This is a genomic window from Aeromonas sp. ANP5, from assembly GCF_963870295.1.
In the GTDB taxonomy this organism is placed as follows: domain Bacteria; phylum Pseudomonadota; class Gammaproteobacteria; order Enterobacterales; family Aeromonadaceae; genus Aeromonas; species Aeromonas veronii.
The window spans coordinates 1-54693 of record NZ_CAWMRY010000021.1 but is presented as its reverse complement, the minus strand read 5'-3'; the positions used below and the strand labels follow the sequence as shown (position 1 = coordinate 54693).

The following is a 54693-nucleotide window of genomic DNA, read 5'->3' as shown; positions in this document are numbered from 1 at the left end:
CCCCTGTAAAGCGAAGTGTTGCTGTAAAAATGCGGAGACATCGGCCTGATAAAGTGATGGTGTGACAAGGGTTGGCAACCAGACTCTCTCCATAAACTTCTTTTGGATGGGCTATCTACGTCAGGAATCGTCAAATCATTGCCTTGCGCACTTTTTATGGCCTCAATGACACTATTACGAGGGTGAAAACTTATAAAACGCCACTTAAGCTCCATACAAAACCCTTCACCAAACCAGCCAACAGCTCACCAACTAATTGAATTTAAATGAAATAACCATAAAAACAGAATCTTGAATGCCTAACATGCCATAGCAGGTGATAAAATCAGCTCAGTATGACAAAAATAGCCATCTCAACCAACCACACACATAAAGCAGCTATTTTATCAACTTACACCTTGTTTTACCCCCTTGTTATGGTATCTTGACTACATCAACCAACAACTTAGGGAGAGAAAAATGAAAGAGTTTGTCGTTACTGCCGTTTTCACGGTGTTTTTCACCCTGGTTGCTGTCTCTCTGCCCTCACTGTCACAGTTCTGAGCCGGATAGAGAGGCATCAATCCGGACCGACCCTCTTTGCCATGTCTGTTTAATCGCCACCAACTGGCGCTTTTCAGTAATAATGCCGAGATGGTCAACATAGATATGATTTCATCACGTTGACGCTGTTTCTTTCGCCACAAGGGTGTAACCAGGATGGTTTAACCATATGGCCTGATGGAGTAGAACCAGCAGCAGATCATATCTGAGGGGAGCAAGGCTCCCCTTTTTGTTACCCGCCGTTTGACAATCCCCTCCCCCGGCATCTACAACAGGCCGGTTGACGCCATACGGCCCATGCCCACAACTGATGTTTTCCCTCCCGTGCTCTCCATTCAACACAGCTACATCCGTCAGCAATCTCTTGTGCACACCTTTGCTCTGATACTTGTCCGGCAAATATAAAAAAGCCCCCGCCATCATGGCAGGGGCTCGCGTTACGCAGTGTCAGCTTAAGGCTGTTATATCTCAGCCCAGCTCAAAGCAGTTATGCCTTGTTCCAGCGCTGTGGGTCATATTCCGGGCTGAAGCGGTCAACAATGACAGCACAGGCCGCATCGCCGGTAATATTGAGGGAGGTGCGGATCATGTCGAACAGACGATCCAGCGCGAACAGCAGCGGCAACCCTTCAATGGGGATCCCGGCCGCCAGCAGCACGGCAACCACCAGGAAGCTTGGGCCCGGCACACCAGCCTGACCGATCGCCCCCAGAGTGGAGGTCACAATGATGGCCGCCCAGGCGCCGATGCTCAGATCGATGTTGTAAACCTGCGCGAAGAAGATGGCGACCAGACCGTAATAGATGGCGTTGCCGCTCATGTTGATAGTGGCACCCAGCGGCAACACGAAGGAGGCGGTCGCGTTGGTCACTTTCAGATCATGCTCGCAGGTCTCCATATTGACCGGCAGGGTCGCCATGGAAGAGGCGGTGGAGAAGGCCACGATCTGCGGCTTCTTCATGGCAGAGAGGTACTTCATTACCGGCGTGTTGGAGAACATCATCACCAGCAGCGGGTAGACCACAAAGCCGAAGATAAGGATGGCAGCCACATAAACCACGAATAGCTTGAGCACCAAGGTCAGCACGTCGAAGCCATAGGTACCGATGGCTTCCGCCATCAGACCGAACACCCCGAGCGGAGCGATGATCATCACCTTGTTGATCATCCAGACGAAGGCATCCACCAGGGTATTGAGCCCATCGACCAGTGGCTTGGCCCGCTCGCGCGGCTGTTTGGCCAGCGCAATGCCGAGGAACATGCAGAACACCAGGATCTGCAGGATGTTAGCCTCGTTGAGGGAGTTGAAGACGTTGGTGGGGATCATGCCAAGCAGGGTGGCGACTGCATCCGGCAACGCCCCTTTATCGGCATAGTCACCACCAAACATAGAGGCAACGGAAGCGAAATCGACCCCGACACCCGGTTTGAAGATCTGCCCCATCACCAGTGCCAGCAACACGGCCAACGCGGAGGTCACGAGAAAGAAGGCCAGCGTCGCTGCACCGATCTTGCCCGCCGCCGGGCTGGCGCCCAGATTGGCGGCGCCGGAGAGGATGGCTACCGCCACCAGCGGGATCACTAGCATCTTGATCAGCTGGATAAACAGGGTACCGAGCGGTGCAAACACGGTGGCTTGTTCACCCATGAACGCGCCGACCACTGCGCCCAGTACCATGGCGACCACAACCTGGAAGCCGATGTTTTTAATGAGTCCTTTAGTTAACACAATATGTTCCTTTATGTAGCAAAATTCACACTTTTCCCAGTGCAATTAACCAAACAGGGGAATGAGCGGCTGCCCATTCCCCTGTTTGCGCGTGTTATCTCACATTTAATTGCTGTTTTAAATCAGCAAATCATTAACCTTGGCTATTAATAAGTTTGCGAAAAAGTGAAGATTCAAAGCGGTCTCGGCTATTTTTACCTCATCCCCCATGACAACTGGCAAAAGATTGTGCTAGTTTGGCTGCACAAACGTACACACAGGGATGTAAAGATGCTGAAAGTTAACGAGTATTTCGACGGAAATGTAAAATCCATCGGTTTCGAACAAAAAGGCGAGAAATCAACCGTCGGGGTGATGAACGCCGGTGACTACCTGTTCAACACTGCCGCCCCCGAACGGATGACAGTGATCAAGGGCGCCCTCACCATCCAGCTGGCTGATGAAGATGAGTGGCACACCTACAGCCAGGGTGAATCCTTCCTGGTGGCCGGTCACTCCTCCTTCAAACTGGAAGTGAAAACCCCCACAGCTTATCTGTGCGAATTTCTCGACTGATCAGGCCGGTTGAAGGGGATCAGCCCCTTCAACCTTCTTGGGCAACCCCCAGCCCTATTATCTGTGTCCATGTCACAGCACCGCACATCCCCGCTTTCCATCCACGGCAAAAATCCTAGAATAAACAGACATAAACCATCACCGGATTGATGTCATGATCAGCGTGTTTGACCTGTTTTCCATCGGAATTGGCCCCTCCTCTTCCCATACTGTCGGCCCCATGCGTGCCTCTTACGCCTTCGTCCAGCAGCTCAAGCTGCAAGGCCATCTGCCACTGGTCACGCGGGTCGAAGTGGAGTGTTACGGCTCGCTGGGCCAGACCGGCAAAGGGCACGGTACCGGCAAGGCAATCATTCTTGGGTTATCGGGCTTTGAACCGGAATCGGTCGATATCGATGCGATTCCCGCCATTCTGGCTCAAGTGGAAAATGAGCAGAGCCTGCAGTTGGCAGGCGAGCAACCAAGCCATTTTCCCCGCACCGGTGCCATCATCTTCAACCGCCGCAAAACCCTGCCGGCCCACACCAATGGCATGACTCTGCGCGCCTTTGATAAAGAGGAAAACCTGCGCTTCAGCCAGACCTACTACTCCATCGGTGGCGGCTTCATCATTGAAGAGAGCCACTTTGCCACCGCTAAAGAAGAGGCCGCCAAGTCCGATGCCGAACATCCTGTCCCCTACCCGTTCGACAGCGGCGCCCAACTGCTGGCCCACTGTCAGGAGAGCGGCCTCTCCATCTCGGGACTTATCCTCGCCAATGAGCGGGTATTTCGCAGCGATGAGCAGATAAAAGCGGGGCTGCGCAAGATCTGGCAGGCGATGCAGGGCTGCGTCGAGCGAGGCTGCAAAAGCGAAGGGGTGCTGCCGGGCGGCCTCAAGGTTCGGCGCCGCGCCCCGGGGCTGTTCCGCCAGCTAAGCTGCGAGACCAACTTCAACAAGGATCCGCTGATGGTGATGGAGTGGGTCGATCTCTTTGCGCTGGCCGTCAATGAAGAGAACGCCGCCGGTGGCCGGGTGGTGACCGCCCCCACCAATGGCGCTGCGGGCATCATCCCCGCCGTGCTGCACTACTACGATCGCTTTGTTCACAAGGTGGATGACGAGACGCTGATCCGCTACTTCCTCACCGCGGCTGCCATCGGCATCTTATATAAGAAGAACGCCTCCCTCTCCGGCGCCGAAGTGGGTTGTCAGGGGGAAGTGGGTGTCGCCTGCTCCATGGCCGCCGGGGCGCTGACCGAACTCTTGGGGGGCAGCCCGGCCATGGTGGAGAACGCCGCCGAAATAGGCATGGAGCACAATCTCGGCCTCACCTGCGATCCCATCGGCGGACTGGTGCAGGTGCCCTGCATCGAGCGCAACGCTATGGGCGCAGTGAAAGCGATCAATGCCGCCCGCCTCGCCCTGCGCGGCACCGGCGAACACAAGGTATCGCTGGACAAGGTGATCAAGACCATGTGGGAGACCGGCAACGACATGAAGACCAAATACAAGGAGACGGCCCGTGGCGGCCTCGCCGTTAACATTACCGAATGTTAAAAAACGGAAAATGAATCCATTTGATTCCGAAATGCCCGGCATCGCCGGGTATTTTTATGGGCAAACGCTTAACAAAATGGATAAGCACAAAAATAAATTTTATACTCGCGCCTCAGATTCAACAAAAATAGATCTATTTCAACTTTTTTTAGGTCTGGAGCCGTTACACTACGGTTATCTGGTTCTGTGACCTGCGCTGACAAGCGCGCTCCATGGATCTCCCAAATTTCTGTGAGTGGGCATGCCGCCCCCTTCTACCCTGAGGTAATAGTGACATGATCAGCGTTTTTGATATCTTCAAAATCGGTGTAGGCCCCTCTTCTTCCCACACTGTTGGCCCGATGAAAGCGGCCAAACAGTTTGTTGACGAGCTGCGCGCGGGCGGCAAGATCCGCGATATCACCCGCATCAATGTCGATGTCTACGGCTCCCTCTCCTGGACTGGCAAAGGCCACCATACCGACACTGCCATCATCATGGGCCTGGCTGGCAACCTGCCGGAAAATGTCGATATCGATGCCATCCCCGAGTTTATCTCCCGTGTTGAACAGACCGAGCGCCTGCCGATCGGCCTGCACTGCCACACCGTCAGCTTCCCGCGAGACGCCATGGTATTCCACGACGAAGCCCTGCCGCTGCACGAAAATGGCATGAAGCTGACCGCCCTGATTGAAGATGAAGTGGTTTACAGCAAGACCTACTACTCCATCGGTGGTGGTTTCATCGTTGACGAAGAGAACTTCGGCAAGGCTGACAGCGGCGACATGTCCGTACGCTATCCGTTCAAGAGCGCCGCCGAGCTGGTTGCCCATTGCAGCCAGACCGGTCTCTCCATCTCTGCTCTGATGATGGAAAACGAGAAGTGCTTCAACACTCCGGAAGAGATCTACAAGAAGTTCGGCAAGATCTGGAACACCATGCGCGAAGGTATCGAGCGCGGCTGCCGTACCGAAGGCGTGCTCTCCGGCCCGCTGCGCGTACCCCGTCGTGCCGCGCCGCTCTACCGTCAGCTCAACACCAACGAGAACCTCTCGAGCGATCCGATGAACATCGTTGACTGGGTCAACATGTTCGCTCTGGCAGTCAGTGAAGAGAACGCTGCCGGTGGCCGCGTGGTCACCGCCCCGACCAACGGCGCTGCCGGTATCATCCCGGCCGTACTGGCCTACTACGACAAGTTCATCCAGCCGGTTGGCCGCGACGAATACACCCGCTTCTATCTGGCTGCCGGTGCCGTCGGTATCCTCTACAAGATGAACGCCTCCATCTCCGGCGCCGAAGTGGGCTGCCAGGGTGAAGTGGGTGTCTCCTGCTCCATGGCCGCTGCCGGTCTGACCGAGCTGATGGGCGGCAGCCCGGAGCACGTCTGCGAAGCTGCCGAGATCGGTATGGAACACAACCTGGGTCTGACCTGTGATCCGGTTGCCGGTCAGGTACAGGTGCCCTGCATCGAGCGTAACGCCATCGCAGCCATGAAAGCGGTCAACGCCTCCCGTATGGCCCTGCGTCGTACCTCCAAGCCGCGCGTCTCCCTGGACAAGGTGATCGAGACCATGTACATCACCGGCAAGGACATGGACTCCAAGTACCGTGAAACCTCCCGTGGTGGTCTGGCCATCAAGGTGATGCAGGTTGCTTGCGAATAAATAAGGGTTGCGACCCTCATCTGAACAAAGGCGGGATATCCCGCCTTTTTTATTGCCCGAATGGGATGCCAGGTACTTATACCGGCATACCGACCATTTCACTGTTGGGCGTCGCTGATATACCCTGCTACGCCACCGCAATGCGGATTGCCTTGTCTGCATACCTCTCTAATTACATACCTTGATTAACTCGTCTCAATGGATTGGAAGCGACGTTCTACCCTGCCAATAACCTTGACCCGCTATCTTGCCCCTGTCACGGTTTCACAACTAATCGATATCGAGATGGCCCCTAAGCTCAATCCCCTCCACTTTGGGCATACCCTTGTTTGGCAAGACGCGGTTACCACTCCCCCTGCGGATTATCACGCCGCCACATTGATTTCCACCTATGTGGCACTTTCGTGATCAGGGCAAACAATCAAGCACACAAACAGGGGGTTAGCTCATCATTTTGGCCACAGCGCATCGCGCAAACTGGTTTTAGCACAGTTATCATCGTCTTCTTTACGCGCCCTTTGATGGACAAATCATCACGCAGTGGAGGCCAAAAAAGCGCCCAAGGAAGAGGCTGAAAATAATCGATGAATGAGCCAATAGCCGTTGAAATGGAGGATATGAGTGCGCGCCACTCGCTATTTTTGTGAGCGCCAGCAAAGGTTGAGGATATGGTGTTGGGAGCAGATTGACTTTCTATTTAAACAACGAAAAGTGAATATCACCAAAGGGAGGGTTTAATTTGGCCAGATCCTGTCACGGGATTATCGCAGGCCACCTCTCCGGGGCCGGAATGCGTCATGTAGAGTCACAAAGAATTAGCCCCGCTGGGCAGAACGCACAACGGGGCTGGATATTCAGGATGGTTTTTTCAGGCTGGCCTTGTGCTGCTCCAGCAAATTCTCAGGGGGCGGCGGCACCTGCAGGTAGAACCCCTGGTTGGTCAGCGCGGCCATCACCTTGCCGACATCAGCCAACCCCAAGGGCTTGGCCGGATCCAGCTTGGTCATCAGCACCAGCTCGGGACGCCCGAATGCGCTCAGCAATGGCGCGGGAACGCGGGAGAAATCCTCTCTTTTTTCAACAAAAAGGTAGGTCTCGGCTTTTTTGCGACTTTTATAGACTGCACACAACATGGAAATTGATATAATCCGACGAGTTTATTGCCTCTGATGGGGGCAAACTATAACATCAGGAATTGAATAACAATAACGGATTAGCATCTCTGCCTCGGGGAAGATTCATGGTTGAGCGCGATAACGAATTGAAAGGGACCACCTTCACTATTTCTGTGTTGCATATCAGCGATGGCGAGCCTGAGCGGATACGTCAGTTGTTGGCCGAAAAAGTGGCCCAGGCACCCTACTTTTTTAATTGTGCGCCGCTGGTGATCAATGTTTCCCGACTGGAACATATTCCCGATTTCGAACAGCTCAAGGAGCTGGTGGAGTCCGAAGAGTTTGTGCTGGTCGGCATCACGGGTGCGCGCAGTGAAGAGATGAAGACAGCCGCCAAGGCGGTGGGACTGGCCGTGATGGCCTCGGGCAAGAGTCGCAAGAGCGAACCGGAACCCGAGCCTGCCCCCGCGCCAGCCGTCCCTGAGGTGGTTCCCGAGCCAGAACCCGCCCCCTTGATCCCGAGCAAGGTACATGTGGGACCGGTTCGTTCCGGCCAGCAAATTTACGCCGCCGGCACCTCGCTGGTGGTGCTGGGGTCCGTCAGTCCGGGAGCTGAAGTGCTCGCCGACGACAGCATTCATATTTATGGCACCCTGCGTGGCAGAGCCATTGCCGGTGCCCGGGGCAATACCCAGGCCCGGATCTATTGCCAGCAATTACAGGCCGAGCTGCTCTCCATCGCGGGCACATTCCAGCTGAGCGATGCATTGCCGGCAGGCCTGATCCAGCAACCGGTACACGTCCGGCTGGACAATGAACAACTCCGAATAGACCGTATCAAATAGAGTTACAAGGAAGCGAGAATGGCGCGAATCATAGTCGTTACATCGGGTAAAGGTGGCGTTGGCAAGACCACAACCAGTGCGGCCCTGAGCACCGGCTTAGCCCAGCGTGGTCACAAGACAGTGGTCATTGACTTTGACATCGGTCTGAGAAATCTGGATCTCATCATGGGCTGCGAGCGGCGCGTGGTGTATGACTTCGTCAACGTCATCAATGGGGAAGCAAACCTCAATCAGGCGCTGATCAAGGACAAACGCTCGGAAAATCTGTTTATCCTGCCAGCCTCCCAGACCCGGGACAAAGATGCCCTCACCCGTGAGGGGGTCGAGAAGATCCTGGATCAGCTGGCAGAGATGAAGTTCGATTACATCGTCTGCGACTCCCCGGCGGGGATCGAGGCGGGCGCACTGATGGCGCTCTATTTTGCCGACGAGGCGATCGTCACCACCAACCCGGAAGTCTCTTCCGTGCGTGACTCCGACCGCATCCTTGGCATCCTGGCCTCCAAGTCCCGCCGCGCCGAGCGTGGTGAAGACCCCATCAAGGAGCACCTGCTGCTGACCCGCTACTGCCCGACCCGCGTCAACCGCGGCGACATGCTGAGCGTGCAGGATGTACAGGAGATCCTGGCCATCCCGCTGCTCGGGGTGATCCCGGAGTCCCAGGCGGTGCTGCGCGCCTCCAACTCCGGCGAACCGGTCATTCTGGACAAGGAGTCCGATGCCGGTCAGGCCTACGAAGATGCGGTGTCCCGCCTGCTGGGCGATGCCAAGGAATTTCGTTTTCTGGAAGAAGAGAAGAAGGGCTTCTTTAGCCGACTGTTCGGGAGTTAAACATGTCATTATTGGATTATTTTCGTTCCAACAAGAAACAGAACACCGCACAACTGGCCAAAGAGCGGTTGCAGATCATTGTTGCTCACGAGCGTTCATCCAGAGGGGGGCCGGATTACCTGCCCCAACTCAAGCAGGATATCCTCGATGTGATCCGCAAATACGTCAACATTGATCCGGAGAAGATAACCGTCCAACTGGATCAGAAGAGTGATGAGCTGTCGGTACTGGAGCTCAACATCACCTTCGCCGATGACAAGAAGGGATGAGCTGACGCCCTATGCGTGACCCCTTCCCCCAATGAAGACCGGATCCTGTCACTGGATCCGGTTTTTTATTGGCACAAAAACAGGCCACAGCGGCTCGCCTCATCTCGCCAAGGGGTCTGCCGACAGCTAGAATAGCGCCGCCCCGCAGGCAGTGATCTGCGCTGGCACCTTTTTCTCTTTTCTGGAACAGACCGCTTATGTCTATGAATGACGAAATGCACAGCGTCGAGGAACTGCTCGATACCGCCCTCGAACTCTTTATGGAGCTGGCCTCTGACAACCTGCCGGAGCAGGAGATCGCCCGCTTCAATCAGGAGTTCAACGATCGCGGCCTGCTGGCCGAAACCGACCCGGCCGATGACTGGGAAGCGGACGTGGGTTTTGCCGTGAGCGACACCGACTATGCCGAGATCTGGGTTGGCCTTGGCAATGAAGAACAAGAGTATGAGCACTTGTTTGCCCGCATGCTGCTCTCCCGCCGTGTTGACGAGAAGTTCTGCCACATCGAATGGCTGCCCCAATAATTCCGGATCCCGATGATCCCAGCCATTATCAGTGGGAGTCTGACCCTGACGCCGTAGCCCCCGTGCGCGCATCTGCATCGTTTGGGCGCCGGGTGTTGAGGTGGGCAGGCAAGATCGCGCTGGCCGGGCTGATCTGCTCGGTCGGCTCGGTCGCCTTGCTGCGTTTTATCGATCCGCCGATGTGGAGCTGGCGTATCGAGCGGGCCCTCTTTCCGCCCGCCAAGATCACCCAGGTGCGCCATCAATGGGTAGATCTGGAGTCCATCTCCAAGGAGCTGCAACTGGCGGTGATCGCCGCCGAGGATCAGCGCTTTGCCGATCACAACGGCTTTGACATGGATGCCATCAACGCGGCACTCAAGCACAACCAGCACAGCGAACGGGTACGCGGTGCCAGCACCCTCAGCCAGCAGACCGCCAAGAACCTCTTTATGTGGAGTGATCGCAGTTTCCTGCGCAAGGGGCTGGAGGCCTGGTTTACCCTGCTGATGGAGCTGGGTTGGGACAAGGCCCGCATTCTCGAGGTCTATCTCAATATCGTGGAGTTCGGCCCCGGCATCTATGGCGCCGAAGCCGCCGCCCGCACCTACTTTGGCAAACCGGCCAGCCGCTTGACCCGCTACGAGTCATCCCTGCTGGCCGCCGCCCTGCCCAATCCGTGGCGTTATCGGGTCAAGCCCCCTTCACCCTATGTGCAGAAGCGCTCGGTCTGGATCCGCCGCCAGATGGGGCAACTGGGTCAGATCACCCTCAATCGGGTGCATCAGGCCGACTGATCCTCAGGGCTCATCGGGTTTCTCCGGTGGGCCCAGATGACCGCCCACCGTCTCGCGGTGAAGCGGCAGATAGTGCCACCACCAGGCCTCGCGCCGTCGCTTGATCTGTTGCCGCCGTCCCCGCTGCTTCATCCCCTTACTCCCTGCCAGATGATCCGTGCCTTAACCATACTCCCCCAACGGCAACTTGGACAGGCCAGCCACGCCCGGCGCACTGGTCTGGCCGCCACAGCCAATAATTGTTACAGTAGCGAACCTCGATGTATCTGGAGTGATTTCATGGAACAGCGTACCCCGGATCAGCTGGTCGAATGGGCCTATGATCAGTTTCTTGAGCAGGCCGCCGATATGCTGGCCCCCGAACAAATTGTCGACATCACCCTGGAGTTTGAGCAGCGTGGCGCCGTGGAGGCGACTCTGCCCAATGCCGACTGGTCGACCGAGCTGGGTGAGCCGGTCGATATGGAGCGCTGGGTCGAAGTGTGGGTCGGTTTACTGGATCATCAGGATGAGTTTGAGGTGATCTTCGCCACCTTCCTGCTGCCCCGTCTGCTGACCGAAGATCAAGTGCATGTGCGCTGGCATCGCCAGCAGCAGGCATAAAAAAGGCGCCATCGGCGCCTTTCTTGTTTCTGTATTCTCTTTTATTTCTGTTCTCTGCTAATCCTGCGCCGCGATGGCCTTGGCCAGACAGCGGCGGCACCAGCAAGCGCTGGCCTCCTGCATCGGCAATACCGGCAACTGGCTGCACCAGCACTGGGCGATGGTCTGACCGGCAGAGACGGCGCAATAGGCCGGTTCGCCACAACCCGGACAGCAGTGGGTGCTTTTCGAGCCATTCAGCTCGGCCATCACCGCCAGCTGGGCCTTGCTATCCATCGCCGACCAGTAGCCGATCTCGCTCAGGGTGCGGCCACAACCAAGGCAAAGCCCATCTTTCGCCTTGCAGAGGCCAACACAGGGGCTCGGCATCTTATTCGCTATCCACTGCCGAGTCGGTCTCTGTGGCCACCAGAGTGATGGCGTTATCTTCGATGACGATCTTGCCCTGCTTGTAGAGGCCGCCGATCGCCTTCTTGAAGGTGCCCTTACTCATGCTGAACAGCTTGTAGATGAGCTCGGGTTCGCTCTTGTCACCCACCGCCAGACTGCCGCCCTGCTTTTTCATCCGGCTCAGAATGCGCTCACCGGCATCATCAACACGCGCCAGACCCGGCTTTTGCAGGGTCAGATCCAGTTTGCCATCTTCGCGCACCTGCTTGACCCAGGCGGTTTGCGGCCGACCGGTCATCACCCGGCCAAACACCTCGTTCTTGAACAGCATGCCGGGATACTGACCGTTGACGATCACCTTGATGCCAAGGGGCGAGTGCTCCCCCGGCAGCGCGGTCACTTCGTCACCGACCTTGAAGTTGCTGCCAGCCGGGGTCAGGAAACGCTCGATGCGGCTGGTGCCGACCATGCGCCCTTCGTTATCCAGTTGCAGACGCACCAGATAAACGTGGCCCACCTGCATCGGCTTGTTCTGCTCGCGGCTCGGCACAAACAGATCCTTTTTCATGCCCCAGTCGAGGAAAGCACCAATCTTGTTGGCATTGACCACTTTCAGACCGGCAAATTCGTCCACCATGGCAAATGGCTTGTCGGTGGTGATCACCGGCTCGCAATCGGCATCCAGATAGAGGAAGACCTGCACGCTATCCCCCTCTTTCACCCCTTCCGGCAGTTGACGCTTGGGCAGCAGCAGTTCACCGTACTCATCGGCCGCAAGCCAGGCGCCACGGTCTTCGAGTTCAACAACGGTGAGGGTGTTCATCTTGCCAATCTGTATCATGGTGCTCTCTTTTTTCATTACCCGGATGGGCCAACTGAACATGGCCCCTATGGGCGCGCATGTTACCTCAAGAGCAGTGATCCGGCCTAGTCCCCAAGCCACCACTGGCCGCTCTTTCGCCATTATCTTATCCGCCAATGGTGATTAAATCGCCAAACAGGCGGCCATTTGCTGCAAATAACCCCACTTTTAGGTAGACTTCGCGGCTGTTCAAATCCAGAGGAACTGTCGATGAACCCATCCACTCGTACCCGCCATCTTAATCAATGGATCCAGAGCCACAGCGATCAGGACATGACCTACCCGGCCCTGCACGGTTTTCTCTGTGCTCGTCTGGTGGGGCCGGAAAGCCCTGACTGGCAACGCCCGCTGGCTGGTCTGCTGGAACAGGATGCTGAGTTGGATGAAAAAAGCGCAGAAGCCCTCAACCACCTGATCGCCGAGCTGGAATCCCAAGCCGACGACGCCCAGCTGGCCCTGCCCAGCCAATGCCGCCTGCCCAGCGATAACCCCGAGCAGGTGTTCGAACAGAGCCACCCCCTCGGTCAATGGTGTTATGGCTTCAGCATGGGTTTTGCCACCTGGCCCAAGCCGAAGGATTTGAACGACCCGACCACCCAGTACCGCTTCAGTCTGGCCGCCGAGCTGAGCCTGTTTCGCGACAAGCAGATGGCCCAGATGCTCTATAGCGCAGCCGCCAGCGAACTCCCCTTTGTCGAGTTCTGCAAACGCCAGCGCCAGAATATGAAAACCGCCCTCAACCAGTTGCTCAACCTCGACCAGTATCAGGCCGCCCCCAGCGCTGATGTGGCCCTCAATGGCGAGCAGGCCCAACAGTGGCAGACCTGGTTCGAGCTGGCCGACAGCTGCCGCGATCATCAGGCCCGCCTCGGCTGGTTCGAGAAGATCATCGCCGATGCCACTCCGCTCTTTGATGAAGCCTTCTGGCAGCAAATCGCCGGCCACGGCTGGAGTGCCCCCGAGCTGCGTCCTCTGCTGGCCGCCAGAGCCGGCCGCGCCGACTGCCTGCTGCGCCTTGGCAAGCTGGGCGAGGCCAAAGCCGAGTATCTGGCGCTGCTGACAATCTGCGTGGCCGATGAGCTGGGTTGCCGCTACAACCTCTCCACCCTCTATGCACTGCAAGGGGATTGGCAGGCACTGGCCGCCCTGCTGGTGCGCTTCGATGAAGCCTCCAGCTGGTTGCTCTATAACAAGGCGCTGATGGTCTTTGCTACCGAGGGTGCCGAGGCAGCCAAGCCCCATCTGCTGGTCGCCATCGAGGCCAACCCGCACATTCCGGCCTGCCTGCTGGGTCAGCGCAAGCTACCCAAACAGGAGCCGCAAAGCTGGCAAGCAGGCAGCCGCGACGAGGCCGCGCTCTACGCTATCCACACACGCGAGGCCTGGCTCAAGCAGAACGCCCTCATCTGGTTGCGTAAAGGCTGAACAGCGTTGGCTTAAAATCCCGTCGGTCAGACCCGGTTTTTCCTTGAGGGCGTGCGCCACCGCACATTTCATCGCAACCGGGTCAGACAAATCAGCTTGAGTTTCGTATCATCAATGTCAAAGTATCAAAAGAAACTGCATCTGATGCAGCCGTCACAGCAGGGTGTAATATGTCAAAAATCATAGCGTTACTCGCTCACTACCCGCCCTATCAGTTGGTACATGCCGCCGAGATGCTACGGGATACCTTCGAACAGTTTTATGAACAGCGTTACCAGCTGACCGTGCCGCAATGGCGCCTGATGATGGTGCTCGGCCCCAACTACCCCATCAGCCAGAAAGAGCTGGTCGAGGCGAGCGGCATGGACAAGGTGCGCATCTCCCGCGAGATCCGCCGTCTGGTCGAAAAAGGGATCATCTTTACCGAGAGCAGCGAGCAGGACAAACGCATCAGCCTGGTCTCCCTCACCAATGCCGGGCTCGCCCTCTTCCTGCAGCTCAAGAGTGAAGCTGGCAGCTGGCAACATACCCTGACCGACTATCTGCCGAGCGAATCCCGCGAGGCGATCCGCCAGCATCTGCACAGCGTCAGCGCCGCCATTGAGCAGCTGCAATCACTGGATCGGGAGAAATAATCATGGATTTGAAAAAGTTCGCCACCATGGACATCAACATGCTGCTGAGCGTCGTCAATATGCAGCTGCGTGATCGCTATGACGATCTGGATGATCTCTGCAAAGCGCAGGAGATCGATCAGGCAGCACTGGAAGCGCGGCTCGCCAGCGGCGATTTTCACTACCAGCCAGCGCAGAAACAGTTCAGATAAAGAGAGCTAGCGGGATCGGGATCACAGCGCCAGTGATGGCGCTAGCTCTGCGGTAAAAACCTGATATGGTCTGAAGAGCCCCAACAGGGTGATGCACGGATACATCACCCTGTCACAAGAGGGCATTAAAATCGTTTCAGGTGAGCAAACCAAGGATGACCCCATGATATTGATGACCCGACAGAGCCTGTTGATCACGCTCTGTACCCTGTTGATGATCAGCCTCTTCACGCCCCACATGCCGCAAAGTACCGAACAGTGGCTGACCACCCTCTTGCTTGGCTTGCTGGTCACGGTGGCGCTGCTGCTGGTGCGCGGTTGTCGCCGCTTTATGATGGAGTAGTGACTCCGCCGGAACATCTATACCAACCGCTTGCCGCGATACTCTCTGTAGCAGCAACGTCTGTCGCAATTATATCTAGCCCAAAAACAAACGCAGCCTGATGGCTGCGTTCTTGTATCTGGCGGGGCAACCCCTTGAAGAGATAACCCCTGACGGGATAGAGAGCCCTTAGATAGCCAGAGCCTCAAGCTGCGCTTTGGCCGCTTCCATCCCCTTGCTCTGGGCATCCGGACCCATCCCCATCCCTTCGGCGTAGATGAAATCCACCTCTTTGATACCGATGAAACCGAGCACGGTACGCATGTAGGGGGTCACCAGATCGGTGGCGCTGCCGACGTGCATGCCGCCGCGAGGGCTGATCACCAGCGCACGGGTATTTTCAACCATACCCACCGGACCGGTCTCGGTGTAGCGGAAAGTGACGCCAGCGCGAGCCACCAGATCGATCCAGTTTTTCAGCTGGGTCGGGATGTTGAAGTTGTACATGGGGGCCGCAATCACCACCAAGTCGCTCGCTTTGAGTTCGGCTATCAGCTCGTCGGACTGGGCGATCACCGCCAGCTGACGCTCGCTCAGGTTATCACCACCGCGCAGGCCGGAGGCCAGCTCGCCATCCAGCACCGGCAGGTTGAGGGCCGCCAGATCACGCACGGTGACGGCATCATCCTGATGATCAGCCAGGAAGCCGTCGATCAGGGCGTTGGATTGGGAATATTGACCCAGGATGCTGGATTTGAGTACGAGGATATTGGCCATGGTGAAACTCCATTTGGTTGTCGGTTGAACAGCGTTGCTGTCGATGGAGGTCACTCTAAACATTGTGCTTATTTGCTGATAGCGAAAATAGATGCTCAACTTGTTCAAATTTTTTGATGCAAGGCCACTTCCTCGCCAGCCAACCCTGCGGCCGCGCTTCAACCCTTGGCAGAACAAACGATTGCCGTTATGATCCGCCGCACTTTTTTCCAGCGACCCGGATCCCATGATACCCTCGCGCAGGCACTCTCCTCTGGCCGGTGCAGTCTGGATGATGGTGGCAGGACTCTGCTTCGCCGCCGTCAACAGCCTGAGCCAGTATGTCAGCTTCAAGCTTGGCCTCCCATCGACCCAAGTCGCTTTCCATCAATACCTGATCGCCCTGATCTGCCTGCTGCCCTGGCTGGTTCGTCACGGCCTGCGCCAATCCCTGATGACCAATCAGTTCCGGTTGCACCTGTTGCGGGTATTGCTGGCGGTGATCGGCATCCAGCTCTGGCTCTGGGCACTGGCGTACCCCGTCCCCATCTGGCAGGGGATCGCCCTGCTGATGACCTCACCGCTGTTTGCCACCCTGGGCTCCGCGCTGCTGCTCAAGGAGCAGGTGAGCCGCACCCGCATTCTGGCCACCCTGGCGGGCTTTGCCGGCGCCATGCTGATCCTTGCCCCCTGGACTGACGAGTTCAACTGGGCCTCCCTGCTGCCGGTGGCGGCGGCGCTATTCTGGGCAGGTTACTCCCTGATGGTGCGCTATCAGGCGGCCAACGAATCATCCCACACCATTGTGGTCTACCTGCTTATTTTCAGTACCCCGTTCAACGTCATGCTGGCCCTGCCGGAGTGGCAGTGGCCAAGCGAGAGCCAGTGGCTGCTGGTAGCCGCTTCCGGCGTGCTGACGGCGCTGGCCCAGATGTCCATCGCTCGCGCTTACAGCGTGGCGGAGGCCTCCTTCGTACAACCTTTCGATTTTGCCAAGCTGCCGATGAACGTGCTGGCGGGCTGGCTGGTATTTGGCTGGGCGCCCCCCGGCCGTCTGTGGCTTGGCGCCGCCATCATCATTGGCGCCATTACCTTGCTGACCCATCTGGAGCAGCGCGCTCACAAACCCGTTTCCTGAGGTACGCCATGCGTGCCTCTTTTTTTGTCCGCTATTCGTGCGATAGCGATCATCAACAATGACCATCGACATCAGGAGAGATCGTATGTTTGGAACCGCAACCCGCCCCGGCGCCACCCGTGCCCTGCTGCTGGGCTCCGGCGAACTTGGCAAGGAGGTCGCCATCGAGTTGCAACGGTTCGGGATCGAAGTGATCGCCGCCGACCGCTACCCCAATGCCCCCGCCATGCAGGTGGCCCACGCAGCCCACGTGCTGGACATGCTCGATGGCAACGCCCTGCGTGCCCTGGTTGCCGAGGTTAAACCCGACCTCATCATCCCCGAGATTGAAGCGATTGCCACCGATACCCTGGCTGCCCTTGAGCAAGAAGGGGTCAAGGTAGTGCCCAACGCCCGCGCTACCCAGCTCACCATGAACCGGGAAGGGATCCGCCGCCTCGCCGCCGAGACCCTGGGTCTGCCCACCTCACCCTACCGCTTTGCCCAAAGCAAAGAGGAGTTTGTCGCCGCCGTCGAGGCTATCGGCCTGCCCTGCGTGGTGAAACCTGTGATGAGCTCGTCCGGCAAGGGACAGAGCGTACTGCGCGATCTCGCCAAGATCGATGAGAGCTGGACCTACGCCCAGGAGGGTGGCCGCGCCGGCCGTGGCAAGGTGATCGTCGAGGGCTTCGTTCCCTTCGAGTACGAAATCACCCTGCTCACGGTACGCGCCGTCGATGGCATTCACTTCTGCGACCCTATCGGCCACCGGCAGGAAGATGGCGACTACCGCGAATCCTGGCAGCCGCAGGTGATGAGCGAGCTGGCGCTGGCCCGCTCCAAAGAGGTGGCCGCCAAGGTGGTCGAGGCCCTCGGTGGTTACGGCCTGTTCGGAGTCGAGCTATTTATAAAAGGCGATGAAGTGTGGTTCAGCGAAGTCTCGCCCCGCCCCCACGACACCGGCATGGTGACCCTGATCTCGCAAGATCTCTCCGAGTTCGCCCTGCACGTGCGCGCCATTCTGGGGCTGCCGGTCGGCACCATCACCCAGTACGGGCCGAGCGCCTCCGCCGTGGTACTGCGCGAAGGGCACAGCCAGAATATCCGCTATCAGGGGATTGGTGAGGCATTGGCGCTGGTGCCGGGTGCCCAGCTGCGGCTGTTTGGCAAACCGGAGATCGCCGGTCGCCGCCGTCTTGGCGTGGCGCTGGCCCGGGGTGAAGATTGCCGCGAGGCGGTCGAGCAGGCCAAAGCCGTTGCCGCCAGCGTCGAGGTCATTTTCTAAACGCTGTTTTTTCGCCGCACCGAAACAAACGTTTGCCGGTGTGATCGGGCGCAAGGGGCATGGCAATGCCCCTTTTGCATTTGCCCGTCAGGCTTATAATCCCCTCTTCAAATTTTTCAGGAGTACAAGATGTTAGCTGCCGTGATCTTCGATATGGATGGTGTTCTGATCGACTCGGAACCCTTTTGGCAACGGGCCCAAATCGCCGTTTTCTCCGAACTGGGTCACCCCCACACCGTCGAGGATTGCGAATCGACCATCGGCGTGCGCATCGATCAGCTGGTTGCCCACTGGTATCGCCTGCGCCCATGGAGCGGCCCGACTCAGGAAGAGGTGGTACAGCGCATTCTGGATCAGGTCAACGCCCTGATCCTTTCAGAAGGTCAGGCCAAAGCCGGTGTGCTGGAGGCGCTCGACCTTATCGAAGCCCGCGGCCTTAAAGTGGGTCTGGCCACCTCCTCCCCCTTTGCGATGGTGGAAGCTGTGCTCGGCAAACTCGGCATCCGCGATCGCTTTATGGCGGTTCACTCCGCTGAAGTAGAGCGTTTCGGCAAACCGCACCCGGATGTCTATATCCACGCGGCCGAAAAGCTGGGGGTCGAGCCCGTCCATTGTCTGGCCATCGAAGACAGCTTTACCGGCCTGCTGGCGGCCAAGGCGGCCTCCATGACTGCGCTGATCGTGCCGGATCCCGCTTTAGTAGGTGACCCACGCTTGGCCATCGCCAACTACCAGCTCAGCTCGCTGGCCGAGCTGAATGCCGACATGTTGGCCAGCTGGGTCAAGTAGCGCCTATCGGCGTCTTGCTGCGCTCGCGTTCTCATATCCGCAGGGGGCATCCAGCCCCCTGTGATTGCCAAACAACTGTTGGCAATTCCCCTCTTTTCACCAGTCATTCACAACCAGATTGTTCCTCTCACACACGACCAGTCCAACCGGTTGCACCTTGCCATCCCTCAGGCTTGATCTCTGTCATAAACGTGCGTTTGCTCGCGGTTAACCCCCTGCAGCCCGACTAGAATCAGGGTAGATAGGCGGCCTCAGGGCCCGAGGAGGTTATCATGATCGAGTACACCAGCAAGCGCATCGTCTGCCCTCACTGTGGCCACCATACCCGGGTCGAGCTGGATGCCAGCCAGGGTGATCAGGAGTTTTACGAAGATTGCATGGCCTGTTGCAATCCGATCCACCTGCGGCTTCACCGCGACGAAGCTCGCGACTGTTTGCAGTTGTTTGTGGATGCAGACGACGAACAACTGTTTTGATTGTGAGTCACAGAAAATCGAGTAGAGATTTTCACCACATGAATAACAAGGGCCTGCACACTGCAGGCCCTTGCTTATGAAGGGATTGAAACCGAGCCGTTTCCTTATTCAGTTACCCGCGCGCGCCGCCAGTACCCGCTCCACCGTATCGACGATGGCCTGGGTCTGGGGATCGATCTCGATATTGGTCGGCCAGCCGGCGCGCACCCAACCGAGGTTGGTGCGAGCCAGCGTCTCGGGGATCAGGTGGACGCAGAACTCCCGCTCGCGCACCTCACCGATGGTCAGACTGATACCGTCGATGCCAATATACCCCTTGGTCAGCACATATTTCATCAGCTCGGGAGCAAGGCGATACCACACCTGACGGTTCTTGGGGGTGTCGATCACCGAGGTAACCTCTGCCATGCCGATGATATGGCCAGACATGGCATGACCGCCGATCTCGTCACCAAAGCGGGCAGCCCGCTCCACATTGACCTTGTCCCCCACCTGCAACAAGCCTAGGTTGGTGAGGCGCAGGGTCTCCTGCATCAGATCGAAGCTGACCAGATCCCCCTCGACCCGGGTGACGGTCAAGCAGCAGCCGTTGTGAGCGACCGAGGCACCGAGGGCCAGCCCTTCCCCCCACTCCCGGCTGGGCATGCGGATCACATGGGTACGGAAGTTGGGTTGCTCTTCGATGGCCACCAGTTCGGCGGTCCCCTGTACTATGCCAGTGAACATCTCTCGTCTCCTGCTACGGCAAAAAGGGCAGGTTAACCTCGGGCAGAGGGTGAGACAAGGGTACAGGCTGACAAGCTTGCGCCCGATCGCTATAGTGACGCCGTTCACATCCGGGTAAACAAGGAAAAAAGAAATGCAGGTATATCAATGTTGTGAAGCGATCCGCATCGCCTATAACCAGATTGGCTCCGGCGAGCAGGGCTATGTGCCAAACGCCATCGCCGCCACTATCCGCGCCCTCAACGCGGTCGCCTCTGATGAGCGGGTACCCGCCGAGCTGCGCGAGCAGGCCGCCTATGCGGCAGCCAACCTGCTGATCAGCGATCACGAAGACGCCTGATCCCGCTGCCGGGGCGGCAACTATTTCGTCCTGGCTGAATTTCAGGCTAGAATGCCTCCCCCACCCTTTGCACTTTCGTCCGAAAGTGCAAAGGCTCTTCCCGATTTCCGCTCTTTATTTACTCTTATCTGATCCACTCGGAGGTGTCAGTGCAACGTTATTGGTCCGAGGCGAAGCAGTTAGTCCGTCTAGCCAGCCCCATTCTGGTCGCCCAAGTGGCCCAGGTCGCCATGAACTTCGTCGATACCGTGATGGCGGGACAGGTGAGTGCGGTCGATCTGGCCGCCGTGTCGGTGGCCTCCAGCTTCTGGCTACCGGTGATCCTGCTGGTGCAGGGGATCATTATGGCGCTCACCCCTATCGTCTCTCAGCTAAACGGCGCCCGTAAGCGGGACCAAGTCCGCCCGGCCGTCCATCAGGGCTTCTGGCTGGCGCTCATCGTCACCCCGCTGGCGATGGTTGCGCTCTACTACAGCCCGCTGGCGCTGCAGCTCATGGATGTGGAGCCGGTGATGGCCGCCAAGACCACAGGCTACCTGCACGCCATCCTGTGGGGTCTGCCCGCCTTCGTTATGTTCCAGGTGCTGCGCAACTTCAGCGAGGGGCTCTCCCACACCATGCCTACCATGGTGATCGGTTTTGTCGGGTTGGCGGTCAATATTCCCGCCAACTACATCTTCATCCACGGTCACTTCGGCATGCCCAAGCTTGGCGGGGTCGGCTGCGGCGTCGCCACCGCCATCGTGCTGTGGGCCATGCTGCTGGCGATGATCCTCTATGTGAAGCTCTCCCGTCACTTCACCGAGATCCGTCTCTTCTCCCAGCTGGCTCGCCCCAACGGCAGCCGGATCTGGCGACTGTTTCGCTTGGGCTTCCCCATCGCCATGGCCATCTTCTGCGAGGTGACCCTGTTTGCCGTAGTGGCCCTGATGCTGGCCCCCTTCGGCGCCGAAACGGTGGCGAGCCACCAGATTGCACTGAACTTCTCCAGCCTGGTGTTTATGCTGCCCCTCTCCATCGGGGTGGGTGTCACCATCCGGGTCGGTCACAGCATCGGCGAAGGTCAGCCGCATCACGCCCGGGTGGCAGCCCGCACAGGCCTGCTGCTGGGCGTGAGTGTCGCGGCACTTACCGCGGCATTTACTGTGCTGCTACGGGAGCAGATCTCCTCCATCTATACCGATGATCTGCAGGTGATCGCCCTTGCGTCCACCTTGCTGTTCTTCGCTGCCATCTATCAACTCTCCGACTCGGTGCAGGTGGTCGCGGCCGCCGCACTGCGTGGTTACAAGGATACCCAGGCGATCTTCTACGTCACCATCGTCGCCTACTGGGGGCTGGGGCTGCCGACCGGCATGATCCTGGGTCTCACCGACTGGCTGGTACCGCGGATGGGGCCGCAGGGCTTCTGGATTGGCTTTATCGTCGGCCTCACCAGTGCCGCGCTGATGCTGGGGGCTCGCCTGCGCCATATCTATGGCCGCTTCGCGACGCCGGAGGCGTGCACCACCCTGTCGCGGGCCCAGTAAAAGCGGCAACTCGCCTGCAAAATCAACAGGCTGCGCAAGAACTGGGCAAACAGTCTCCTTTGTGCATATGGCCTGTTGACAGCCTTGGGGGGCATGGGTAGTATGCCGACCACGCCAGCAGTGCTGGCGTAGTGAAGTAAGAGAAAGTGGGTTTATAGCTCAGTTGGTTAGAGCACTACCTTGACATGGTAGGGGTCGTTGGTTCGAATCCAATTAAACCCACCACTTTTCTGTGATGCGTCCTTAGCTCAGCTGGTTAGAGCACCACCTTGACATGGTGGGGGTCGGTGGTTCGAATCCACTAGGACGCACCATCACAGATTGCTGTTATGCGTCCTTAGCTCAGCTGGTTAGAGCATCACCTTGACATGGTGGGGGTCGGTGGTTCGAATCCACTAGGACGCACCATAACAGTTTGAATATATTGCAGATGTAAGTTTGATGTGGGTTTATAGCTCAGTTGGTTAGAGCACTACCTTGACATGGTAGGGGTCGTTGGTTCGAATCCAATTAAACCCACCACTCCCCTGCAGAACAAAAAGTCGCATTGCGCACCCTGCGTCCTTAGCTCAGCTGGTTAGAGCATCACCTTGACATGGTGGGGGTCGGTGGTTCGAATCCACTAGGACGCACCAGATTATAAAAAGCCCGCTCATCGAGCGGGCTTTTTGCATTCTGTCCGCCCTCCCTTCCCCGCCAATCTGTTCATCACCGACCGGGCAATGGCGCAGAACCTTGTTCCCATAAAAAACCCGTGCCATCCGATAAACGACACGGGCCGGATAGATGCCGCCAGCGCCTCAGCTCTGCACGGCAATCTCGTACTTCTTTATCTTGCGATAGAGGGTGGCAATCCCAATCCCCAGCGCCTGTGCGGCCAGTTTTTTGTTGCCGAGCCGCTGCAGGGTCTCTTCTATCATCTGTTTTTCCATGCTCTCAAGGCCGCTCTCACCAGGGACGGGTTCAGGCAGCTTCTCCGGCGTGGCGGCGAGCGGCGCTGTGGCAGGCACATTGAACGACGCATCCAGATTGGTCACCGGGATCGACTGGGCGGTGACGCGTTGGGGCTCCTGATTGCGGATGATGTTGGGGGGCAGCAGACTGGCGTCAATCACTTCGCCCGCCTGGCTGACGTTGACCAGATATTCGATGAGGTTGCTGAGCTCGCGCACGTTGCCCGGCCAGCGATACCCCTTGAGCAGCGCCATCACCTCGGGAGCCAAACCGGGATAGACAATGCCAATGCGGCTGGTGTGCAGGTTGAGGAAGTAGTGGGTCAGCAGCTCCACGTCCCCTTCCCGCTCCCGCAGTGGCGGCAGGTTGAGGGGGATGACGTTGAGGCGGTAGTAGAGATCCTCGCGAAACTTCCCTTCGACGATGTATTGATCGAGATGCTGGTGAGTAGCGGCGATGATGCGAATATCCACCGGCACCGGTCGGCTGGCCCCGATGGGGGTCACCTCCCGCAGCTCCAGCACCCGCAGCAGCTTGGCCTGCATGGTGAGCGGCATGTCGCCAATCTCGTCAAGGAACAGGGTGCCCTGATGGGCTGCCTGGATCAGGCCCTGCTTGCCACCGCTGGAAGCACCGGTAAAGGAGCCCTTCACATAGCCAAACAGCTCGCTCTCCAGCAGTTGTTCGGGAATGGCGGCACAGTTGATGGCAATAAAAGGCTTGTCCTGACGGGGACTCAGGCGATGGACTGCGCGGGCCACAACCTCTTTACCGGTGCCGCTCTCTCCACAAATCAGCACGCTGGAGGGACTCTGGGCGATGCGGTGCAGCAGTCGTTTGAGGGTGCGCATCGGCTTGCTCTCGCCGATCAGCTGATCGATCCGCACATCCGGATCTGGCTCCTGAACCTGACCGGAGTGGGACTGGTGAAACGCCATCAGAAAGAGCTGCTGGCCCTGCACATGGTGTAGTTGGCCGATGACCAGCTCCTGACGACCTTCAAAGGTGATGATGTGCTGAAGATGACCACTCAGCCCCTGTTGGGAGAAAGTGAGCGGGCGGATCCCCACTTCGCGCCCTTGCAGCTGTTCCTGCTGGCAACCCAGATGATGGAGTGCCGCCTCGTTGGCGTAGAGCAGTTGACTCTTGTCATCGAGCAGCAGACAACCCTGATCCATGTTGGTCATCAGATTGAGGAACACCTTGTTGACCCCGTCCGACAGCCCGCGTGAATCGAGCAACTTGGCCACAAAGATGGTGGAGATGTGGCGCACATAGTCACACACATCCTGCAGATTGTTGTTGAGGCGCGCCTGCTGCTCGTCGCTGAAGGCCACCAGACTGATCACCCCGATGCAGCGCTCGTCCACCATGATGGGCACCCCAAGGAAGGCTCGCTCACGGCAGCTCTCCTTGCAGGTACAACCGTCACACACCGGATCATCACTGGTGTGGGTAACGATCTTCTCCCGCTGATTATCAATCACATAGCGCAGCAGGCGGGAGTCGCCCTCCAGCTGACGTCCGAAGAACTTGCCATAGGGCCCGGTGCCAGCCACCCGAACCATATCGGCATCCACAATCTCGACCTCAAGCTGCAGCACACTCGCCAGCATCTTGGCAAAGCGCAAGATGGTCGGCTGGATCTGCATCAACAGACACTGGTTGCTCACGGATCTCATCCATCATTCCTTTTTGTTCTTGTTATCCTCCCCCGAAAGGGAGTCATGCTGGCCAGATACTAAGGGATATCAGGGGGAACTACTTCGGGGGGGATCACGAAAAGGGAAAAAGATCCGCATCCTCCGCGACTTCAGAGGCACAGATAAAATTCAATAAAAACATAAAGATGAAAACACATGCAGCGAGATAAACCACTCGTGTCAGCCAAGCCTGCTGAACTGCGGACTACATCGACGGATCATGCTGGCTGTGGGGCAAACAACCACTGATATGACATTTGGCTCACGCGCCACGTACCTGTTTCAAGACTTGGCACTCATGGTCGAAATCCGCTTTATCTTGCGGCTGAATGTAGCTTTGCCAGCGGGCAAACAGCTCGGCCGTCGGATAACGGTGCAGACGAATACCGGTGCGATAGAGTTTGGGAAAAAGTGGGTCAGGCTGGGATCTCACGACCAGACCGCGCAGCTTCTCGCCAGAGGGAATGGCAATCACCAGCTCATCCCCCTCTTTCAACCGTATGGCCCCCAGAATGCCGATACCGCCGATGGCTATGTCGCGCACTACCACATAGGGCACCGGGTTGAGCAACTCCAAAAACCAGTTGCGACGGCTGCATTCTGCCTTGTAACCACCGCCACTGAGGATAAAACGGCGGTGTCTGCGCCAGTCATAACCGGTAGGCAATGCCGGGTCATAGCGCGATTTTGCCTGCCCCACAGGATCAGATTGCTCACTTGTGCCCATCCGGTTTCCCTCACTGGCATTGGTTAAACAGTGTCAGTCAGCTCTTTTTCATACTATAGCTGTCGCCGTTAGCCCTGGGGCTCAGGGCCGGATACGGGGACGACAGATGTATCACGGAGGCAATGATTTGGTACGAACCGTTTCCACTAGAAGAGCCGCAGCGATGCAATCTGACTTAGCCGGGCAGATGAAGTGCCAGCCAGACCGCCAGCGGGATCACCAGCACAGAGAGGGCATTGCCGCCGAGCACGATACTGGCCACCTTGTCCGGCTGACAGTGATACTGCTCGCAGAGCATGTAATTCAACACCGCAGGGGGCAAGGAAACCGACAACATCAACAGCGGGATCCACTCCGTCTTGAGCGGCAACAGCCAGATCTGTAGCCCGCCGCCGAAAATGAAAAAGAGTTACGGGGAAAATGAAAAGCTACAGGCTCGGTAGTTTATCAAACTTGGTGACACCGGAATCACTGAGTTTGATAACCCCGTTAAACCGGCATTAAACCTCTATTTCATAGGTCGGTAAATCCGGTGCCTCTCCTGCCAGCTCCCCTCCCCTGTAAAACGCCTTCTTGCCGATGGCTACCCCAGTGCCCCTTACTGTGACCGTTCCACCCGCCAACGCGGTAAGAGTGGTGGTCGTTGTACCTACTGCGGTCACGGTACCAACCAACAAGGGATCTGCACCTGGTACCAGCTCAAGGAATCGCTTAAACAGGTTCATACAAATCGCTCCACACTCAGCTGCTGGCGTACCGTCATGGCCCTGTTCTGCAACGCAGCAGAGACCCTGACGCCCCGGTTGTAACCCTTCCAACCGTCCACGGCGAGCAGCGCACCTGGCAGGATCAAGCCGGTATCAGCTGACAACGGCAGTTCAATGGTCTGGGTACGCTTGGGCATGGTCTTGGTCAGCCCCACCACACCCTGGGCACGGGCCGCCGTCACATCACACACCAACGGGTGGGTGATGGTCGGCGCTTGCTGTTCGCCAGCCGTCCCCTGGCGCACCACCCGCGCACTGATGCCCTGATGGCCACCACTCACCCAGATCCCGTTGGCGGCATGACCCGGCTGGAAGTCACTGCCCAGGGTAGTAATGATGGCACGGGGGATCGCCACATCGGCCTGAGCTGTATCAAGCTGCCATGGCACTGTGGGGTAACGCAGTTTGATGACCAGATGGCGGTTGCGCTGGTGTGGCAGCACAAAGCCACCGGCCGCCTCGGCCAGGTACCTGACCACCTCGATCGGAGTCTGGTTATCCAGGCTAAAGAACCCGGCAGGCACCAACCAGTCAGCCGCTTGCCAATCCAGCGTCCAACCCACCGGCAATACGGCAGCAGCCAGCTGGGCCATGGTCGCGGCAGCAGGCTCGCTTACCGCCTGCGCCAATACATGGGTCGGTGACAAGTAAGCGGTGCGAGAGCGTCCCGTCAGCGTTGCCGACTCGCGGCCAAAGCTCTGGCTCGATTGCCAGCCATCGCACACACAGTCCCATTGCTGACCGTTGATATGAATGCTGACCTCTTCCTCATCGGTCAGTGCAGCCGCCGCGATACGGGGGATCTGGGCGCTGAACTGCCACGCCCAGGAGTCGGTATCGAGCTCGATACTTACCGCCGTGGCAGGGATATCGAGCCCATCGCGTACCCGTACGATCTTCGCTGTATTGCTCACCAGATAGACCCTCCTGGTTGGAATAACGATTGCTGCATCACTGCCGTGCCAGACAAACTCCAGCTCGGCCTCGCCCCGCTTGCGCCCGAACTCAAGGCGCAGGGTGCGCTTGTCGGGGCGCTCAGGGGGGATCGGCGGCTTGGGCGGCGGGCTGGTGCCTGGCCCCGGCTGCATCGCCTCCTCCCAGCCATCGCGCCACCCCTTCCAGAGCGGCAGGCCAAGGCGCAAGCGGCGGCCATAGAGCAGCAGGCCAACGGCATCGCCCTGGCTCCACTGGTCGGCCTGCCATACCTTGTCAAAGCGCGGCGGGTTGCGATAACCGCCGACCTGCCACATTCCGGCCTTGTCCCCCTCGACCCAGAGGGCGCGATTGACGGCGTGGCCGGGGGCCAGATGCTCCACCTGCTGGCCATGGTCGTGACCGGTAGCCAGCCCCTCCTGGTACTGGCTGCGGGCCAGCTCATAGCGCTGGGGCATGATGGCGCTCTGCTCCACCTGATCACTGTTGGCGGGTTCGGCCTCCTGCCAGCTGACGGCGCCCACGGTGCGGGCCAGTTCTGGCCGCTCCCAGGTGCTATCTACCCGGCTGCTGACCAGCCCCGCCCGCTCCCACCGGCTTTCCTCGGTGGCGCTCGGGCCACGGAATACGTTGATATCGTACTCCCCGGCGATCACCGGCACCGGCTGCTGATTGCTGGCCGCAATCCCGCACTCAATGACGAATGCGCCCACCATGGCGCAATCTGGTGCGGTGGTACTGGCGAGACTCCCCTCCAGTACCACGGCGCCACCCAGCGCGGCTATGGGGCGGTTTGGCTGGCTGGCCCAGCTGGCTGGCAGGGTCAGCAGGTCGGGGGAGACGGCCAGGCGCGGTGGCATGGAGGCGCCAACCAAGATCGCCTCATAGCGCACCACCTCGGCCTGGTTCAGCTCCAGCTGCCCGGTGGTACTGCGGGCCTTGCGTAGTTCTAAGCTCGCATCCTTTCTGGCCATAGAGCCCCCGGTTACGGTTCGGTGATGGTGGCGTTATTGATGCGGATCAGCGCACCGGCAAATATCTCACTGGTTGGGATCTCCAAATCTGCACCACTGAGCGGAACCCCTACATCGAGATCTGCCACAAAGGTGCCATCCCGATCCGCGATGCGGGCCCATCTGGGGAAGCCGGTGGCGGTAGCCATCTGCTCGACCAGGGGGTTCAGAGTCAGCACCCCACCGCTGACCGTCTTGGCGCAGGGGTGGGTGAACGTGAGCACCACCAGAGCCAGCTGGTCGGTGATAGCCTCCCCAGGCGCCGGTCTGGGGCCGGTGTAAACGGTCAGGGTAGCGCTGGGGCCGCTGCCGGTGTCGATGGCCGTTGCCAGCAGCTGGGCGCGGCTGGTGCGCAGCGTGTCAACATAGGTGAGCATGGCTAGTTCCTCTTGAGCGGGGCCAGCATGGGGAACGGCGCAGCGGCCACACCCCCGCCAGGCGGGTAAGGTTTCGGTGCCTGGTAGTCGGCGGCCACAGCGTTGTAGTCGGCGTAGCCAAAGGCGGGATCGTCCTGGGCGACCAGCATATAACGCTTGTTCAGCCACAGCAGATCGAACCGATAGACCCCATCCGATGCGCGGCTGTAGGTCTCGCCAACCAGCTCGCCATCCTGGGTAAAGCAGAGCACCCGCCGCCGCACCCCCACCCCGCTGATGGTCACCGTGCTCTCGATATAACCCTGCAAAAAGTTCTGCACCCCATCGCGTATCCAGAAGTAATCCCTCCCCTTGCAGAGGGGGTACTGGGTCTGTTGCTGGAGCTTGACCGGCCCAGGGTAGAGCGGCGGGGTTCCGCGCCAGGCCACATCTTGCGGCTGAAAAACAGATCTAGGCTCCTGGTTAGCGGGTACGCACTTCATCGGATGACCCATAATGGTCAATTCACCAAAATGGTCGTAGCCTCGATATAGCGTGACCTGGCTGATGGTGGTATCGGCGCCCCATACCCCTGGGGCATACCAACCCTGGTGGATCATCACCTTGGTCGGCGATTTGGTTGTTACAGTTGGAATGCTGAGTATTTGAGTACTATTTAGCCAGACCTGATATTCACCCGGTTTGAAAACTATCAGCACCCGATTCTGTTTGGTGAGATCAGTACCTTGGGGCAATGGATAATACCCGCGCTCAATCCGACCGCCATTGGCGTAATCCCGGACAAATGAGCCATTCGCATTGGCACCGGGATCTTGCAAGTGCAAGGTGACGCTATTGGCCATCCCCTGGTGCCAAAAATCGGTGCCAGGCACTTTACCTGCATCGTCACATACGCCACCGGTTCCAAAGCTCAAAGTGAGATAACGAGTAAGCCCACTGCCAAGTCTGCCGGTGTTGAAATCCATCTCCAGCGCATCAAACCCAATCGCCTTGCTAATCAGGTTAACGCCAGATACCGCGCTGCGATTGGGTGCCAGTACCAGTTTGCCATCGGTGATGGCAACTGAACCGGCTGGGCCTGAATACTGGATATCCCAATCATTAAGCTGGGTCGGTGATGACCAGTCATAGACCACTCTTTCATCATAAGTCGCCATGACCTACCTCCATGGCCCGGTCAGATCAAAACCAATCAATACCTGGGTTACTGACGATGGATCTTCACTTGGCTGAACATTGATGAACCGGCATATCTTGTCTGGCATGGCTGGCAAGTTACCGAAGTTTTTGCGATCCCAACCGATGATGGTGCCATACGGGCAAATAATACCTGGCAGATAGCCGCGCAAATGGTTGCCGTTCTCCACCACCATTACCGGGTCTGTGCTGATATAAAAGCCGTTATCAGGGCCATTCGGGACGTTCAAGCCGGTGCCAAATCGGCCAAACAGCCCTTTTAGCCACCAGGTGGTTGAGCCAAACAACTGATGGTATGGGCGAGCAATAGCCCGATGAGAGGATGAGTCAAACAGCCCACCGTTGTTGTAGTAGTTTGCGGTGGAATTGCCCACACCATAATCCCACCGTCTGCCCGTATCGTTGGCGGCGGTAACAGGATAGTGAACCAGCAAGGCATGGTAGCGATCACCTGGCCTAAGACTGCGCATATAGCCGAACAGATAGAGCGCAGGGCGACTATATGCACCGTAGTAGGGCAGGAAATAGAACAGTTGTGGATCCCCTATCAGATCCCAGCGACCCGATGAGTAGCGCTTGGTGGCTGGCCAGCGGTGTTCGTAAATGGTGGTGTAGGTGTTGATATCCACCACATCCTCCACCATTGCCACCTTGGCCAGATACCCCACAGGGGATGTGCTGCTAGACCAGCCGCTGAATGCGGTGTTGTCGATGCGCAGGCTGACATTGCCAGACTCGCTGACGTTGGTGGGGCGCACGATAAAGATCTTTCCGTCCCCACTTTCATGGGTGATCGTCCATCCCAGCGGCGCCACCTTCATGGTCATGGCCGCACCGGAACCCGCCGCGGCTGGGTCACCGCCGTCAATCTCAAACCACACTTGAGTGGTACTGACCTGCATCACCCGATGCTCGCCATTGTAGGCGGCTGGCGATACCCCATCGACCTGAATCACTGAGTCTTGCAGATAGGCATGGCCGCCGCTAAAGGTGGCCACCGCCCACCCTTTGTCAGCATCAAACGATAGGGCGTTAATCGTCAGGGTGCCAAAGCCGGTAACCAGTACCGCCTTGATCAGCGCAGCCAGGGCGCCATCTGCGGTATCGCCCAGACTTGGGGCGCCTTGCATTTCGCTTGCAAACCATTTGACCTTGTATTCAGCCATGTTGCCGTTCTCCATGGTGGGGCGCTGCTCTACAAAAGAGTGCCCCACAGAAAAATAAAGGGCGGGGCACGGTGCCCCACCCGGTTAGCGGTTAACGTTGCCACGCAGTTGCAGCTCAAAACGATCGCTCTCGCTGGCCGCTACCGATTGCAGCACGGTACGGATGGCCCAGATCGGGAAGTTGGCCGCCTTGGTGTTGAACCGCAGCACGTTGCCGCTCGCCCACCCAGCCCCCCAACCACGCTTGTCCAGCCGAAAATAGGGCTGGCCGTTGTTGGGGTTGATGGGGGCAAAGTCGGTATTCACATCCCCCAGCGCAATCTGGCCCACATGCTCCCCTACCAGCACAAAACTGGTACTGGTCTGGAAGATGATGGCCCAGCGCTCCTCCAGGGTGGCGCGGTTGGTGACCACGATGGGAAAGTCGGTGTCGTTGTACTGCGCCGTGCTCTGGTCGCCGTCTACAAAGTCCTGCCATTTGTTCGTCCAGGTGCGCTGGTCAAACAGGTTGGTGTAACGCGCCCACAAGTCGCCCATGATCAGCGCTGACGACACCAGGGTGTCAGCAGCGTCATAGGCGTGAGACAGGGGGCGGGCCAGCACCAGGCGGCCAGAGATCTCCACATCGGTGACCAGGCTCATATCCTCGATCCGGTGAACCACCGCCAGCGGCTCCACATAGCCGGTCAGGTTCAGCGGGGTAGCCAGGGTGACCACGCCGCTATCCAGATTGACGCTGTAGAGCGCAGGATCGAGCCGCTTGCCGTTCTTATCCTCCAGATGGCAGTAGGCCAACCGCTGGCGCCCGGTGTTGAACTGCTGGCCAGCTGTCACCCCCATCGGGTAGGCTCCGCGCTTGGTGCTATGCACCACCACGATCTGCCCCTTGCGGATGAAGGGCACCCGGCCATCAGACGGCAGACGCACCGGATCCAGCCCGATAATGTCGGCATCGAGCGGCAGATAGCTGAACACCACGCAGTTGAAGCGGATGGAGTCCGCCACCACGCTGGTCGGCTTCCAGATCTTGCCATCCTCCCCCACCTGTTCGGCGTCATACCATGGCTGGGTCTCGTTGCCCGCCGCCGTGACCTTGCGGCCAAAGCGCACGGTAACGATGCCGGTCTGGTAGTTCACCTTGCCATCCATGTCGGTGGTGGTGAAAAAACCGTCCCCGTCTGCCGTGGCCTCGATCCGGCGCCCGCTCGCGGTGTTGGCGCTGATATAGAGGCTGCCCGGTGCCAGCGGGGCGCCGGGGGTGCGGAACGTCACCGCATCCACCGACTGGGCGCTGAACGAGGTGGCCAGGCTCTGGAGCGATGGCTGGGCCGGTTGCCCGGCTGCCCAGTCGGCCAGCACCGCCAACCCGTTGGAGTAGTCGATGGTGCCCGCCTGGATGCCTGCCCCGGTTGAGGGATCCGGGTCACGGTAGAGCAACCCTTGCCGGTCAACGTAGGTAGAGCCCCCCAGGGTGAAGCGCATCGACCCCTCCAGGATCGCCTCGGCAAAGCCTGGGGTAACGTCTATGCGCAGCGCCTGGGCGGTCAGGGTGGCATTCTGGGCCTCGGCACTGTTGTTGTTGCGGTAGGTCACATCCACCCACCCCTGTTCCCCGTCAGGGAAGGTGTAAGCGGTGTTGTGGTACTCGATACCGGTCATCGTCCAGCGCTGCACCGCGATCTGGTTGTTGCCTTCCCAGCGGGTGCCTACGGTCACCCAGGCGTATTTCGGCTTGGGCAATGGGCTGGAGCCATCCGGCATAAAGTGCAGGGTGCCCGCGCCATAGTCGATGGCACCCAGCACCACACCGCTGGCATCGATCAGCTTGCCCAGCCCGTCATCGCGCAGGGTGATGATGGGATCGCGGGTCTGGATCACCAGCTCCTGATCGTCCACATCAAACTTGTGATAGAGGGCGTTGAACTTGACCCGCACCGATCCCGGAGTGAGGTTGTGTGCGCCGCCGCCGTCCTTGCCGTCCAGGGTGATGGAGAGGTGCCCCACCTGGCCTGGGGTGTTCAGGCGCCCAGGTTCGATATGGCGCTCGGTCACCGGTTCGCCGTACTGGTACTGGGCGGCGTACTCCTGCCCCAAAGCGGGCAGGGTAACGTGCTCCAGGTCGATGATCCCCTCGGCATAGTTGATGATGCCGGTGATATCGCCGGTTATCTTGCCATCCCCCGCCGCATCTGTGGCCCGCTTGCCATCGCCCCATGTCAGGATCACGCTCTTGGGGGTGATCCCTTTGTGGGGGAGCTGCCAGGCGCTTTTGCCGATGCTGATGGCCTGCCCGCTGCGGTTGGTGTAGTTAACCGGGGTGGCCCAGCTGAACATGATGGAGGTATCCACATCCGGCAGGGCGCCCAGGGTCAGCATGACCGACCCGGTGGCCAGGTTGATGGTGCCAGAGCCATAAGAGCGGTCGATGCCCAGCAGCTCCCCGCGCCCGTTGTCTTTCAGGTCATACCATTTGCCTTGCGCCATAAAGCTGATGGTGGTGGTGCCAGGCGCCGGGGTCGGATGCAGGGTGATGGTGTAGGCATAGCCCCGGTTGTTGGCTTTGACCTCGATCCTCGCCGTGTCAGCGATGCGGGCAGGGCGGGCCGCTGGCCAGAAAGAGACTGTTTTGCTTTGGGTGCCGTAGTTCGGGCACTGGGCATTGAACTCCAGCTGGCCACGGCCATAGTCGATGGAGCCGATCACCGACCCGGCAACAACCAGCTCACCCCCCTTGTCGGTGATGGTGGCCGCGCCGATGGTGATGGTCACGGTGCCAGGCTTGGCCCCGCTGCCAAGAAACAGGCCACGGCTCGGGGCGATCACGGCGGCGGTGTTGATGCTCACCAGCCCCCGGCCAGAATCGACCAGGCTGGCCAGCTCACCGGCAGCGGTCAGATCCACCGCTGGGGTTTCACTGCGGGCCGCTGGCACCAGCTGGGTAAAGATGGTCTTGGCCCGTACCTGCATCGAGCCAAAGGCGGCATCATCCACCATTTTGGTACTGGCAAAGTAGTTGGCCGCATCCGCCACCACGGTTTCCCGCAGGGCTGTCTTGGGGTTGGTCACCACATCATAGGGGGTCGGCTGCTCCCCCTCGAAGGTGAAGCGCAGCGGATCCGCCAGGGTGCAGGTGACCACGTTGCGGGTGAACTCGGGTACACCAGGGATCTGGAACTTGGTCAGCTTCTGGGTTACATCCAGCACCCGCACATACTGCTCGAACTCCCCCGCCTTGTTCTCGTTGCCGACCAGCACCAGGGTTTCGCCCACCTCCGGCAACCGCGCCTCGACCCGCTGAAAGAAGCGGATCGCCCGCTGCCCTTCCAGCTGGGTATCGTAGAGAAAGCCTTGCCACTTCGGGCCCCGCGCCAGATAACGCTCCACCACATCGCGGGCGTTGTTGCGGGTGTCGTGGTGGTCTTTGGTGGTCATCAGGGCCAAGCCCACGTTCGGATCGTAGGGCGGCAGCAGCACGGCGGCATTCGCACCATAGTAGGTGTCGGTGTCGTCAGTCTGCACGGCCAGGAATACCTTGCGCAGGTTCACCACCCCATAGGCCCGATCCAGATCGCTGATATCGGGAAACATGCTGTTATGTTCGCCGCTGACGATCTCCTTGCCGGTGATGCGCCCGCCACCGTCCTCGGTGTCAGTCATCCGCTGGCTGGCCATCAGTTTGATATCGCCAGATAGAATGCTCATGGGGTTACTCTCCGCGCTCAATTTCGGTCAGATTCAGGGTCAGGGTGTAGGGGTGATCACCGTCCGGGTCAGCCAACTCGTACAAGGGCGTGGCCACCACACCAGGGCGGCGCCACACCACGGTGCGGGCCACGCCATCGAGCAGGGTTAACGTCATCAGCCGGGCCACCTGTGCCTCCAGCACCTTGAGCTCCTGCACCTTGGCGCGGGAGCAATGCCCGCTCAGGGTCAGCGGCCGTCCCTCGGGCTTGGCGGTCTCCTCCACCAACAGGGCGCCGCTCAGGGTCGGGGTCACCACCTGTTCGACCGGCGCCCACTCGAACTCGTCGCGCCAGACCAGATCATCTGGTAGCAGCACGCTGTTTAAGGTCACGTTCATTGGCGAAGTCCTTGCTGTTTAAGAAGGGAAATCAGGGCATTCACATTGGCCTCATCGGCCTGCAGTTCAGCCGAGCTCCCTGCCCCTTTGAGCTCGATGGTGATCCGCTCGGACAAGGGTCTGCGTGTCCCTGGGGTGTTGGTGCTGGGGGGAGATGGCTCTGCAATTGGAACTGGTGGCTGGGCGGCGGCCTGGTTGGTTTTGGCACTCTCCTTGGCAAGAGCCTTGCCGAGCTCCTCCTTGAGGCGAGCCCGCATGACCTCCATCTCCTTTTGGAACTTCTCGCCGTAATACTTGCTCCACTCGCTGTAGGCCGGAATGTCCTTAACCTTCTGGCTGTAGCGGGCCAGCTCCTCCTCCACCCCGGCCAGGGTATTGGCCAGCCCCTCGGCATTGCCCCGCAGGCTGTTGATATCCACGCTCTTGTAGTAGAAGGAACCGGCGTTCACGGTGCGGGTGATATCGCCTCGACCACCGCCCCCGCCGCTACTGGTGAGGCTGGCATTCGTCTGTTTGGCTTCATCCTGAACCCCTTTAAGCCCCGCACGCATCGCATCAGTAGCACCTTTGGCCCGTGCGGCGGCCTCGTCAAAGCCATCACCAATGGCCGCGACTGCCTGCTTGGTATCGCCACTCCCCCCTTTCACCTTGGCCATGGCATCGGCGGCGATGGCCATCGACCGCGCCAGTGCATCCCCGGTGAGCTTGCCCTGGTCGGCCAGTTGCTTTTGCCGCGCGATCACCGCATCGATCTCGGCGGTGGTCTTGGCGCTGTTGTAGGCGGCGGCCAGCGCCTCCTCGATGGCGGCACTACTGGCCCCCGTGTGCGCCACCAATACATCCAGGGCGCCGATGGTCTTCTGAAAACCCTCACCGATACGGCCATTGGCCTGCTCAAAATCGAGGCCGAGCACCTTAAACGCCTCAGCCAGTTTGGCCGGGCCATCGGCGGCGGTTTGCTTGGCCACCGCATTGATCTCGGCCAGATAGTCACGGGTGCTCTTGGCCTCCGCCCCCAGCGCTTTAATGGCTGCGGCGCCTTGTCGCCAGCTTCCAGTGGCCTCGTCGTAATGCACCTTGCCCTCTGCCACCAGGCGATCGAGATCCGCCATGCTGGTGATGGCGAAACCCAGCTCGGCTGACAGGGCGGCAAACTGACCATTGAGGCGGGCCTGAGTCTCGGAGCGCAGCCCTTGCGCCTCCCGGAGCGCCAGCTCAGCCTGCACCAGCTGGCGCAGGGCAGAGGCGAACTGGGTGATCTGGATGATGGACTCGACCGCCACGGCGGCCAGTAGCCCCTTGACGGCAACGCCCAGTGCCCTGACCCCAATGGCAGCTCCGGCTGCTGCCGTGCCCGCTGTCGTCATACCCCCTGCTGCTGTCGCGCTCGCCACAGGCATGGCAATAAACTGGGCGTAGAGGCTGCGCAGCTCACCAATCCAACCCGCGATTTTCATGCCGACCCACGCCTGAGCCAACACGGTCAGCGCGGTGCGCCACTCATAGAGGGTTTGGATCAGTGACTTGAGGGTTTCCCCCATGGTGATAAAGCCATCGGAGAGGCGCTTGGCCCACTCCTGCAGGCGGCCATCCCTGGCCATCGCCTCAAATTCGGCATTAAGGTTGGCCAGCTGGTTTTTGAGCCAGGCCAGCGCCCCGTTCTCGGCCACCATCCGGTAAAACTTGGCGAGGTTGTCCTGGGCATTGGAGACAAGCCCGGAGAGCAGGCTCATGTTGTCGGCAGCCGCACCGCGCGATTGGGTGGCAATCTCGTTCATCAGGGCTGAGATGGTCTCGCGGCCCAGCTTGCCCGCCTCAGAGAGCTTCTGCAGCTCGGCGGTATTCTTGCCGGTCACCTGCTCCAGCATCTGCCAGACCGGTACGCCCCGCTCAATCAGCTGCAGGATCTCCTCACCCTGCAGCTTCTGCTTGGCCCAGGCTTGGCCAAGGGCCAGAGAGATGCCCTGCACCTCTTCAAAACCGCCCCCCAACTTGAACGCCTGATCGACAATCCCCTGCATGGCCCCCGCCATAGGGTCGATGCCGAACGCCTTGAGGCGTACGAATACCTGGGTGACTTCACTGAGCTGCAGGGGGGTGTTCTTGGCAAAGTCCTGGATCCAGGCTGACGCCTCTTTGCCACCGGCAATCGACCCCATCACGGCCTTGAGCTGCACATCGAGGCGCTCGGCCTGATCGCCAGTCTGGAACATGGCGAGCAGTTGAGTCGTCAGGGTCTGGATACCAAACCAGGTACCCGCCAGCGCCACCAGGCGGCCGGTCAGACTGCCAATGGCCCCTTGCAAGCCACCAGCATGCTGACTGCCCTGACCTAATCCGCGTCCCAGCCGTTCGGTCTGGGCGACACTCTTGGTCAGCTCACGCTGCAGGCGCTGTTGTTCCTGGGCAAGGTTCTTGGTATCGAGCCCGGACTGCTTGAGCCCTGCGTGCAGGCGGGTATGACTGGCGGACTGGGCGACCAGCTGTCGCTCCAGCTGCTTGACCTCGGAAGCCAGCAATCGCTCTTGTTCGGCCAGCACCTTGGCGTCACCGGCGCCTGCTTGGCTGGAGCGGCGCCACTGCTCCAGCTTGTCACGGCTGAGCACTGTCGCCAGTTCGAGCTGGGTCAGGGCGGCCTTTGAGTCATTGAACTGCTGGATCAGCACCTGCTGGCGGCTTAACGATTCGAGGCTTTCGGCCAACTGCACCGTTTCGGCGGCCGTCTCATCCGAGATCGGGCCCAGCTCCTGCACCTCACCCGCCAAGGCGGCCAGGTCTTCCCGGCCGGTGACCTTGGCCGCCAACTCCAGGGCAAGTTTGAGGGTGGAAGAGGTGGACATGGGGCATTCCGATCAGATTCAGATATGCCCTATTGTGAAGAAATGGCAGAATAAGAGGGTTTATGGAGAATTACTGTGATATGTCCGGAAAAACATCCGTCACTGATTGTTATTTGGCCACACTCTTTATCCCAGACGCTCTCCACTCGTCTAGTAAATCATTCAACAAAAAGATAAATATGCAGACAGAAATCGAAAAAAACGACGCCGCAGCACATAAACGATGGTACCGAATGCTCAACTGGCAAGTACATATCGAAAAAATTGAAAGTCACTTTAAAGCGGTTTGCACACAAGCAGAGAAAGATTCCTTCTTCGAAGACTTGTATGTCTCACGCAATGATGAGAATCGGCAAATTCAGCTTTTTGCAGGTTCCCATCCGATAGGAGAAACTGATGAAACCATCGATGCATTCGGACGAGTAATTGGTCATAGAATACTCAGCGAACAAGGTGCAGCATTAGTGTTATCACAATCTATTCTTGGGTGTGTCGCGGTAACTCTCTATCCCTACTCGTCAGAGAGGCTATCCCGTATCCAACCACATATAACTTGGTCAATACTATCTGATCCAACACAAATCACAGACTCTGTACTTAAATCAGCGACCCGTGATTTCTTTTGCTATATGAGAGTATCTAGCTCCGTGTTATCAGACAATTTACTAGACCGCCTTCGCATCAGATATCTAGAGCTTAGAAGTATGAAATATAATGGTGGTAGTTTTGTGAAACTGGTGTTTTCTCATTGGTCATGGGTGTTTCTTGGGGCGGTCGGATCGATAGCAAGTATCTATTCGCTATTGAAATGAAATCTATAAAGCTCATCGCCTTTGGTGGCTGGAGTTTCCTGACACTCCAGCCTTTAACTTCACATTATAACTTATAGCCGTGAGGATACTTATGCTAGAAATTTTCATTTCAATTATTGGAGCTGGAACAGGTTTAGCCAGCCTCTGGCTTTCAAATGAGCAATGGAAAAAAGTAAAAACCAAAATTGGCATGCTAAGTAACGTCAGCAAAGTGGCTGAAATACTTCCAGCTTGGTATACAAGCCGAATGATGCAAGACCAGTGGTTTTTCGGGCTAGTAACCACTAATGGTCACACAATCGCCATTGGAAAAATATCTTCTATTTCCGATGATGGTAAGTGGATGGATGTCGAACTACTCACCTCTGATGAAGTACCGAACAACAAGGACACAAAGTTCATTACCGCCGTCGCGGATGACAGAAGAAGCGCATCTATACAGATTGAAAAAATCGTTATGGCTTATGAAATCGTCACAAGCTAAACAACCTCTAACATCGGGCTAAAGCCCGTAGGTTAGATTACAAAGCTATATCAGGGGGCACGTGTAAGAAAAAACGGCGGGTCTCCCCGCCGTTCTTCATTCTCCCAATCATCTCACTATCTCCGGTCTATCAACATAGCAGGAGCTATTTCACTATCCACGACCAGCTGTCTCCCTACAGCTCGATCACTGATAACACACTGACCTGTCATTTCTGACAGTGGCAAGTGGGCCTAGGCGATCAAGACTTAGATTTTCTTGTGCTGAAAGGTATGGGCGAAATGCATCAATTTGGCGTCTGGCATGAAGGGGGGCACCACACCATACAAGGGCTGCCGATCCTGAAACATCTACTGCGCTCACTCCATGGGGATGTGATGGTGCGCTATGTCTGCCGTGCCGATACTCCTTGCACCCTGTTTCTGACCATCAAAGATGGCGTGCCATACCAGAAGTTCAAAGAGGGTACTCCGCCGCTTGATTGGCAGTGGTTCGAGAACTCCCTCCTGCCCCTGTCAGCCTCATCCCAACCACTGGTCATGATTAAGCGGTTGGCATTGCGCTAAAGCCAAGATCAATGCAGGAATCTCATCTTCCCGATACTTGCAACGTATCAGCACCCAATCTTTACAATTTGCGATAACAGTCACATATCGACTCTCCATGGTTAGAGTTAAGACACTAAAATTTAAGTGTAATCAGGACGAGATCATGGCGGTGAGCCCAATCAGGGCCGTAGGCTTGATGACTAATAATATGGGGTCAGTCCATGGATACATCGAGGAATTCGACTAATGTTCCCTCGCGTTCAATGTGATGACCGCTTTCGTCATACAGTTTGACCCGAACGACCTTGCCGATAAAGTCAGCTGCAAGCTGTTCATTCAAGTTGTCCATGCAGATAGTACCCACGGTGCCATCGCTCAGAAGAACTTTGTATTTCATGGTCATCCTTCCCTTGAAACCCGCCAGACAGACTTCATTTGACAATATAAATTGTGCCTATTGTCACCCAGCCGCGACTGTGGCTAATGGGGTAGCCTCCAACATCAGCGCCATAGTCTTAGAGTCTGGTCTTGGCATATGGTTCAAAGAAGACAAACGGCGAGCCTCCCCGCCGTTTTTCATTCCCCTGCCCCCCAAACGTCACACCGTCACCGGCCGATCCACATAGAAGGGGGCGGTTTCACCATCCACGGCCAGCAGCTCTCCCTCCAGCTCGATCTCGATGGGCTTGTCGCTCATAAAGTCCACCGCCTTCTTGGGGGACAAGCTGGCACGGGGCACCGTCAGTTTGATGGCCTCTCCGCTGACAATACTGCGGCCATCGAGCAACAGCCGCGCCTTGATCTCCGGCTGGATGTTACCCGCGATGCGGGTACCGGTCACAGCATTATAGGTACCGCTGACCGTCAGACTACCGCCATCGGATACCGAGCTACCTTTCACCGCCCGTACCAGCCCGAGCGCATAGTTGACCTCGATATCGGTACCCACCACCAGCGCAGTGGCCCCTTCCTTGATAGCCAGGCCGGTTGCGGCAATATTGCTTTTGCCCAGCTGTGCCCACTTCGGCCAGGCGGGCAAAACAACCTGCAGATCAGTCATCGTCCCGGCCCCCTGATTGATGGGGCTTTCCAGACCCATAAAGGCGGCAGCCAGCAGCACGGGCGGGATCTCGGTGGTCTTGATGGTGACCATGGCAGGCTTGGGAATGTGGTAGTTCTCACGCGCCTGGCCATATTGCCCCTTGCGTTTGCTGGGAATCGAGATCTTCTGGCTGTCGGGTTTCACTTCCAGGCTATCCACATCGATGGGGCCAATCACCCCGGCCGAGACCCCGTTGGCAAAGGTCTCGATAAAGAGATCCCCTTCCAGGTGCAGTGTTTCGCTCATCATCGCTCTCCTTTGAATTTCACTCGGGTAGTAAAGGCAAGCGGCAGATAGGCAGCACCGCCGCTGTAACTGGGTTTGACCGGTGGAGTGACCCGGCGAAAGGTACTGTCCCCACATGCTCGCCCACTGACGGCCTGCAGGATGCGGGCAAGCCACACTCCGGCACTGACCTCCTTGGGGCTGGCACGATGCACCAGCACCAGCAACCAGAGCTGATCAAAGCTGCTGGCCCGGCCTGACTGGGTGCCTTCGCTCTCACGTTCGCCCTGATAGACCACATGCACCGCCGGACTGTGCTGGCCCAGATTGGCGATGGCCGCCACATCGGTGGCCACAAACACCTCCTTGAGCCCCGCAGGTTTGAGGGGGGTCAGCAGCTCACGCAGCCGCTCGCCCGCCTGCAGGTAGTCGAGTTCGGTACCAGACTGGTTGGCGGGTTGGCTCATAGAAAGCCCCCCTTGTCGCGCCCCTGACTCCGGCCAAAGACGCGCCCATCCGACTGCAGTTGAGCCAGGTTCTGGCTCTCCAGGGTGGCGCCATCGGATGCCAACCCCAGCGCCAGCTCCCCCTTGCCAACCGATTTCAGAAAGGCCAGGGCCGCCTCGTTGCGCTTGGCTATCTGCTCCGGGGCCTGTTCACCATAGAGACGGTGACGGGCGATATCGGCGCAGATAGGTACCAGAGCACTCGGGATATGGGCCAGCGGCAAGGGATAGCGACCCGCCAGATAGCCATCGATCAAGGCTCCGGCATCCTGCAGGGCGATGGTGATGGCCGCCTGATCCAGCTCACCGGTCGGCGTCATGGCCAGGCGCAGCAACTCGGCCTCGCCAAAGCGGATCACCATGTCATTGACGCTGGCATACATATCACTGCTCTCCGTTCTGACCAGATGACTGCTCATCCTTGACCGGGTATTGCACTTCGGTCGCGGCGATCGCTGTCACCAGTTCGGCCTTCTTGAGCTTGGCCGCCTCCGGGATACCCATCTGCAGCGCCAGCTCGCGTAGCTCATCGACCTTCATCTCGGCCAGCGGCGTAACCTTGCCAGCCAAGGTGGCCACCCCTGCCAGATAGCCCGAACCGGTCAGGACGCCCAGTGTTGCGTCCAGATCCCCAGGCGCCGATGGTGCATCACCTGCCTGAAGGCTGGTGTCTTCAGCCAACCGGACGACCACCAGACGCGGGTCGTTCTCCAGGGTCGCGCACTGCTCAGGCGACACAACCATCTCAGACTTGCCCGGTACAATCGGCAGGCCCGCGCGAAAATAGACCTGACGAACTGTTGACGTAATCCCCACTCGAATAGCCAGTTCCATCTCTTGTTCCATCTCATGTTTTCCTCGTCGTATCTGATAGAGAGGCTGTTTAAACCGGGGGTTAAACAGCCACAACACAGGGTTAGAGGTAGTCAGCCACCACCAGCTCCAACTTGCCTTTCAGCTCGTTGCTGCTGCTGTTTGCCAGCTCTCGCTCCAGCATCTGGGTCGCCAGCTTCTCAAGGGAGGGCGGTACCACCAGCAGAGTGGCTTTCACCCCGAGCTTGCGGCCACCATCGGCTTGAAACTCCCGCATCTTGGAGAAGGAATCCCACAGGTTGTCGGGGGTCAACGCCCGCTTGTTGGCAAAGGCCAGTTGCCAGAAGCCAAAGCCTGCGGCATCACGGCAATCGACCCCGTAGCGGAACTCCTTGCGGGTGAATACCGCCTCGTCATCGATCTTGGTCATAGCGACCAACTCCGGTGACTTGCGATCCTGGAAGATGACCGGCTTGAGGGCGCGGCTGGTATCGAGCAGGAACCAGGGCTCCCCCGAGTAACCGGCATCCACCACCACGTTGGCAGTCATTACAGGGGTACCGGTACCATCGGCCTTGGGATAGACAGGGTGATCGGTGTCGAAGAAATACTGGCTGTCATAGCAAGGCGTGGTGAAGCCAGCACCGAGCAGACCGAAACAGAGCTCATCGGGGTGAATGCCCGCCGAACGGCCCATCTCGGCAAACATCGGCGCGTAGATACCCAGCTCGTCATCTGCGATATCGTTGCGATCGACAGCCACAGTGGCCTCGAAGTCTTCGTTGACGATCTGGTAACCGTGCGCCTTCATCGACTCGATCACCCGATCACCGACCCACTTGCGCAGACTGGGGAACTTGCCCAACCAGCCATAGGTGTTGGACTTGGTGGTCGATTTGATCACGGTGGCGATCTTGGTGTACTGGGCAGGCGCTTCACTCTTGGCGTCTTCAAAGTTCTTCTTGAAGCCGGTGAAGAGGGACTGCAACAGCGCGGGGGTAATCATGGCCATACGGGTGTTCCTTCTCTGGTTAAACAGGTTGGTCTGGCGGTCGCGTTCGTCCGATTACGCCGCTGCGCGGCTAATCGAACCTACCGGCCTTTTGCCTTGGCAAACTCTTCATAGGAAATGCCGAGCTGATCGGCGGCATACTTGTCGTCCGCCGAGAGCACAGCCTCTCCCTTCTTCTCGGGCAGGGTCACTTGGGTGGTCTGGCTGGCGGCCAGGGCGGCAATCGCCGGACGGGGCTCCAGCAACGCCTTGAGGGCCGCCACCCCTTTCTGGGCGGCATAGGCGGTCAAATACTCCTCTTCTGCTGCCACCACCTTGCCCTGGGTACGGGCTTCCTTGATCAAGGTCGCGGCATCCGTGGTCTCGACCTTGGCGCTCAAGGTGGCCACTTCCGTCACCAGGGCGTTATAGGTCTCCACCGGTACATACTTGGCCAGATCAATCTGGCCACCCTGCCCTGTGGCGACGGTCGCCTTGAGCGCGGCCAGCGAGGTGCGCTCAGCAGTGAGAGCTGCCTCCAGCTCCGGCGCCTTTTTGGCAATGGCCTGCAGGGTATCCAGAGCAGCCAGAGCGGCAGTCCCCTGCTCGGCGGTAAACTGGCCATCGGCACTCGCCTGGATGCCGAGTTTGCCGAGCAGCGCGATCAAGTGTTCGTTCATGGATTTCTCCTGTTGTGCAACATAGGATGAGGTGGCCAGCTGGCCGGGTTGGGTAGAGCTTGATGCTGGTAACGCACTCAAAGCGGCAAGCGCCTGCATGCCTACCACACCGGGGTCATTGGTAATGGCGGTCATCCGCAGTTCCAGCGGGCGGCCCTGGGCGTCATAGGGAAAGACGGCAGAAAGGAATCGGTACTCTTTGGCAGCCACCAGGGCAGCAGCCCGCTCCGTCCAGCGTGGCTTGATAAAGAGCCCCTGCCCTTCGCGCCATGCAATCTCGTCACTGTTGTACCAACCGGCCGCAGGGGCGGGCTGGCCGTTCTGGTCAGTCTTGAGGGTCTGGTGGTCGTAATCGATCAGAATGTCTTGCCCGAGCGCTTTGGCACGGGCAATCAGGGCTGCAGCGATCTGTCCGTCCAGTTGCCAGTGACCACTCGCCACATCGAACGGGCGACCGTCACGGGCCTTGAACGGGCCGACCGGCAGCAGCTGGTACCAGCCATCGCCTTGGGGGGTGAGCTGCGCATCGAGCACCGCCAGCCGCTCGCCGCTGACGGGGTTGGCTTGGAGGATGGCCACGAAGGGCGCTGAGTATGGGGTCTTGGATATGTTCATGCCGCCATAGTGCGGCGGCATGAAGGGAGATGGGGTTTATGGTGGGTTAAAGCTTATTCGTCACCCGATTTTTCATTCTGCTTTCGACCAGTAATAAATATGTATGCTAACCCTGTCATCGTACCGCCAGCCAGCAAGCTGCCAGACCATGCAAAATCTTTACTAATCAACCAAACCGAGCTGACCAGCGTGAACATACAAATAATAAAAGCAAATATCTGACCTAAGCGTTCATTCCATATCGACGCTGTCACAGAACGACTTTCAATATCGATACGATGTCCCTGCTGCCTTTCCGTCAAACTAACAATTCTATCTGCAAGCCCTGGGCAGATATCGTCATATTGAGCGAGCATAGCTGGTGGTGGCAGTGGACCTTGAAACGCGCTAACTTGGCGAACCATTCTAGGAACATTCTCAAAAGGCTCTTTTTCTACGCGACTGGCTACCTCTTGTATTAAAAGGTCTTCTGGCATTTCTTGTAATATCAATTGGAGTGCAGCTAAAGACTGCGCAACATCTTGGTCTTGATTTTCCTCAACACCAAAGTTAGTCTCAGAACTATCTTGCCTATCATCTTGGTTTACACAAGAAGAGTTTGAAACATCTTGTTCAACAAGCATGCTGAGCGCACTATCACACTCTCTTGCATTTTCAGTATCAGCATTTCTCAATGTTATTCTTCCTCTGATTTTTTATTATTAGATGAAAGCAAGTAGTACGCCTCTAGCAAATCTTTCCCCGTATTTGACCAATCAGAGGCTAATGCATCAACATCATTATCAAATGCCATATTTTTCAGATGGCGAAGTTTAGAACCAGCAGGGGCAATATTAAATGTTGCAATTGCATTTTTAAATGATTCGATAAACTTGGCATTATTGTAAAAAGGTGATGAATCCTTGACGCAATCAACGTTTAGATTAACCATAGCGGCATTGGATTTCACCCTCGATAGAAGGGCAATATATTCATCAGAGAAACCAGCCCTAGACTGAGTGATTACTTTATCATTAAAATCATGTCTTATTTTGGCTGACTCACACAGTTTCAGACGCAAAGCATCATAGTTCTTTAGCTGAGTCGAAAGCGAACCGGCAAGTTCCATGACATTGTTTAGCTTCTTCAAATCAGCCAAACCTGCACCTGCCATTTGAGCTGTTTGCATAGCTTCACGCTGCTTCTTCAGTGCACCTGCAACTTCCGCTGCATCACTAAGCTTCTTCAAATCAGCCAAACCCGCGCCAGCCATTTGAGCAACTTGCATCGTTTCACGCTGCTTCTTCAGTGCTCCTGCAACTTCTGCCGCATCGCTGAGCTTCTTCAAATCAGCCAAACCCGCGCCAGCCATTTGAGCAACTTGCATCGTTTCACGCTGCTTCTTCAGTGCTCCTGCAACTTCCGCCGCATCGCTGAGCTTCTTCAAATCAGCCAAACCCGCGCCAGCCATTTGAGCAACTTGCATCACATCACGGTGCTTATTCAATGCACTAGCGATTTCCGCCACATCGCTGAGCTTCTTCAAATCAGCCAAACCCGCGCCAGCCATTTGAGCGACTTGCATCACATCACTGTGCTTATTCAATGCGCTAGCGATTTCCGCCGCATCGCTGAGCTTCTTCAAATCAGCCAAACCCGCGCCAGCCATTTGAGCGACTTGCATCACATCACTGTGCTTATTCAATGCGCTAGCGATTTCCGCCGCATCGCTGAGCTTCTTCAAATCAGCTAAACCCGCGCCAGCTCCCCGCAAGGCATTGCTCCGCATCACCCCTTCACCACATTCACTTGAAAAACTGGCTATTTCATCTCCTAATAAGTTGGGTAAAGAGTCAGATTCGTGATGAGTCTGGCCATGTTGAAAATCATGTGTCGCATGATCTTGACCTGAAGTTGAAATCACGCTTGCTTCATTTCCTTTATCTTCATATGAATTCGATCCTTGGGGAAAAGCCGTCAACTCTGATTCCAACGAAGTATCTTTGAGTTGACCGGTTGGTTTTTTTATGTTCATACCATCCCCCTCTGACTTACCAGGGATACAACCTATACCGCCCTAGCATAAGGATGTGCCATACCTTTACCGTACCACAAACACTACTGTTTAAACCTGTTTAAGTGTACGTAAGACTACATGCAGCTCCTTACCCAATGCACCTTATCATACCCATCACCTCGAGCTCTTAAAACGAGTTAAATTCACTCCGCTGATAGATACCCCTCCAACGTCTCCAACACGCTCTGTTTATCCCCTTCCGACAGCCCCAGAGCACGGCGCTCTGGCAGGTTGATCTCGGGACGGCCGAACTGGTGGGCGGCACCGTATACCATGGGCGTACCGAAGTAGAGGGCCTGAGGCTCGACCTGATAGTCGAGGGTATCGCGCAGATCATCGTTCAAACGCAGCACCTCATCGGCATGTCGGGGCTTGCGGGCACGGTACTTCTCCGAGAGCGGGGCCCAGGGCTCCCCTTCCGGGCTCTCTTGGGCATCCCAGCGATCACGGTGAGACAGCAGCAGCTCTTCCCCTATATCAGCCAGCGGTTCGCTCAGGTCACCGGTTTTCTGATAGAGCTTGGCCAGCAGATCAAAGGCATCGGCCACCCCGTGGTGGCTGATGGCGATAAAGCTACCGGCCATCAGAACTCATCCTCAAAGGTGGTCATATAGTGCAGCGCCTCCTCATCTGCATTAGCCATCGCGGCCTCCCAGAGATCCCCCATCAGGTCAGCTTCCTCATCACGGGCTTGCTCACACAGGGCATCCAGCGCCTTGGCTTGCGCCAGGGTAAAGGGGCAATCCTGTGCCAGCAGGGCGCTGGCTTGTTCCAGCAAGGTCATTATCTCGCTCCTTTATGTTTTGATTTCCGGGGCCGCTAGCGGCCGCCCTTGGTAGTGGCAGCCGTAGCTTTGGCCAACATGGCTTCCACTCTCTTGGCCAGTTCGGGAAAGTGCTCCAGCATGGATTCCCTCGCCAGCACCCAGGCGGCAAACGCCTCGGCCGCCATCTCTTTGCCATTGGTTCCGGCATATTCGGTAATCAGGCCAATGCCGGTGAGATTCGGCTCCCCGGCCCAGAAGTGAACCTGATGGCCGAGCTCATGCAACCAGGTCGAGAGCCGCTGGGCCGATTCCCCCAGTTTATCGCCTACATTGGCCGACACACTCCAGTGACGGCGCAAGGCTTCACCACTGGCGCCTCTTGGCAGCAATTGGCGCGGGCCGCGATTAGCGTAGGCATCTGTCAGCACGTCGGCAGCCGCTGCTTGTACCGCCTGCATATCCACCGCCTTCAAAGTATCGCCCCCCTTTACCTTGATAACCAGATGATCCCAGCTGGTTGCGGTAAAGCCGTTGACCCTGCTGGCCCGGCGCGAATAGTAAAAAGAGCGCACCAGATAGGGATCTTTGCCCAGGTAATCAGCAATAGCCGGGGCAACCTTGAGCCCGGTCGCCCCCTTCCCCATTTCGGTCTGCTTGATAAACAGGGTTTTGAGCGGATGCGCCTTGAGGAACGCCGCCAACGGTTCGCGCTGGGGGGCTGGCAACTTGGCCAGAAGATCACTCAAACCCTGTGCAGTGACACCTTTAACGCTGGAGAAGGCGCTCTCCACTATCCGCTCTGGCAGCCGTTCGGCCAACGCAGGCTTGGCTGCTTCGCGCTTGGCCACCGCCTTGGTCAGCTCTGCCGGAGTCTGGGGGCGATAATCAAAGCCGGGATCGATACCTCGGGGGATCTTGTGTAACTCCCCGGTGGCCTTGTCCACCCACTCATATTCGCCATCGTCCGGGGCCTTGCCCACCACCAAACCGCGCCGCTTGAGGTCAGCCTCGGAGAGCAGGAACTTCTTGCACTTGCAGCCATAGCCATTGCTCGGGCTGTGCGTCTCCCACCAGGGGTGATCCACCGGCAGCGCCAGGTTGTTCCACTTGAGGTGCAACTCCCTTGGGTGCTCGGAGTCCCCATGACGATAGAGCGCATAGGGGCGCTTGTGCTTGATACGCTGGATCTGCTCTTCACGCCCGGCGTTATAGCTCTGGCGCAGGTTGGTCTCGAAGATGATGCGGGAACGCCAGGACGCCGGGCCTGTATGCTCCCAACCGTGGCGGGCCACAATCTCCTTGAACACCTTCTGAAAAGCTCCGATGGATTGCCCTTCACTGATCGCCTTGTCTACCGCACCGCGCAGGTCAGCCAGCAGCTCCCTCTTGGTGGTCCCCGCCACCATAAAGGCACGGTTATGGGCATCGCGCCACACATCGGCCCAGCGTTCACTCGGCATATCGAGCTTCTGGCGAAAGAAGGCGATCGCCTCGGCAAAGGGCAAGGAGCCATATCTGACTGGTGAAGAGCGAACGGGCATCAGCGCCCCTCCTCCATCTCAAGCATGCCGAGCAGCTCGCTGGCGGCGATGGCTTGTGCCATCAATGCCCCCAGATCGTCATGGCTGAGCTCAGGTTCTAGTGCCAGCAAGCCATCCCGGATCTCTTCCAGGGTAGTGGCCTGCATCACCAGCGTCTGGACAGCATCGGTCATTCCCGCCAGCAGAGGGGCAGCCTCGGCCTGCAACCGGGCCAACTGGGCATCGTTGTTATCTCCCTGCGCAGCTTTATTTCCTGCCAGTGTCACCAGTCCCTGACGGGTCAGCCGAGCCTTGAGCTCCGCCTCCCCTGTTGCCCCCCGATTATCCTGAATGGCCAATACCTCTTCCTGAGCGGTGGGCACCGGGATCTGCAGCTTGTCATAGACCCACTGGGTCGGGATCTTCATGCCGATAGAGACCAGAGTGCGCAGCGGCCCTGCCAGTTGCTGCATATCCTCCGGCTCGGTCACATCAAACTCCAGCCGGGGACTACGGCGCGGCCCCTGATAACTCTTGCCGTTCAGGGCATAGAGGGGATAGACCAGATCGCGGGTCAGGGTGGCGGCCAGCTGGCGGAGATCAGCATCCCGTACCTCCTGGCGCACCTCGTTATGGACATTGCCCAGGGCATTGGTCGAGCTCTTGCCATCGGCCTGTGAGGTCAAGGTGCCCCCCAGAATGGCCTTGCTCATGGAGCGCTCGCACCACTCCATCATCACCACAAAGGGATCGGCCTGACCACTGGCGGCGTTCTGGAACTCAATCTCCATCCCGCGCGGGATAATGCCCCCGGCGTTATGCCCGATGGAGAGCACTGCCTGCAGCAGGGTGGCCTTCTCTTTCTCGGTCGCCCCTTCCGGGTATTTGCCAAGCCGCACCGGCAGGCCGTAGATCTCCAGAAACTCGGCGAGATCCCGCACACTGTAGTTCTTGAACAGAAACGGCCAGATCAGGGTACGGACAAGGCCGGTGCGGGCCAGATACCCCGATTTGGACTTGGCCTTGTGCAGCAGCCAACCAAACGGGTTGAGGGCAACCCCTTCGTAGCTGTTATCACGCAGCCGCAGCTGGTTGCGATCGTCCGGGTGGGTCTGAAACCAGGCGGGATCGCGCCAGATGATGCCCTTGGGAAGCTGCAATCCCTCCACCAGCTCCCAGCCGCAGAACTCCTGGGCACAAAACCCCTTGAGCACCGCATCGGTGGCGTCAAAGATGGCATCATCAAACCAGGTGAAGTCCTCAATCAGCTCGCGGATCATCTCGCTGTCACGCTTCTCCACCGGTGTGGCATTGCGGGGCGGCTCGATTGCCCAACTGACCCCCAACAGAGCGCGGCGACGTTTGCCGAGTTCACTCTGCAGGTGGGCATCTTTCTCCTCCATGTCTTCGGCCAGCTCGCACTGGGCGATCAGGTTGCCCTGTTCTGCCTCCTTCAATGCTGCGGCCGCCCTGCTCGGGGTGAGCCCCACCGTGGGGTGTTCACTGTAGTGACGGCGCAACTGGGCCAGCGCTGCCGAGTTCTCGGTCTGCGGCTCCTTTTCAAGCCGCAGGGGATTGCCGTTGATATCGATGATCTTGCCCATTACCAGGCCCCTCTCTCGAACGAATGATGGTTATCGCCCCTTGCTTCATCGCGCTTGTTGGGCAGCGGGGTGAACTCGATGGCGCCCCCCTCCATCCAGCTGGCCCGCACCGCCATGGCCAAGGCCACCGCAAAGTCGCCGTGGCGCTGTTGGCCCCCTTGGCCGGTGTTCTTGCCCTTGTCGATCTTGGGGATGCCGTTGATGACCTGGATTTTCCCCAAGTCATCCTGCACGTCTGCATGGCGCGGGATGGTCAGGTTGCCATCCTCAAACTCTGCCTTGAGCTTGGGCATCCACTCCCGATACCAGGGGTCATTGAGCATCACGCACTCGATCATCCCGGCCCCCCAGCGCAAGCGGGCCGCCTCTGCCAGATAGCCGCCGTTACCGGTGGCATCGAAGGCCGCCGCCGTGAAACGGTGCAACCCCTGCAGCAGGTAGAACAGGATCTGGCGCTGACTCTCATAGGGGGCATTGACCAGCTCCACCACAAAGGGCACCTGTTTGCGCAAGTTGGTGGTGATGGAGAGCGGAACGAACACCGACAAATCCCCTTTGCGAGCGAAGTCCTCTCCCAACACATGGCGGCAACTGCGGTCGAGTGCTTCCAGACAGGGCTTGAGGTTCTCCTCGCACCAGATATCCACCACTGCTTTGCGGGTCTCCTCGCTCGAGAGCTCGAAGTCTTTGGGGGCGGTAAAGCGCAGAATAGGGATATCCGGTTGCATCGCCCGCTCGATCAGGGTGCGCTTGATATAGACGCCGCTGCTCTGCTTGGGTACGCAGAAATACTCCTCCAGAGCATCCTCTTCAGTGGCGGTAGCCTTGAGCAGCCCCGCCTTCCAGGCGTCCTCGGCTTCCTGTGTCCAAAGGCCGCCCTTGACCTGGCAGATCCGGCGATAGAGCCCCTGGCGGCAAGCATCGTCCAGGCTGATGGTATGGATGGAATACGCTTTACGGCCCGCTCGGCTGTCGTTGATGAGTTGGTTAAACAGGTTATCGACGCCGTTATGGGTACTGATCAACCGCACCTTGGCGCCCCACATGGTCAGCGCCATGGCGGCCTTCAACACCTCGGCCAGTCGGTCGTGGAAAGCGGCCTCGTCGATGGTCACATTGCCCTGCATCCCCCGCAGGTTGGAGGGGTTGCTGGAGAGCGCCTGCACCTTGAAGCCAGAGGCGAAATAGACCACGAAGGTGAGGATCGCTTTATCCTCATCGTCGGTGAACACCTCCTCCTGGATCTCACCGGCCGCCTTGTTGTACGCCTTGGCCCACATCGCCACCGCATCGATAAACTCGCGGGCCATCTCCTTGTTGCTGCCCACATAAAAGTGGTGGCAACCCCCGGCCGTCTTGGTCTTGGAGGCCGTCAGGGCCGCATCAGCAGCCTCTGCCCAGGTGATACCGGTACGGCGGCTCTTCTCGGCAATCTTGAGCGGGCTATCGTCGGCAATCCAGATGCGCTGGTACGGCAGCAACACCTCGTCGGGGTTGTATTCGGTACCCAGGGTCTGGGCCAACTGCTGGGCGATAGGGGTCTGAGCAATGGCGGTCATCAGGCAATCCCCAGGATTTCGCGGCGTATCTCGGCTGCGGCTTCACCGCTCAAGCCCGCCTGAGTCACGATCGCTTCGGTCTTGGCGGCCACCTCTTCGGCAAATGCCTGGCGGATCTCCTTCTCCCGCTTATGACTCTGCATGGCAGTCGATTCGAGCCGCTGGGCCGCCAGCATAGCGTTCTTCAGCATGTCGATATCCACCGCCTCCTCTGGGTTCTGCACCTGAGCCAGCATCGCCTTGAACAACTGGGAGCGGCCCAGCTCCAGAATGAGCTTGGTGGTCTCCCCCATCGGCTTGTCACCAAGCTGGGAGGTCAAGGCGGCCGTGGTTTCTCGCAAATCCCGCAGGTGCTGGCCGACCTGTTCAACCTGGCTGGCATGACGGCTTAACCCGGAGCGGGAGAGCTTGAGCTCATCGGGCAAGCCCGCCTCCTCGATCAGGCCATTGATCTCATCCAGGATGTCGGCCTGGCTGTTGCCCTTGTCCCGCAGCATCTCGTTGAGCGCGTTGCGGATTGACTCAGGCAGCAGCCACACCTTGCTGGCGCGGCCTCGGGTCGGTTTATCACTCATGCTTAATCCTCCCCTTAATCCCCAGCCCTGGGCTTCTTGACGCCGGGCACCGTTGCCCGGCCCTCTGCCACGTCCTGGCCACGACCGGTCAAGTGAGCCACCTGCACAGTGGCCAGTCGCTCGATGCGCACCAGCCCCTGCTCTTCCAGCCAGGCCAGCAGGGTTTTCACCCGATCCCGCGTCACCCGACCGGTACCCAGCTGGTCGAGGCAGTCATTGAGGATTGACTCGTTGGCGGCACCACCGATATCCAGCAGGGAGCGCAGGATCACCAGCCGCTGCTGGGCGTCCAATATTTGTTGAATGCTCATGGCTTCTCCTTCTGTACGGCGGCGAGCTCATTTTCCAATAGCAGATCGGCAAGGCGGCGAGCTTGGCGCAGCTCCGGCTTCACCTCCCGCAACTCCCCCCTCAGCTCGCTGATCTCCAGCTGCAGCTTGTGCAGCTCACGCTCACTCGGCAGATCCGCCAGTACCTGCTCCACCCGCTGCACTCTCTGCACCAGGGCTGTGAGGTCTTCGCGCTTGGCGTAGGTCTTGGAGAGCAAGATGATGATCACCAGCCCAACCAAACTCGCCAATGCATAAAGAGGCCCCCAGTTCTTAACGATGAATTCCCACATGAGTGACCCCCTCCCTCTGGCTCGGTAATAAAAGCGGCCTCCTGTTCCCATTAACGATGAAATCCCACACGGGTCGCCTCCTTGCGCTCATACAGGGTCTGGCACTCGATACAGCGCTCGGCACCAGGCTCGGCTACAAGGCGGGAGGTCGGGATGGCTTCGTCACAATCGCAGCAGATACCATCGCCGTGTGGCCTTGCCCTATTCTGGTGGACTTCGATAATGCGCCCAGTCCGATCGGCATCGGCCTGCTGGGCGCGGTCTATTTGGTCTGTCACATGACCTCTCTCGGAGCCCATCCCATTAGGCTATTTCACTTGCCATTTTGGCCCTGGGCAGTGCTCGAAAGCCTCACGTACTGCGTGTACGCTGCGGTTTCTGCGCGCTGTCCGAGACCAAACTGGCTGCGCCAATCACGCCTACTGGAACAGGCTCAAACAGTGTTTTAACGGACGGTATGGGTCGCCTTGATGCGGCCCCAGATGGCGAGCAGGCCACCCACCGCACTGGCCAGATCCACCAGGGTGGATGCCAAGCTGGCTTGGGTACCCGCATCGACCGGCACACCGAACAGGCCCGCTATACCGGCCCCCACGGCAATCACACCACCGATCACGGTGCGGCTTTTAAAGGCAGACTTCGCTTGAGGTAACAGGGAATCAGGCATGATGGGCTTCCTTCTTTTTGGGTTGAAATAACGGTGGTTGGGAATGACGGGCACGGGCCCGCAGGCGATCCAGTTCGGTCACCGATCGCCACCACTTATTTGTCAACAGAGAGCCGAACAGGGATTGACGGGTCTGGTGGTGGCTATAGAGCGGGATCGCCTTCGGGTCAGCGATCTGATTGGCCAGAGCTGCCTTGAGATGGGCTTTGCGCCCATCCTTGAAGCAAGCGAGATAACGGGGGTTCTTGAGCTCAGGGATGCCAAAGCAGCCCGCAGCCTGGATCGCGGCCGCTGCCTTCTGTTGCTTGATGGTCAGCACGCTCATGCCACCACCTCGCCAACCACGTCGGAAAGGAGGTAGCTCTGCAGACGCAGCAGCCGGTTGATCCAGCCATCGGCATTGGCCCATTGACTCGGGTCTTTGCGCACAATGCCGTGCATGAAGCTGGCCCGCTGTATCATCAGCGCCAGCAAGAACGGGCCTTCGCCCTTGGTGCCCAGTTGCTGTTTGAGCCTGCCAATCGACACCGGGCCAAGGCGGCCATCAGCCATCACCCCCAAGACCTGCTGCAGCTGTTGGATGGCGCGTTTCGGCCCGTGATGCACCGCTGCATCAAACACGGCGATAGCGAGGGCCGGGCTTAAGCTGGCGATCAGGTCACAGCGGGCGGGTACCCAGTAGTTCTGGCGGTAAAAGGGCTCGGTATGGGCCGGAGTCAGATCACCGATAGCGATATCGGGTACCCCATCCCGATCGAGGTCGGCCATGCCGTCCTTCTTGCCATCGGCGGTATCGGCAATGCCGTACTTGGTATGACCACCACGGTCGGCGGGATGGTTGACTTCGCCCCCTTCCACATCGGGACGAAGCAGCCATTTAAGTGCGAGTGATAACATAAAGGCCCCTCGGTGAACTGCGTTATCAGCAGCGTACCGAGGGGCCTGTATGGCATGGGTTTATGGTATGTTAC

General features: G+C 58.3%; 60 protein-coding genes, 5 tRNA genes and 1 pseudogene. 27 read left to right on the top strand and 39 right to left on the bottom strand.

Annotated elements, in window-relative coordinates; genetic code table 11:
* Positions 1–1030: 1030 nt before the first annotated feature.
* A complete protein-coding gene (locus AACT07_RS13130) occupies positions 1031–2272 on the bottom strand; it encodes a dicarboxylate/amino acid:cation symporter (protein ID WP_083249974.1) in 1242 nt (413 codons plus the stop codon).
* Between the two features lie 270 nt (positions 2273–2542).
* On the opposite strand from AACT07_RS13130, the gene ppnP reads away from it, so the two are divergent.
* From ppnP to AACT07_RS13115, 3 genes are all read left to right on the top strand, one after another.
* The gene (ppnP, locus tag AACT07_RS13125) at positions 2543–2827 is read left to right on the top strand and encodes a pyrimidine/purine nucleoside phosphorylase (protein WP_005336842.1); all 285 of its coding nucleotides are present in this window, start codon (positions 2543–2545) and stop codon (positions 2825–2827) included.
* A gap of 154 nt (positions 2828–2981) precedes the next feature.
* The gene (locus tag AACT07_RS13120) at positions 2982–4367 is read left to right on the top strand and encodes an L-serine ammonia-lyase (protein WP_069528168.1); all 1386 of its coding nucleotides are present in this window, start codon (positions 2982–2984) and stop codon (positions 4365–4367) included.
* A 275-nt stretch (positions 4368–4642) separates the two neighbouring features.
* Positions 4643–6013, top strand: coding sequence for an L-serine ammonia-lyase (locus AACT07_RS13115; protein WP_021230001.1), 1371 nt, complete (start codon positions 4643–4645; stop codon positions 6011–6013).
* 854 nt (positions 6014–6867) lie between these two features.
* On the opposite strand, the gene AACT07_RS13110 is transcribed toward AACT07_RS13115, so the two are convergent.
* The gene (locus tag AACT07_RS13110) at positions 6868–7146 is read right to left on the bottom strand and encodes a YcgL domain-containing protein (RefSeq protein WP_005352312.1); all 279 of its coding nucleotides are present in this window, start codon (positions 7144–7146) and stop codon (positions 6868–6870) included.
* A gap of 107 nt (positions 7147–7253) precedes the next feature.
* On the opposite strand from AACT07_RS13110, the gene minC reads away from it, so the two are divergent.
* The 5 genes from minC to mtgA all read left to right on the top strand — a co-directional run bounded on the left by minC (position 7254) and on the right by mtgA (position 10373).
* Positions 7254–7973, top strand: a complete 720-nt coding sequence (minC, locus tag AACT07_RS13105) for a septum site-determining protein MinC (protein WP_069528166.1) — start codon at positions 7254–7256, stop codon at positions 7971–7973.
* Positions 7974–7991: 18 nt separating this feature from the next.
* The gene (gene minD, locus AACT07_RS13100; RefSeq protein WP_005336847.1) at positions 7992–8804 is read left to right on the top strand and encodes a septum site-determining protein MinD; all 813 of its coding nucleotides are present in this window, start codon (positions 7992–7994) and stop codon (positions 8802–8804) included.
* Between the two features lie 2 nt (positions 8805–8806).
* A complete protein-coding gene (minE, locus tag AACT07_RS13095; RefSeq protein ID WP_005336848.1) occupies positions 8807–9073 on the top strand; it encodes a cell division topological specificity factor MinE in 267 nt (88 codons plus the stop codon).
* A gap of 197 nt (positions 9074–9270) precedes the next feature.
* Positions 9271–9597, top strand: a complete 327-nt coding sequence (locus AACT07_RS13090) for an HI1450 family dsDNA-mimic protein (RefSeq protein ID WP_005352317.1) — start codon at positions 9271–9273, stop codon at positions 9595–9597.
* The gene (gene mtgA, locus AACT07_RS13085) at positions 9582–10373 is read left to right on the top strand and encodes a monofunctional biosynthetic peptidoglycan transglycosylase (RefSeq protein WP_069528164.1); all 792 of its coding nucleotides are present in this window, start codon (positions 9582–9584) and stop codon (positions 10371–10373) included. Before AACT07_RS13090 ends, mtgA begins: the two co-directional genes overlap by 16 nt.
* Before the next feature lie 3 nt (positions 10374–10376).
* Here the strand turns inward: mtgA and AACT07_RS13080 are convergent, their stop codons facing one another.
* Complete coding sequence (locus AACT07_RS13080; RefSeq protein ID WP_019445852.1) at positions 10377–10505, bottom strand: hypothetical protein; 129 nt, start codon at positions 10503–10505, stop codon at positions 10377–10379.
* Between the two features lie 147 nt (positions 10506–10652).
* Between AACT07_RS13080 and AACT07_RS13075 the strand changes: the two genes are divergently transcribed.
* Positions 10653–10976, top strand: coding sequence for an HI1450 family dsDNA-mimic protein (locus tag AACT07_RS13075; protein WP_005336851.1), 324 nt, complete (start codon positions 10653–10655; stop codon positions 10974–10976).
* A gap of 57 nt (positions 10977–11033) precedes the next feature.
* Here the strand turns inward: AACT07_RS13075 and AACT07_RS13070 are convergent, their stop codons facing one another.
* Positions 11034–11345: a DUF1289 domain-containing protein gene (locus AACT07_RS13070; RefSeq protein ID WP_069528162.1), complete on the bottom strand. Its 312-nt coding sequence runs from the start codon at positions 11343–11345 to the stop codon at positions 11034–11036.
* A 1-nt stretch (position 11346) separates the two neighbouring features.
* Positions 11347–12207 carry a CvfB family protein gene (locus AACT07_RS13065; protein WP_005336853.1) on the bottom strand — a complete coding sequence of 287 codons (861 nt, stop codon included), beginning with the start codon at positions 12205–12207 and terminating at the stop codon, positions 11347–11349.
* A 231-nt stretch (positions 12208–12438) separates the two neighbouring features.
* On the opposite strand from AACT07_RS13065, the gene AACT07_RS13060 reads away from it, so the two are divergent.
* The 4 genes from AACT07_RS13060 to AACT07_RS13045 all read left to right on the top strand — a co-directional run bounded on the left by AACT07_RS13060 (position 12439) and on the right by AACT07_RS13045 (position 14822).
* The gene (locus AACT07_RS13060) at positions 12439–13653 is read left to right on the top strand and encodes a UPF0149 family protein (RefSeq protein WP_019445849.1); all 1215 of its coding nucleotides are present in this window, start codon (positions 12439–12441) and stop codon (positions 13651–13653) included.
* A gap of 170 nt (positions 13654–13823) precedes the next feature.
* Positions 13824–14288 (top strand): MarR family winged helix-turn-helix transcriptional regulator, encoded by a 465-nt coding sequence (locus AACT07_RS13055; protein ID WP_005336856.1) that lies wholly within the window; start codon positions 13824–13826, stop codon positions 14286–14288.
* 2 nt (positions 14289–14290) lie between these two features.
* Positions 14291–14479, top strand: coding sequence for a DUF4250 domain-containing protein (locus AACT07_RS13050; protein ID WP_019445848.1), 189 nt, complete (start codon positions 14291–14293; stop codon positions 14477–14479).
* A gap of 163 nt (positions 14480–14642) precedes the next feature.
* Positions 14643–14822: a hypothetical protein gene (locus tag AACT07_RS13045; RefSeq protein ID WP_019445847.1), complete on the top strand. Its 180-nt coding sequence runs from the start codon at positions 14643–14645 to the stop codon at positions 14820–14822.
* Between the two features lie 168 nt (positions 14823–14990).
* Here AACT07_RS13045 and AACT07_RS13040 read toward each other — a convergent pair whose 3' ends face one another.
* Positions 14991–15578, bottom strand: a complete 588-nt coding sequence (locus AACT07_RS13040) for an FMN-dependent NADH-azoreductase (protein ID WP_069528160.1) — start codon at positions 15576–15578, stop codon at positions 14991–14993.
* 226 nt (positions 15579–15804) lie between these two features.
* Here AACT07_RS13040 and AACT07_RS13035 point away from each other — a divergent pair, with 226 nt between their 5' ends.
* The 4 genes from AACT07_RS13035 (at position 15805) to AACT07_RS13020 (ending at position 19224) form a co-directional block, all read left to right on the top strand.
* A complete protein-coding gene (locus AACT07_RS13035) occupies positions 15805–16695 on the top strand; it encodes a DMT family transporter (protein ID WP_069528158.1) in 891 nt (296 codons plus the stop codon).
* Positions 16696–16780: 85 nt separating this feature from the next.
* Positions 16781–17959 (top strand): formate-dependent phosphoribosylglycinamide formyltransferase, encoded by a 1179-nt coding sequence (gene purT / locus AACT07_RS13030; RefSeq protein WP_069528155.1) that lies wholly within the window; start codon positions 16781–16783, stop codon positions 17957–17959.
* A 129-nt stretch (positions 17960–18088) separates the two neighbouring features.
* The gene (hxpB, locus tag AACT07_RS13025; RefSeq protein ID WP_069528151.1) at positions 18089–18748 is read left to right on the top strand and encodes a hexitol phosphatase HxpB; all 660 of its coding nucleotides are present in this window, start codon (positions 18089–18091) and stop codon (positions 18746–18748) included.
* 272 nt (positions 18749–19020) lie between these two features.
* Positions 19021–19224, top strand: a complete 204-nt coding sequence (locus AACT07_RS13020) for a CPXCG motif-containing cysteine-rich protein (protein ID WP_005336871.1) — start codon at positions 19021–19023, stop codon at positions 19222–19224.
* A gap of 108 nt (positions 19225–19332) precedes the next feature.
* On the opposite strand, the gene AACT07_RS13015 is transcribed toward AACT07_RS13020, so the two are convergent.
* Positions 19333–19950, bottom strand: a complete 618-nt coding sequence (locus AACT07_RS13015) for a riboflavin synthase (protein WP_069528149.1) — start codon at positions 19948–19950, stop codon at positions 19333–19335.
* 133 nt (positions 19951–20083) lie between these two features.
* Here AACT07_RS13015 and AACT07_RS13010 point away from each other — a divergent pair, with 133 nt between their 5' ends.
* From AACT07_RS13010 to AACT07_RS12980, 7 genes are all read left to right on the top strand, one after another.
* Positions 20084–20290: a YaeP family protein gene (locus AACT07_RS13010; RefSeq protein ID WP_058056873.1), complete on the top strand. Its 207-nt coding sequence runs from the start codon at positions 20084–20086 to the stop codon at positions 20288–20290.
* Between the two features lie 149 nt (positions 20291–20439).
* Positions 20440–21819: an MATE family efflux transporter gene (locus AACT07_RS13005; RefSeq protein WP_069528147.1), complete on the top strand. Its 1380-nt coding sequence runs from the start codon at positions 20440–20442 to the stop codon at positions 21817–21819.
* Between the two features lie 148 nt (positions 21820–21967).
* Positions 21968–22044: transfer RNA gene (locus AACT07_RS13000), tRNA-Val, on the top strand.
* A 12-nt stretch (positions 22045–22056) separates the two neighbouring features.
* Positions 22057–22133, top strand: a tRNA-Val gene (locus AACT07_RS12995).
* Positions 22134–22150: 17 nt separating this feature from the next.
* Positions 22151–22227 (top strand) — tRNA-Val (locus AACT07_RS12990).
* A 37-nt stretch (positions 22228–22264) separates the two neighbouring features.
* Positions 22265–22341, top strand: a tRNA-Val gene (locus tag AACT07_RS12985).
* Positions 22342–22377: 36 nt separating this feature from the next.
* Positions 22378–22454: transfer RNA gene (locus tag AACT07_RS12980), tRNA-Val, on the top strand.
* Positions 22455–22619: 165 nt separating this feature from the next.
* Here the strand turns inward: AACT07_RS12980 and AACT07_RS12975 are convergent.
* From AACT07_RS12975 to AACT07_RS12925, 11 genes and pseudogenes are all read right to left on the bottom strand, one after another.
* The gene (locus AACT07_RS12975) at positions 22620–24455 is read right to left on the bottom strand and encodes a sigma 54-interacting transcriptional regulator (protein ID WP_069528141.1); all 1836 of its coding nucleotides are present in this window, start codon (positions 24453–24455) and stop codon (positions 22620–22622) included.
* Positions 24456–24738: 283 nt separating this feature from the next.
* On the bottom strand, positions 24739–25203 hold the full coding sequence (locus AACT07_RS12970; protein ID WP_021229454.1) for a hypothetical protein: 465 nt from the start codon (positions 25201–25203) through the stop codon (positions 24739–24741).
* A gap of 175 nt (positions 25204–25378) precedes the next feature.
* Positions 25379–25591: pseudogene (locus tag AACT07_RS12965) on the bottom strand (AEC family transporter); the annotation flags it as partial.
* A gap of 112 nt (positions 25592–25703) precedes the next feature.
* Positions 25704–25928 (bottom strand): hypothetical protein, encoded by a 225-nt coding sequence (locus AACT07_RS12960; RefSeq protein WP_040069247.1) that lies wholly within the window; start codon positions 25926–25928, stop codon positions 25704–25706.
* Positions 25925–27877, bottom strand: a complete 1953-nt coding sequence (locus AACT07_RS12955; RefSeq protein WP_069528138.1) for a hypothetical protein — start codon at positions 27875–27877, stop codon at positions 25925–25927. The genes AACT07_RS12960 and AACT07_RS12955 overlap by 4 nt, the downstream gene beginning before the upstream one ends.
* An 11-nt stretch (positions 27878–27888) precedes the next feature.
* A complete protein-coding gene (locus AACT07_RS12950) occupies positions 27889–28293 on the bottom strand; it encodes a hypothetical protein (RefSeq protein ID WP_069528137.1) in 405 nt (134 codons plus the stop codon).
* 2 nt (positions 28294–28295) lie between these two features.
* Positions 28296–29450, bottom strand: coding sequence for a hypothetical protein (locus tag AACT07_RS12945; protein ID WP_253182261.1), 1155 nt, complete (start codon positions 29448–29450; stop codon positions 28296–28298).
* Between the two features lie 3 nt (positions 29451–29453).
* Positions 29454–30656, bottom strand: a complete 1203-nt coding sequence (locus AACT07_RS12940) for a hypothetical protein (protein ID WP_069528136.1) — start codon at positions 30654–30656, stop codon at positions 29454–29456.
* A gap of 84 nt (positions 30657–30740) precedes the next feature.
* A complete protein-coding gene (locus AACT07_RS12935; protein ID WP_069528134.1) occupies positions 30741–34358 on the bottom strand; it encodes a curculin (mannose-binding) lectin protein in 3618 nt (1205 codons plus the stop codon).
* Positions 34359–34362: 4 nt separating this feature from the next.
* Positions 34363–34737: a hypothetical protein gene (locus AACT07_RS12930; RefSeq protein WP_069528132.1), complete on the bottom strand. Its 375-nt coding sequence runs from the start codon at positions 34735–34737 to the stop codon at positions 34363–34365.
* Positions 34734–37577 carry a tape measure protein gene (locus tag AACT07_RS12925; protein ID WP_069528130.1) on the bottom strand — a complete coding sequence of 948 codons (2844 nt, stop codon included), beginning with the start codon at positions 37575–37577 and terminating at the stop codon, positions 34734–34736. Before AACT07_RS12925 ends, AACT07_RS12930 begins: the two co-directional genes overlap by 4 nt.
* A 62-nt stretch (positions 37578–37639) precedes the next feature.
* Here AACT07_RS12925 and AACT07_RS12920 point away from each other — a divergent pair, with 62 nt between their 5' ends.
* The 3 genes from AACT07_RS12920 to AACT07_RS12910 all read left to right on the top strand — a co-directional run bounded on the left by AACT07_RS12920 (position 37640) and on the right by AACT07_RS12910 (position 39439).
* Entirely contained in the window at positions 37640–38389 is a 750-nt protein-coding gene (locus AACT07_RS12920) for a hypothetical protein (RefSeq protein WP_139123842.1), read from the top strand.
* A 91-nt stretch (positions 38390–38480) separates the two neighbouring features.
* Positions 38481–38873, top strand: coding sequence for a hypothetical protein (locus tag AACT07_RS12915; RefSeq protein ID WP_069528128.1), 393 nt, complete (start codon positions 38481–38483; stop codon positions 38871–38873).
* A 281-nt stretch (positions 38874–39154) separates the two neighbouring features.
* Complete coding sequence (locus tag AACT07_RS12910) at positions 39155–39439, top strand: hypothetical protein (protein ID WP_069528126.1); 285 nt, start codon at positions 39155–39157, stop codon at positions 39437–39439.
* 196 nt (positions 39440–39635) lie between these two features.
* Here the strand turns inward: AACT07_RS12910 and AACT07_RS12905 are convergent, their stop codons facing one another.
* The 21 genes from AACT07_RS12905 to AACT07_RS12805 all read right to left on the bottom strand — a co-directional run bounded on the left by AACT07_RS12905 (position 39636) and on the right by AACT07_RS12805 (position 54619).
* Positions 39636–39818 (bottom strand): hypothetical protein, encoded by a 183-nt coding sequence (locus tag AACT07_RS12905; protein ID WP_069528124.1) that lies wholly within the window; start codon positions 39816–39818, stop codon positions 39636–39638.
* A gap of 201 nt (positions 39819–40019) precedes the next feature.
* Complete coding sequence (locus tag AACT07_RS12900) at positions 40020–40769, bottom strand: phage tail tube protein (RefSeq protein ID WP_069528123.1); 750 nt, start codon at positions 40767–40769, stop codon at positions 40020–40022.
* Positions 40769–41215 (bottom strand): phage tail terminator protein, encoded by a 447-nt coding sequence (locus AACT07_RS12895; RefSeq protein ID WP_069528121.1) that lies wholly within the window; start codon positions 41213–41215, stop codon positions 40769–40771. Before AACT07_RS12895 ends, AACT07_RS12900 begins: the two co-directional genes overlap by 1 nt.
* Positions 41212–41637, bottom strand: coding sequence for a gp436 family protein (locus AACT07_RS12890; protein ID WP_041217425.1), 426 nt, complete (start codon positions 41635–41637; stop codon positions 41212–41214). Before AACT07_RS12890 ends, AACT07_RS12895 begins: the two co-directional genes overlap by 4 nt.
* Position 41638: 1 nt before the next feature.
* Complete coding sequence (locus AACT07_RS12885; protein ID WP_069528119.1) at positions 41639–42100, bottom strand: Rho termination factor N-terminal domain-containing protein; 462 nt, start codon at positions 42098–42100, stop codon at positions 41639–41641.
* 70 nt (positions 42101–42170) lie between these two features.
* Positions 42171–43079: a Mu-like prophage major head subunit gpT family protein gene (locus tag AACT07_RS12880; RefSeq protein WP_069528117.1), complete on the bottom strand. Its 909-nt coding sequence runs from the start codon at positions 43077–43079 to the stop codon at positions 42171–42173.
* Positions 43080–43159: 80 nt separating this feature from the next.
* Positions 43160–44374: a phage protease gene (locus AACT07_RS12875; protein ID WP_069528116.1), complete on the bottom strand. Its 1215-nt coding sequence runs from the start codon at positions 44372–44374 to the stop codon at positions 43160–43162.
* Positions 44375–44406: 32 nt separating this feature from the next.
* A complete protein-coding gene (locus AACT07_RS12870) occupies positions 44407–45027 on the bottom strand; it encodes a DUF2335 domain-containing protein (protein ID WP_069528114.1) in 621 nt (206 codons plus the stop codon).
* A gap of 2 nt (positions 45028–45029) precedes the next feature.
* Positions 45030–46367: a hypothetical protein gene (locus AACT07_RS12865; protein ID WP_139126503.1), complete on the bottom strand. Its 1338-nt coding sequence runs from the start codon at positions 46365–46367 to the stop codon at positions 45030–45032.
* A gap of 185 nt (positions 46368–46552) precedes the next feature.
* Positions 46553–46993 carry a phage virion morphogenesis protein gene (locus AACT07_RS12860; protein WP_069528111.1) on the bottom strand — a complete coding sequence of 147 codons (441 nt, stop codon included), beginning with the start codon at positions 46991–46993 and terminating at the stop codon, positions 46553–46555.
* Entirely contained in the window at positions 46993–47193 is a 201-nt protein-coding gene (locus AACT07_RS12855) for a hypothetical protein (protein WP_069528109.1), read from the bottom strand. The genes AACT07_RS12860 and AACT07_RS12855 overlap by 1 nt, the downstream gene beginning before the upstream one ends.
* A gap of 35 nt (positions 47194–47228) precedes the next feature.
* A complete protein-coding gene (locus AACT07_RS12850) occupies positions 47229–48716 on the bottom strand; it encodes a phage minor head protein (RefSeq protein WP_069528107.1) in 1488 nt (495 codons plus the stop codon).
* Complete coding sequence (locus AACT07_RS12845) at positions 48716–50299, bottom strand: DUF935 domain-containing protein (RefSeq protein WP_069528105.1); 1584 nt, start codon at positions 50297–50299, stop codon at positions 48716–48718. The genes AACT07_RS12850 and AACT07_RS12845 overlap by 1 nt, the downstream gene beginning before the upstream one ends.
* Positions 50299–51858, bottom strand: a complete 1560-nt coding sequence (locus tag AACT07_RS12840) for a terminase large subunit domain-containing protein (protein ID WP_069528103.1) — start codon at positions 51856–51858, stop codon at positions 50299–50301. The genes AACT07_RS12845 and AACT07_RS12840 overlap by 1 nt, the downstream gene beginning before the upstream one ends.
* Positions 51858–52433 (bottom strand): DUF3486 family protein, encoded by a 576-nt coding sequence (locus tag AACT07_RS12835; protein ID WP_069528101.1) that lies wholly within the window; start codon positions 52431–52433, stop codon positions 51858–51860. Before AACT07_RS12835 ends, AACT07_RS12840 begins: the two co-directional genes overlap by 1 nt.
* A gap of 14 nt (positions 52434–52447) precedes the next feature.
* Positions 52448–52744 (bottom strand): VpaChn25_0724 family phage protein, encoded by a 297-nt coding sequence (locus tag AACT07_RS12830; RefSeq protein WP_069528099.1) that lies wholly within the window; start codon positions 52742–52744, stop codon positions 52448–52450.
* Positions 52741–53055, bottom strand: a complete 315-nt coding sequence (locus AACT07_RS12825) for a DUF2730 family protein (RefSeq protein ID WP_069528097.1) — start codon at positions 53053–53055, stop codon at positions 52741–52743. Before AACT07_RS12825 ends, AACT07_RS12830 begins: the two co-directional genes overlap by 4 nt.
* A 50-nt stretch (positions 53056–53105) precedes the next feature.
* Entirely contained in the window at positions 53106–53333 is a 228-nt protein-coding gene (locus tag AACT07_RS12820; protein ID WP_083249975.1) for a TraR/DksA C4-type zinc finger protein, read from the bottom strand.
* A gap of 167 nt (positions 53334–53500) precedes the next feature.
* Complete coding sequence (locus tag AACT07_RS12815; RefSeq protein WP_005353373.1) at positions 53501–53722, bottom strand: hypothetical protein; 222 nt, start codon at positions 53720–53722, stop codon at positions 53501–53503.
* Positions 53715–54047, bottom strand: coding sequence for a hypothetical protein (locus tag AACT07_RS12810; protein WP_069528094.1), 333 nt, complete (start codon positions 54045–54047; stop codon positions 53715–53717). Before AACT07_RS12810 ends, AACT07_RS12815 begins: the two co-directional genes overlap by 8 nt.
* Positions 54044–54619 carry a glycoside hydrolase family 108 protein gene (locus AACT07_RS12805; RefSeq protein ID WP_069528092.1) on the bottom strand — a complete coding sequence of 192 codons (576 nt, stop codon included), beginning with the start codon at positions 54617–54619 and terminating at the stop codon, positions 54044–54046. Before AACT07_RS12805 ends, AACT07_RS12810 begins: the two co-directional genes overlap by 4 nt.
* Positions 54620–54693 lie beyond the last annotated feature (74 nt).

What these genes read in the sequence shown, in the direction of transcription:
- ppnP (WP_005336842.1), top strand. Translation starts at nt 2,543, where the DNA reads ATGCTGAAAGTTAACGAGTATTTCGACGGAAATGTAAAATCCATCGGT.
- AACT07_RS13120 (WP_069528168.1), top strand. Translation starts at nt 2,982, where the DNA reads ATGATCAGCGTGTTTGACCTGTTTTCCATCGGAATTGGCCCCTCCTCT.
- AACT07_RS13115 (WP_021230001.1), top strand. Translation starts at nt 4,643, where the DNA reads ATGATCAGCGTTTTTGATATCTTCAAAATCGGTGTAGGCCCCTCTTCT.
- AACT07_RS13110 (WP_005352312.1), bottom strand. Translation starts at nt 7,146, where the DNA reads ATGTTGTGTGCAGTCTATAAAAGTCGCAAAAAAGCCGAGACCTACCTT.
- minC (WP_069528166.1), top strand. Translation starts at nt 7,254, where the DNA reads ATGGTTGAGCGCGATAACGAATTGAAAGGGACCACCTTCACTATTTCT.
- minD (WP_005336847.1), top strand. Translation starts at nt 7,992, where the DNA reads ATGGCGCGAATCATAGTCGTTACATCGGGTAAAGGTGGCGTTGGCAAG.
- minE (WP_005336848.1), top strand. Translation starts at nt 8,807, where the DNA reads ATGTCATTATTGGATTATTTTCGTTCCAACAAGAAACAGAACACCGCA.
- AACT07_RS13090 (WP_005352317.1), top strand. Translation starts at nt 9,271, where the DNA reads ATGTCTATGAATGACGAAATGCACAGCGTCGAGGAACTGCTCGATACC.
- mtgA (WP_069528164.1), top strand. Translation starts at nt 9,582, where the DNA reads ATGGCTGCCCCAATAATTCCGGATCCCGATGATCCCAGCCATTATCAG.
- AACT07_RS13080 (WP_019445852.1), bottom strand. Translation starts at nt 10,505, where the DNA reads ATGAAGCAGCGGGGACGGCGGCAACAGATCAAGCGACGGCGCGAGGCC.
- AACT07_RS13075 (WP_005336851.1), top strand. Translation starts at nt 10,653, where the DNA reads ATGGAACAGCGTACCCCGGATCAGCTGGTCGAATGGGCCTATGATCAG.
- AACT07_RS13070 (WP_069528162.1), bottom strand. Translation starts at nt 11,345, where the DNA reads ATGCCGAGCCCCTGTGTTGGCCTCTGCAAGGCGAAAGATGGGCTTTGC.
- AACT07_RS13065 (WP_005336853.1), bottom strand. Translation starts at nt 12,207, where the DNA reads ATGATACAGATTGGCAAGATGAACACCCTCACCGTTGTTGAACTCGAA.
- AACT07_RS13060 (WP_019445849.1), top strand. Translation starts at nt 12,439, where the DNA reads ATGAACCCATCCACTCGTACCCGCCATCTTAATCAATGGATCCAGAGC.
- AACT07_RS13055 (WP_005336856.1), top strand. Translation starts at nt 13,824, where the DNA reads ATGTCAAAAATCATAGCGTTACTCGCTCACTACCCGCCCTATCAGTTG.
- AACT07_RS13050 (WP_019445848.1), top strand. Translation starts at nt 14,291, where the DNA reads ATGGATTTGAAAAAGTTCGCCACCATGGACATCAACATGCTGCTGAGC.
- AACT07_RS13045 (WP_019445847.1), top strand. Translation starts at nt 14,643, where the DNA reads ATGATATTGATGACCCGACAGAGCCTGTTGATCACGCTCTGTACCCTG.
- AACT07_RS13040 (WP_069528160.1), bottom strand. Translation starts at nt 15,578, where the DNA reads ATGGCCAATATCCTCGTACTCAAATCCAGCATCCTGGGTCAATATTCC.
- AACT07_RS13035 (WP_069528158.1), top strand. Translation starts at nt 15,805, where the DNA reads ATGATACCCTCGCGCAGGCACTCTCCTCTGGCCGGTGCAGTCTGGATG.
- purT (WP_069528155.1), top strand. Translation starts at nt 16,781, where the DNA reads ATGTTTGGAACCGCAACCCGCCCCGGCGCCACCCGTGCCCTGCTGCTG.
- hxpB (WP_069528151.1), top strand. Translation starts at nt 18,089, where the DNA reads ATGTTAGCTGCCGTGATCTTCGATATGGATGGTGTTCTGATCGACTCG.
- AACT07_RS13020 (WP_005336871.1), top strand. Translation starts at nt 19,021, where the DNA reads ATGATCGAGTACACCAGCAAGCGCATCGTCTGCCCTCACTGTGGCCAC.
- AACT07_RS13015 (WP_069528149.1), bottom strand. Translation starts at nt 19,950, where the DNA reads ATGTTCACTGGCATAGTACAGGGGACCGCCGAACTGGTGGCCATCGAA.
- AACT07_RS13010 (WP_058056873.1), top strand. Translation starts at nt 20,084, where the DNA reads ATGCAGGTATATCAATGTTGTGAAGCGATCCGCATCGCCTATAACCAG.
- AACT07_RS12975 (WP_069528141.1), bottom strand. Translation starts at nt 24,455, where the DNA reads ATGAGATCCGTGAGCAACCAGTGTCTGTTGATGCAGATCCAGCCGACC.
- AACT07_RS12970 (WP_021229454.1), bottom strand. Translation starts at nt 25,203, where the DNA reads ATGGGCACAAGTGAGCAATCTGATCCTGTGGGGCAGGCAAAATCGCGC.
- AACT07_RS12960 (WP_040069247.1), bottom strand. Translation starts at nt 25,928, where the DNA reads ATGAACCTGTTTAAGCGATTCCTTGAGCTGGTACCAGGTGCAGATCCC.
- AACT07_RS12955 (WP_069528138.1), bottom strand. Translation starts at nt 27,877, where the DNA reads ATGGCCAGAAAGGATGCGAGCTTAGAACTACGCAAGGCCCGCAGTACC.
- AACT07_RS12950 (WP_069528137.1), bottom strand. Translation starts at nt 28,293, where the DNA reads ATGCTCACCTATGTTGACACGCTGCGCACCAGCCGCGCCCAGCTGCTG.
- AACT07_RS12945 (WP_253182261.1), bottom strand. Translation starts at nt 29,450, where the DNA reads ATGGCGACTTATGATGAAAGAGTGGTCTATGACTGGTCATCACCGACC.
- AACT07_RS12940 (WP_069528136.1), bottom strand. Translation starts at nt 30,656, where the DNA reads ATGGCTGAATACAAGGTCAAATGGTTTGCAAGCGAAATGCAAGGCGCC.
- AACT07_RS12935 (WP_069528134.1), bottom strand. Translation starts at nt 34,358, where the DNA reads ATGAGCATTCTATCTGGCGATATCAAACTGATGGCCAGCCAGCGGATG.
- AACT07_RS12930 (WP_069528132.1), bottom strand. Translation starts at nt 34,737, where the DNA reads ATGAACGTGACCTTAAACAGCGTGCTGCTACCAGATGATCTGGTCTGG.
- AACT07_RS12925 (WP_069528130.1), bottom strand. Translation starts at nt 37,577, where the DNA reads ATGTCCACCTCTTCCACCCTCAAACTTGCCCTGGAGTTGGCGGCCAAG.
- AACT07_RS12920 (WP_139123842.1), top strand. Translation starts at nt 37,640, where the DNA reads ATGGAGAATTACTGTGATATGTCCGGAAAAACATCCGTCACTGATTGT.
- AACT07_RS12915 (WP_069528128.1), top strand. Translation starts at nt 38,481, where the DNA reads ATGCTAGAAATTTTCATTTCAATTATTGGAGCTGGAACAGGTTTAGCC.
- AACT07_RS12910 (WP_069528126.1), top strand. Translation starts at nt 39,155, where the DNA reads ATGCATCAATTTGGCGTCTGGCATGAAGGGGGGCACCACACCATACAA.
- AACT07_RS12905 (WP_069528124.1), bottom strand. Translation starts at nt 39,818, where the DNA reads ATGAAATACAAAGTTCTTCTGAGCGATGGCACCGTGGGTACTATCTGC.
- AACT07_RS12900 (WP_069528123.1), bottom strand. Translation starts at nt 40,769, where the DNA reads ATGAGCGAAACACTGCACCTGGAAGGGGATCTCTTTATCGAGACCTTT.
- AACT07_RS12895 (WP_069528121.1), bottom strand. Translation starts at nt 41,215, where the DNA reads ATGAGCCAACCCGCCAACCAGTCTGGTACCGAACTCGACTACCTGCAG.
- AACT07_RS12890 (WP_041217425.1), bottom strand. Translation starts at nt 41,637, where the DNA reads ATGTATGCCAGCGTCAATGACATGGTGATCCGCTTTGGCGAGGCCGAG.
- AACT07_RS12885 (WP_069528119.1), bottom strand. Translation starts at nt 42,100, where the DNA reads ATGGAACAAGAGATGGAACTGGCTATTCGAGTGGGGATTACGTCAACA.
- AACT07_RS12880 (WP_069528117.1), bottom strand. Translation starts at nt 43,079, where the DNA reads ATGGCCATGATTACCCCCGCGCTGTTGCAGTCCCTCTTCACCGGCTTC.
- AACT07_RS12875 (WP_069528116.1), bottom strand. Translation starts at nt 44,374, where the DNA reads ATGCCGCCGCACTATGGCGGCATGAACATATCCAAGACCCCATACTCA.
- AACT07_RS12865 (WP_139126503.1), bottom strand. Translation starts at nt 46,367, where the DNA reads ATGAACATAAAAAAACCAACCGGTCAACTCAAAGATACTTCGTTGGAA.
- AACT07_RS12860 (WP_069528111.1), bottom strand. Translation starts at nt 46,993, where the DNA reads ATGGCCGGTAGCTTTATCGCCATCAGCCACCACGGGGTGGCCGATGCC.
- AACT07_RS12855 (WP_069528109.1), bottom strand. Translation starts at nt 47,193, where the DNA reads ATGACCTTGCTGGAACAAGCCAGCGCCCTGCTGGCACAGGATTGCCCC.
- AACT07_RS12850 (WP_069528107.1), bottom strand. Translation starts at nt 48,716, where the DNA reads ATGCCCGTTCGCTCTTCACCAGTCAGATATGGCTCCTTGCCCTTTGCC.
- AACT07_RS12845 (WP_069528105.1), bottom strand. Translation starts at nt 50,299, where the DNA reads ATGGGCAAGATCATCGATATCAACGGCAATCCCCTGCGGCTTGAAAAG.
- AACT07_RS12840 (WP_069528103.1), bottom strand. Translation starts at nt 51,858, where the DNA reads ATGACCGCCATTGCTCAGACCCCTATCGCCCAGCAGTTGGCCCAGACC.
- AACT07_RS12835 (WP_069528101.1), bottom strand. Translation starts at nt 52,433, where the DNA reads ATGAGTGATAAACCGACCCGAGGCCGCGCCAGCAAGGTGTGGCTGCTG.
- AACT07_RS12830 (WP_069528099.1), bottom strand. Translation starts at nt 52,744, where the DNA reads ATGAGCATTCAACAAATATTGGACGCCCAGCAGCGGCTGGTGATCCTG.
- AACT07_RS12825 (WP_069528097.1), bottom strand. Translation starts at nt 53,055, where the DNA reads ATGTGGGAATTCATCGTTAAGAACTGGGGGCCTCTTTATGCATTGGCG.
- AACT07_RS12815 (WP_005353373.1), bottom strand. Translation starts at nt 53,722, where the DNA reads ATGCCTGATTCCCTGTTACCTCAAGCGAAGTCTGCCTTTAAAAGCCGC.
- AACT07_RS12810 (WP_069528094.1), bottom strand. Translation starts at nt 54,047, where the DNA reads ATGAGCGTGCTGACCATCAAGCAACAGAAGGCAGCGGCCGCGATCCAG.
- AACT07_RS12805 (WP_069528092.1), bottom strand. Translation starts at nt 54,619, where the DNA reads ATGTTATCACTCGCACTTAAATGGCTGCTTCGTCCCGATGTGGAAGGG.